The organism is Bhargavaea sp. GQ12 (assembly GCF_059758705.1).
Genome location: NZ_JCAXEU010000009.1, coordinates 55,397 through 110,927, shown reverse-complemented (window position 1 = coordinate 110,927; position 55,531 = coordinate 55,397). Strand labels below are relative to the sequence as shown.

Sequence of the window (55,531 nt, the reverse complement as noted above, 5' to 3'; positions counted from 1 at the left end):
CATGTCGTTGTCCGCACCGGTGAGCGGCATATGGACCGCCACGACGTTCAGATCTTCTTTGTACTTGTCCCGCAGCTCATTCACTTCGGGCATCGTTTCCTTGCAGATGTTGCAGCTGACGGCCCAGAAGTGGATGAGCGTCGGTTTATCGCCGACCAGCTCAGCCTTGGTTATCTCGCCGTTCAGCCAATCGGTTGCGCCGGACAGCTCCGGCATCGGTTCATGCAGTTTCATCAGGAATCCCCTCCTGCTCAATAAGTTTCCCGGGAAATGAACCGTTGAAACAGCGGTTTTAGGAGGGACACTTAATATTAGACTGATTTAAGGTGCCGGTTTGCGCTCCAGGGAGAGCTAATGTTAAGCCTCCTCGCCGTATTCTTCAAACTCACACACTCAATCTTCAAACTCCGAAGCTTATTCTTCAAACTCAGAAGCTTATTCTTCAAACTCGCGCCCGCATTCTTCAGACTCACCGGATCCCCATGAAAAAGCAGCCGGAGTCCGCCTCCGGCTGCAGATCAGCCCTCTTTCACAAACCCGATAAACGAATCCACCTTCTGATCGAGGAATTCAAGCGTAGGCCCGTCGATCAGTCCGCCTGATTCGCCTTCGAATTTCTGCTGGGCGAAGTTGACGAGCACTTCGTTGCCGCCCGGAGGCAGCACCTTGGCGGAGACACCTGGCGCGACCAGGATCTGGCGCAGGTGGATCTGCGCACGAAGCGTGCCCGCCATGCCCATCGAGGCCCCGAGCGGAAAGACAGGCTTGCCGACCATGACCCGCTCGCCCCTTGACGTCCAGTCCAGCGCGTTTTTCAAAACGCCCGGAACAGACCAGTTATACTCCGGCGTCACGATGATGATCGCGTCTGCATCCAGCACTTTCTGCTTAAACTCTTTCACGGCAGCAGGCGGATCAAGCTCCACATCCTGATCGAAATGGGGCAGCGCACCGATATCGGCGATTTCCATATCGAATTTGTCCTTGTAGCGCTCCTGCATCGTCTCGGCCAGCCGGCGGTTGAACGACTCCTTCCGCAGGCTGCCGACCAGTGTCAGTACCTTCACAGCTATCTCCTCCCCTTATGTAGACCTATTCTATCTTCGGTCAAAAGGTCGGAACATTTCAAGTATTAAATTTGCATCAGCCCGAGAATTACCGCCAGATTGGCGATGAAATGGGCTGCCGTGCTAAGCCACAGATTGCCGGTTTTATGATAAATGAAACCGTAAATCACGCTGTTAATAATGATGAAGACCAGATCATAGGCAACCAGCGCGAAATCTCCGGACGCCGCATGACCGAATGCAAACACTATCGATGTGAGCACGATGGCAGGCCAGGTGGCCAACCCCCCGCTCCAGCTGCTTCTGGAAAAATCCTCTCCACGCAATTTCCTCACCGAGTGCCATCAGCGCAATCTGCAAAACCAGGACAGCCAGCGGCACCTCGGCCACCATGAGGGCGATCCGTTCATGGAGATGCTCGTTGAATGCCGGCATGACGTAAGCAGATACACCCACGGAAAAGCCGTTCATCATAAGGGTCAGCAGGAGCCAGAGCCAGACGGTGCCACTTTTCAGATGCCAGCCTGCTTCTTTCACGCCGAGGCTCCCTTTTGCATAACGCTTCCGGCCCAAAACAAAACATAGAATACCGATGAGTACCGAAAGGCCAGCGATGTTCCACCCGATGAAAAATGAAAATGAGACGGCGACCATGATCACCAGGCCTGCCCGGCTGATTTTATCTGCTCCCGTATCTTTTTCTGCTAACTGAATCGTTCTCATCCCCCACCAGAGATCCTTATTTTCAGCCCGGGCATCGATCGCTTACCTTCTCCCCCCGAGCGCCCTGCCCGCCTGCCGTCCGGAGAACAGGCAGCCGCCGAGGAAAGTGCCTTCAAGCGAGCGGTAGCCGTGGACACCTCCTCCGCCGAAGCCGGCTGCCTCGCCCGCCGCATAGAGGCCAGGCACCGGTTCGCCATCCGCGCCCATCACCTGTCCTGAAAGGTTCGTCTGCAGGCCACCGAGCGTCTTCCGGCTGACGATGTTCAGGCGGACCGCGATCAGCGGACCCGCCGAGGGATCGAGGATACGGTGCGGCGGCGCGACCCGGACGAGCTTGTCGCCCATGGACGCACGCGCGCTCCGGATCGCCATCACCTGGAGGTCCTTTGCGAACTTGTTGTCGATCTCACGGTCCCGCGCCCTGATCTGCCGCTCCATCTCTTCAAGGAAAATGCGTTCTTCACCGACAAGGTCGTTCATGCCATCGACCAGCTCCGGAAGCGTCCGTGCAACGACAAAATCCTCTCCCCGCTTCATGAACTTCTCAACGGGCTCCGGTGCTCCGGGCAGCACGCGCGACATAATCATCCGGATGCTTTTGCCGGTAAGGTCCGGATTCTGCTCGGACCCGGACAGAGCGAACTCCTTCTCGATCATCTTCTTCGTCAGGACGAACCAGGAATAGTCGTAGCCGCTTTTCCCGATTGCCCCGAGCGTCGAGAGCGTGTCAAAGCCCGGGAAGTTCGGCGCGCCGAAGCGCTGTCCTTCCGCATCAAACCAGAGCGGCGACGGTCCCGGCAGGATTCGGATGCCGTGATTGGGCCAGACCGGCTCATAGTTCTTGATGCCTTCGGTATAGTGCCACATGCGGTCGCGGTTGACGAGCCGCCCTCCGGCCTTTTCAGCCGCTCCGAGCAGGTGCCCGTCCACATAGGCGGGGACGCCTGACAGCATGTGCGCAGGCGGCCTGCCGAGCCGCTCCGGCCAGTTTTTCCTGACCAGCTCATGATTGCCGCCGATGCCGCCGCTCGTCATGAGTACAGCACCCGCACGCACTTCAAACAGCCGCTCCACTTCGCGGGACGTCTTCTCCCCGCGTTCACGGTCATCCGGCACGAGCTTTTCCCCCCGCACACCCGTCACCGCTCCGTTTTCCGTAACGAAATCCGTCACGCGGTGCCGCGGCAGATAATGGATCAGACCGTCCCTGATGCCCCGCCGAACACGTTCTGCAAACGGCTTGACGATCCCAGGCCCCGTTCCCCAGACGATATGGAAGCGGGGGACGGAGTTGCCATGCCCGTCCGCGAGGCTGCCGCCGCGCTCCGCCCAGCCGACAACCGGGAAAAACCGGACGCCGAGCGACCGGAGCCAATCGCGCTTCTCGCCCGCGGCAAATTCGACATACGCCTTCGCCCATTGATAACCCCACTCGTCTTCGTCACTCATCCGGTCGAAACCAGCTGTTCCAAGCCAATCCTGCCAGGCCAGTTCATGGGAGTCTTTGATGCCCATCCGGCGCTGTTCCGGCGAATCCACGAGAAACAGCCCGCCGAACGACCACCACGCCTGGCCCCCGAGGTTCGACGCCGGCTCCTGGTCGAGGAGCAGGACCTTCTTCCCCGCATCGGCCAGTTCTGATGCCGCCACAAGCCCTGCAAGCCCGTGCCCGACCGTGATCACATCGTATTCCATTCCCATCCCGCCTTCCGCTTCTGATTTTCTCTCATTGTAAAGTAATTTTCTGTTTATTCACAGAAATGTCTGATTGGGCAAAGCAGATGTATAGAAGCCGCACTCCCCAGGGAATGCGGCTTAAAGAACTTATGCTATTGATTTAAGGTCTTGCTGACCCCGTCCCTCAACCAGTCTGCGGTCACTGTCTCTGCATTCAGCATGGCTTCCGGCGTCCCCTCGAACAGAATCTGTCCGCCCAGCTTCCCGCCTCCCGGGCCCATTTCTATCACCCAGTCGCTTGCTGCGATAAAGTCCAAGTTGTGTTCGATGATAATGACAGAGTTTCCCCGGTCCACCAGGCTCTGAAAGACATTCAGAAGCTTTTCATCGTCTTCCGCGTGCAATCCGAGGGACGGCTCGTCCAGCAAATAGATCTGGCCTTGTTTCTGCAATTGGCTGGCGAGCTTCAGACGCTGGATTTCCCCGCCGCTCAACGAACTGGTCGTCTGCCCCAAAGTCAGATACCCCAGTCCGACGTCCCTCAGGGTAAATACTCTGTTCAGGATTTTTTGCTGTTTAAAGTAATCAGCAGCCTCATCAATGGTCAATTCCAGAATCTCGATGATGTTTTTCTCCTGATAACGGTACGACAAGGCTTCATCCGAGTACCTCGTCCCGCCGCACGCTTCGCACGGAATAGTTACAGGATCCGCAAATGCCACTTCCGGTGTCAGGACGCCCTTTCCTTTGCAGACCGGACACGCCCCCAGGGAGTTGAAACTGAACAATCCCGCGGGCTGTCCCGTCGCTTTTGAAAAAGCTGCGCGTATGTCATCCATGATCCCCATATATGTAGCCATGGTCGAGCGGCTGGAGATTCCGATCCCGCCCTGCCCCACTGTGATGGACTCCGGATACTTTTCCCTGAACGCCTCCAGGATCAAGGAGCTTTTGCCCGATCCGGATACCCCGCACACCGCGACCAGAACATTTTTGGGAATATCGGCATCCACATTTTTCAGGTTGTTGTTTTTGGCTTTTCTTATCTTGAAATAATCCCTTGGATCCCTTGGGTTTTTGTTTATTTTTATTGGATGCCCCAGGGCATTTGCAGTCGGTGAATTCTTTAATCCTCCCAAGTCTCCTTGGTAGACCACGCGTCCGCCGGCCGAACCCGCTCCAGGCCCCATCTCCACAATCTCGTCCGCCGCTCTGATTACCGACAGATTATGTTCAATGACAATGACCGTGTTGTGCTGCTCTTTGATCCTTTTCAGCATCCGGATCAGCATATTGACTTCCTCCGGATGAAGCCCCGCACTGGGTTCGTCGAAAATGTAGGTCAGGTTATTTAAGCTGTTCCCCAGCTGACGGGCGATTTTCACCCTTTGGGCTTCTCCGCCGGAAAGGGTACCCATTTTCCTTGAAAGGCTCAAATAGCCCAGTCCCATGCCGATTAATTGCTTTACGTAAGGGATCGCCTGTCTTGCTATGGATTCTCCCATAGGATCTTTGACCTTCTCGAGCTCTTCCAGGATTTCCGGGAGTTCCAAATGATCGTACTCCACGATATTCAGGCCATTGATTTTGCACTCCAATACCTGCGGATTCAGGCCCGAACCAAGACAGGTCGGACACAGGGAATGTGTCGATACTGCCAATACATCCTCCTGGGAAACTTGCTTGAGTTTCGATATGTCCCGATTAATATAAACGCGCGTAAATCTGGGCAATAATCCGTCCCACTCCGCATTTTGCGGCCCGTTTTTCGTGTGAAACGGCGCATAAGCCCGTTCACCTTCCCGGGGACCATACAGCAGCAGCCGGCGGTCTTCTTCCGAATAGTCCCTGATGGGTTTATCCGGGTCGAACAGTCCGCAGGTCATCATCCAATTGCCCTGCCAGCCGGAAGGGGATAATGGCTTGAACTGAACGGCATATTCCCTGAGTGACTTGTCGAAATCAACCAGCTTATCTACGTCCGGTGTGATCACTTCTCCAAATCCGCCGCATTCCGGACATCTGCCGAATGAACTCTGGCTCGAGAAATCATTGGCGGTCCCGATTGCCGGCTGCCCGATTCTTGAGAACAGCAGCCTGATCAGCGGATCGATGTCCATATAGGTACCGACAGTAGAGCGGGAATTTCCTCCTGCCGGCTTTTGCTCTACTACGATGACCGGACTCAAGTTTTGCATCAGGTCGGCCTGCGGCCTTTCGTACCTCGGCATCTGATACCTGACATATGCAGGATAGTTCAACGTCATCTGCCTTCTGCTCTCGGTTGCCAGCGTATCAAAAACAACCGAACTCTTTCCCGAGCCTGAAAGGCCGGTAAAGACGATGATTTTTTCTTTCGGGAGATTCAGGTCGATGTTTTTCAGGTTATTTTCCTTGAGCCCTCTTAAGACAATCTCATCTTTTTCCTGTGACATTTCCCTATCCTTTCTGCAGCTAAGATGCTGGCCGAGTGACGAAATCCGCCCGTTACCGGAAATTATTTGCGCGTTAAAGGCCCGTCAGGCTGCGGCAACTCCTGCTCCATGATCTGATTCATCTTACAAAAATGATCAAAGAATTGTTGTGCGAGTTCTTTTTCTTCCGGGTCACTTTTCAAAGCAATGAGATCCCGCAGAATTTGAGCCACCGATGAATTATCAAAGTAACGGTAGATCCCTGTGTTCCATGTCATCTTGTCGGGGTTTTTGTCGTTGGAGTAGTATTTCCAGAAATGCATCTCGGACGCTTCCTGTTCAGTCAGACGGATCCGGTAAACGGAATGGGCAGGAACAATGCCATCTTCACACTGCCTGCCGATAAATTCTTCATTCACCATATAGACGCCCAGGATCTGCCGGTCTTCTTCAGGCTTGTCGGAATCTCTTGCTGTCAGCAGGACTGCACTGTTTTGATGCAGACGGATGGGTTTGTTCGGCTTCCCTTTGTTTTTTCCGCTTTTTATTTCACCGGAGAACACTTTCCACTTAGAAAAAGCATGATATTGGTCTTCCGGCTCAAGCCAGATAACCATCTGGGATTGCGGGTGCAGCTTATGATTTTTCATTAGCTTTTCATGCTCCATACGAAGTTCCTGCTTTTTCCGGTGCAGTTCTTTTTCCTCTTCTTTCTGGAGTTCTTCCTCCTTTCGCTCACTTTCCTTTTCTTCGATCATTTCTTTGAGTGATTGAGCAGTGCTCTCATCATGGAGAACCAGGTGTTTTCCGAAGACGTCAGGAAAAATAAATTTCTTGCTTTCCGTACCAAAATCCACTTCTATTCTGGAATCATCGAGATTGACGACTTTGCCCGTACCAAAACGTTCATGCGTCACTTTCTTATTGAGTAAATTCATTATTCTTTTCCTCCCTTGTAAGGATAAAAACAACTGTTTTTCATCGGTAAAAAAAGAATATAAAAAAACGCATTCTCCATTCTCTCTGCGGAAAAAAGCACAGCAGAATTTCGGAATACGAGTCCAAAAACAATTGTACGACTATTGTAACATTTTTATGACAACAACACAAATTTAATGTTGACAATCTGATTTCATCTATGTAATATATTAAGTTTTATTCATTTGATTTTATTGCATAAAAAAAGGAGATTGGCTGTCCAATCTCCTTTCTTGTTCGCATAGAATTCTGCTTTACTTGCCGAGTTTCAGTGATTCAGCAATCAGTTTCGGAAGGTCTGTATTGTCATGGAAGCCGACAAAGCTGTCTGCTTCCGGTCCGAACACATAAAGCGGGATGTCGGCGCCGGTATGGTTCGTGCTCGTCCATCCGATGTTCGCGCGGTCGCTGATCACTTTGTTGATGGCCAGGCTGGCGTTGCCGGCTTCACTGATCGCCCGGATTTCGTTTTCATTCAGATCGAAGCCCGTGTATTCCTTGACGACTTCCGCCACATTCGAACGGTCTTCGTTCAGCTGGACCGCCATGTGGTCCCCTGTTGCAGTCACGTTTTGCAGAATGCCTGCGTTCAGTGCCATGGAACCGTTTGAACCGGTCGTCATGCCGCCTGTATCGTGGTCGCCGGCAACAACGACGAGTGTGTTCCCGTCTTCTTCGGCAAATTCGATCGCTTCTTCAACAGCTTCTTCAAATGCCGCAACTTCCGACATTGCCCATGCCGCGTCATTGTCGTGGCCCGCCCAGTCAATCTGGCTGCCTTCCACGACGAGGAAGAACCCGTCCTTGTCCTCTTCAAGTGCATCGATGGCGGCTTCGGTCATCTCCGCGATGCTTGGCTGTTCCGTTTCGCCGCGGTGGAGCTCAGGGGCCAGTGCGTCATCGGCAAAAAGTCCGACAAGGCGATCGCCTTTGTCAACGTCCAGATCATCGACATCCAGCAGCTGGTCACGGGTTTCAATGTATGTAGCGCCCTTTTCCTGTACTTCCCGGATCAGGTTGCGTTTATCCTGATTGCCGCCTTCTGTTGCCGGCAGGAAGTTGTTTTTCCCTCCGCCCAAGATGACATCGACACCGCTGTCCGCCATCTGGCGGGCGATTTCCGTTTCATTGTTCCGGCTGTCGACATTGGCGACAAACGAAGCAGGTGTTGCGTGCGTGATCGTCGAAGTGGCGACGAGACCTGTGGATTTGCCGGCTTTTTCTGATGCTTCAAGGATCGACTCCAATTCATTTCCTTCTGCATCCAGGCCGACTACGCCGTTGTTCGTCTTGACGCCAGTCGCCATGGCCGTACCCGCCGCTGCGGAATCGGTGATGGCCGAGTTGGCCGAATAAGTGGTGAACATCCCTTTCAGGTGGGCATCCCATACCGCTTCTTCACCTTTGTAGATACGGTAGTTCGAAGCGTAATCAGCGCTGAACCCGTCCGGAATCATATAAATGACATTTTCAATCTTGCTTTTGTCTTTGCCATTTCCTTTACCGGGTTTTCCTGTCCACTCCGGCTTTCCTTGTCCTGCCCATTCCGGTTTGGCTGCATCTGCCGCTGTAAGGCCCATTCCAGATAGGATAAGGCCCGCCCCCAATGCGGCGATTCCAACTTTCTTCAGCATGCTACCCACTCCTCTTACCTAAGTTTCTCGAACAATTGCAACTTTATCGGAGGAATGTTTACGCAGAGTTAATTCAATGTTAAGGAATTGTATGAAATGCATGGTACAAACAGACCATTACAATAGCCTCATCGATGTTCAGCACAAATAAATACCGCCCGTTTGCACCAAGATTCTGCAAACGGGCGGCTCCTATTTTTATTTGTCGAGATAAATCCCGCCGCCAGGTCCAAGCGGAAGGCCGAGCAGGTACCATACACTGAACAGAATGGTCCACATGATGGCGAATGCGATCGTATACGGGAGAAGGGAGGACATGAATGTCCCGATCCCCATTTTCGGATCATACTTTTTCGCGAACGTAAGGACAATTGCAAAATAGGCGAGCATCGGTGTGATCGGGTTCGTGATGGAGTCCCCGATCCTGTAGGCGACCTGGGTAACTGCCGGATCATAACCGAGCAGCATGAACATCGGAATGAACACGGGTGCCAGAATTGCCCATTTTGCGGACTGGCTGGCAACCAGCAAGTTAATCAGTGTCGCTACAATCATAAAGCCGATAAAGAGCGGAAGGCCGGTAAGACCGATTGAATCGAGTGCGGCCGCGCCTTTGATCGCGATGACCGGACCAAGGTTGCTCCAGTTAAAGTATGCAATCATCTGCCCGGCGATAAAGGCGATGACGATGTATGTACCCATGCCGGCCATGGCTTTGCTGAGCTGGTCTCCAAGATCCTTGGAGTCCTTCAGCGTGCCGGAGGCTTTCCCGTAGGCCAAAGCCGGAACGAGGAAGAGGATCATCATGATCGGAATCAGTGAATCCATGAACGGCGACACGATCAGCCCGCCATCTTCCGGATTCCGCAGAATGGCATTTTCCGGAAGTGTCAGCAATGCGATGATCGCTCCGGTGATGAGAAGCGAAACGCCTGCCCAGAGGAGGCCCTTCTTTTCTTCCGCCGTGACTTGCTCTCCGACGCCTTCGGCAGCCCCTTCATATTTGCCGAGGCGAGGCTCGACGATCCGGTTGGTAACGAACGTCGCCACCGGAACGAGGACAAGTGCGGAAACGACGAGGAAGTAGTAGTTGATCATCGGGTTACCGACATAGTCCGGATCGATCATATGAGCGGCCGGCTCCGTAAAGCCGTAAACCAGCGGGTCGGACAGCGACAAAATCAGGTTCGCCGCAAACCCGCCCGCACACGATGCGTAGGCAGCGGCCATACCCGCAATCGGGTGACGTCCGAGCGCGATAAAGATCATCGCGACAATCGGAGGCAGGACGACCATGGCAGCATCAGCTGCCGCGTTCCCGCAGATAGAAACGATGACAATCACCGGCAGGATGATTTTCTGCGGCGCCTTCAGGATGGATGCCTTCAGGAGGGCAGTGATCAGTCCTGTCGACTCCGCAAGTCCGACACCCAGCATAACGACGAGTACGAGGCCAAGCGGCGGGAAGCTCGTGAAATTGGTGACCATTTCCGTCAGGATCCGGACAAGACCGTCCGCATTCAGAAGGTTGACGACCGTGATTTTCTCGCCGGTCCCCGGATGCGTTGCGGTTGTGCCCATAAAGCCGAAAATCGCGGAAGCGACCAGAATGGCGGCAGTGATATAGACAAACAGCATGATCGGGTCCGGCAGCTTGTTTCCATATTTCTCGATAAAGTCGAGGAACCGGTTGAAAATCCCCCGCTTTTTCGTTTGAGTGGCATTTGCCATCTTACTTTCCCCCTTTAACACAGTAAAGCATGTGTTCTATCTTAGTAAAGATGGGCTGAAGATTCAATATATTTTTTATAAAAACTATTTGTTAATAATTCCTGCGCAGTTTTGCCGCTAATAAACAAGAACCCGGGCCTCTGCCCGGGTCCTTCATCACGCCTGCTTTTTCTTTGCAGCAGCCCGTTTTTTCGGAGCCGGCTTTTTCTTCGTGGATTTCTCGAGGGAAGCCTGAAGCGCGGCCATGAGGTCGGTCGCGTTGGTCGCGGCAGGTGCCGCCGGCTCGGTCGCGGTGACGGTGTCCTTGCCTGCTTTTTTCGCCTCGATCAGCTCCATCAGTGCTTCACGGTACTCGTCTTTGTACTTTTCCGGTTCGAACGGCGTCGTCAGCTGTTCAATCAGCATAAGCGCGACATCCAGTTCTTTTTTTACGATGCTTTCAGCTTCCGGCACATTCGGCACATCCTCGACTTTCCGGACCTCGTCGGGGTAATGGATCGTCTCCAGCATAAGCGCATTTTTGTAGACCCGCACTGCCGCCAGCTGCTCCTTTTGTCGGATGATGATTTTCGCGATACCGATCTTGTCCGAATCTCCGAGTGCCGCCCTGAGAAGCGCATATGCCTTTGCCCCGCCTTTATCCGGCGCAAGGAAATACGTCCGTTCAAAGTAGATCGGGTCGATCTCCTCCAGCTTCACGAAGTCGACGATCTCGACCGCCTTGTCCTCGTTTTCTTTCTTGAGTGCTTTCAGGTCCTCCTCATCAAGCACGACAAACTTGCCCTTCGTATACTCATACGCCTTGACGATATCCTCAGGCTTCACCTCGGCATTGCACGACGTACATACCTTCTTATACGAGATCGGCGCATTGCACTCCTTGTGCAGCTGCCGGAGCTTGACGTCACGATCCTCCGTCGCCGCATGGAGTTTCACCGGGATATTGACGAGACCAAAGCTGATGCTGCCCTTCCAAACCGTATGCATCCCATCACCTGCTTTTTCCCCTAGCATGTCCTGTCCGGCCCGTGCTATGTATGAAGTTTTCTTCAAGGCGCACACTGGAATGGAATAGATCGGGCGTCTGTGGATGGACTTAACTCTCAGAGCGCTAAACTTAACTCTCGCGATAAATTCCGCCGCCACAAAGGAGGCAAACCATGAAACCGATGAAGCTCACACCTGCGGAAACGCTGCCGGAGGGCTCCGGCTGGCTGTATGAAGTTAAATACGACGGTTTCCGTTGCCTTCTGGACTGGCGGAAGGACGGGATCCGCCTGCTTAGCCGGAACGGGAACGACTTGGCGGACAGGTTCCCTGAAATCATCGCGGCAATCACGGAGGCGAGCGACGCGGCGCGCCCATACTTGCCCCTTTTATTAGACGGTGAGCTCGTTTTTCTATTAAACGACGTCAGAAGTGATTTTCCCGTCGTAGCACGCCGCTCCAGGCTCCGCACACAATCAGCGATCGAGGAACAGAGCCGCATGTTTCCTTGCCGGTTTGCCGCGTTCGACCTGTTGGAGAAGGGCGGTGAAGACCTTCGGGCAACGACAGTCGAACAGCGGAAACAAGCACTCAGCGAGCTGCTGCGGTCACTGAACTTTCCATTGGACACAGACTACCTCGACCCGTCAGCGGTGCAGGGAGTGGCAGCCCATACCAAACCGGAGACTCTCAGGAACCGGCTGATCGCAGGAAACGGCGAAGGACTCGTGATCAAGAGGAGCGGCAGCCGCTGGCAGGAAGGCATCCGATCCACCGACTGGGTCAAAATAAAAAACTGGCGAACCGTTCCGGTTGTCCTGACGGCTTTCGAAGCGGAAAACAGCAACTTTTCCGGACGAATTCTGGACCAGGGGGAATGGCGTGAAGTTGTAACTTTGCGTCACGGATTCTCTGAAGAAGAGTTGAAAACACTGATTGCATTATTTAAAGCAAACGGCACAGAAGGACCTCCAGGCATCTTTACGCTCGCCCCCGCCGTCGTTGCCGAAGTGCTGACAATCGGCGAGTCGGGCGACAAATTGCGGGAGCCCCGCTTTTCACAGTTTCTCTTGGATGAAGACCCGGAGACGGTCACCGTGCAACGCTACCGGCGTGCGCTTGAGCCGATTCCACCCGGGGTCACCGTAACCAATCCGGACAAGCCACTTTTTCCCGAAGCCGGGATCGACAAGGACGGCTATCTGCTATACCTTCAGCATGCCGCACCCCATCTGCTGCCCTGGCTTGAAAACCGCCCCCTCACCGTCATCCGGTATCCACACGGCACGGACGATGCCGAACGGTTTTATCAGAAGCATGCCCCGGATTCCTTACCTTCATTTGTCCACACTGCGGCCGGGGAAGAAGGAGAAATTCTGTTATGCAACAGTTTGGAGGCCCTTCTCTGGTTAGGCAACCAGGCCGCTCTCGAACTGCACGTCCCTTTCGGCCGGTTGAGGAAGGGAGAAGAGTCACTGTTTCCGGACGAAATTGTATTTGACCTGGATCCGCCGGATGCCACGAAATTCGGGCTTGCCGTGGATGCTGCCCTCAGGCTCAAAAAAGTGTTCGACGGTTTCGGCCTGACATCGTTTGTAAAGACTTCCGGCGGCAAGGGGATGCAGTTATATCTCCCGATACCTCCCGAAACTTTCACCTATGAAGACACCCGGCAATTCACTTCCTTTGCCGCAAATTACCTTTGCGAGCAGGCACCGGAGCATTTCACAACGGAGCGGATGAAGAAGAAACGTGGTGGCCGGCTATATGTCGACTACGTCCAGCACGCCAGGGGAAAGACCATCATCGCCCCTTACTCCACACGCGGCTCTGGCCATGCACCTGTCGCTACTCCTTTGGAATGGCACGAACTGACTGATGGCCTTCGCCCAGAAATGTTTACGATCAGCACGGTTACCGAGCGGCTGCGCTCAAAAGGCGATCCATTCAGACTGATGGAGAAAGCCAGAGACAATCAGCCATTTGGTGAGGTGTTGGAGAAATTAAAGGAAATGCTGAAGTAGACCGGCTGTGCATAACTTCTCCTCCTAAAATATTTATACACATATTATCCACACATCAGAAATAGAATTTATGTATATTGCGATTGTATGTATTTTATCCACAGGGTTTCCGCCTACCCTGTGGATTTATTTATAATCCTGATTTTTTTTCAAAAAGAGGGAGAAGCAGATTGCGGGGTATAACTCTAAATCAGAAAGACGGGAAAAGGGCAGCCCAAAAATATGCAGTGAAAGAGGGAGGACGGGGAGAAAGAAAAAACGGCCCGGCACCGACAAAATTTGCTATTGAAAATACTTACGTAATTAATGTCGAAAATAAGAGACAGAAGAAGAATTACAAGATGTCTTACATTCGCTCAAGTACCATAATTTACTTTTATTAACTCTCACACATTATGTTTCTATTGTGCGCACAAAGTACTCACATAATACTCACAACTTCATACATACATTGTGCGCACAACAGAAATATATTATCCTCCTAAAAGGCGGTTTTCGGCGATTTCTGTAGGAATTTTGTGCGCATATCCTACATATTCTCTATTTCTATCATGAGGAGGACGCGGTATAATCATTCCTAGAAACATATAGGGAGTGATTGGAAATGGCAGTACTCAAAGCCGGTGCCGATGCCGGGAATAATGCACTGAAATTATGGGTGAAAGATCATGAACCAATTCTGATTCCGACCGTCTATTCAATGTATATGGGCGAGACGACAGAACTGATGGATATGGAAGATATCCCTAAAGATGCTCTTCTTGAGAACATCGATGTCACGATCAACTCCAAGGCGCTTTCCTTTAACGGGCAACGTTATGTGATCGGGGAGAAGGTGCTGAACGACAACCTTCCGGGCATCGAGCTCGAGAAACGTTCAGACAAGTCCGCTGACGAGATCCCTGTTCTTGTAACGCTTGCAGGCCTTGCGATCGATGCGATGCGCCGCGAGTACAAGAAAAACAAGATTACTGTCACTTATGATCTGTCCGTGGCGCTGCCTGTCGGTATGATCACGCAAGAAGCGGCAAAAAACAATGCTGCCCGCTACATGGGGACACATGAAGTGATCTTCCACCACCCGTCCGGACGCAACGTGACCGTGACGATCAAGATCGAATACTGCAAGTGCCTTCCTGAAGGGGCAGCAGCCGCTTGGGGCGTCGTATTTGATGAGGGAGGAAAGCTGTCCGAGCGGAAAGTCGAAGTCGGCGACAAGATCCTGAAGGTCGACTTCAGCGACAAGACGCTTCTTCACTTTGATATCGGTTCCGGCACGACGGAGATTGTCGTGACAGAAGGTGTCAGATTCAACCCGAAACTGTCGGAAGGCCTGAACTTCGGCGTGAAATCGGCGATCAGCGAGATCCTTAAGCGCTGGAACCGCAACCACCCGGTCAAGTCGATCGATTCCATGGCGGAATTCAACGAAATCTACTTTGATCCTGAGCACCCGCGCCACAACGAGCTTAAGGCAGAGTCCCAGACCGGCCTTATGCAGCTTGCACAGCGCATCAGCCGTCCGATCATCAACAAGATCGACGACCTGAAGGATGACCCGTACGTCTTCATTTACGGCGGCGGAGCGGCCATCCTGAAAGACTACCTCCAGCAGATCCTCAACGCGAAGGAGCGCACGACCAACGTCACGTTCCTGCAGGACCCGATGTTCGTCAATGCGCGCGGCCTCCTCGTCTACACCTGCTCGCCTCGCTATGAGCAGCAGAAAGAAAAGGAATTAGGTGTGGTCGCAAGTGGCGCGGAATCGAAGTAAAACCTATCAGCAGGGGGAACGGATCAATATTTACCTGAGCCGCGATCTCACGCCGGAGTTCATCGACTGGATCAACACCCAGTCCGACCTTTCGAACTTTTTCCTGTACGCCGCCCAGCAGCTGTACCGGAAGACGGGCTTCGTCGATGTCGCCGAAGTCATGCCGAGAAAAATCAACTTCGAACTCGCCGGCGCGGAAGACCGGGATCTTTTCATTCCGGAGGCCGCCCCGCCGGCGCCTGTGCGCAAGGCAATGCCAATAGTGGAACCAGAACCCGAACCGGAACCGCCAAAGGAGCCCGCTCCCGCCTGGGGGGCACTTGATGACTTCGACGACCCGTTCGCATAAGAAAAACCCGCCAAACCGGCGGGTTTTTTTATTTCTGCCTGAGCAGATAGGAATCTTCCAATGCCCATGACAGCACGAGATACACCCAAAGGGAGACTGAGATCGTCAGGAGAAAAATCAGCCTGACGACAAAAGAAGAAATCCCGAAGAATTCCGCTATTCCCCCGCATACCCCAACAATTGCGCGGTCATTCGATGACTTTCTGAGCTTTTTCAACCGAATCCCCCCTCTTAATACTATTGGCGATGTGAGCCCTGATCACCTTTTTTTGATATCAGGCGGTACCGGCAGGAATAAACGCCAATGACGTCCAATAAGTATCAATCAACTGCCTGCACGGAAAGGAAGGAATCCGATGAATCAGTCTGCCACACGTCCACAAATTACGACGGAGCGCCTGTTGCTCCGCCGCTTTACCGCAGCCGATGCGCCGGAGGTCAGCCGCCTGTGCGACAACTACAACATGTACAAAAGCACGCTGAACCTGCCGTACCCCTACCCGCTGGAAAGCGCGCTGGAGTGGATCGCCACGCATGAAGAAAGCTTTGCCAGCGGACAGCTGTATGAGTTTGCAATTACGGACAGAGAGACCGGCCAGATTTACGGCGCAGTCGGGCTTTCCCACCTACAGGCGCATAAGCACGGAGAAATCGGCTACTGGATCGGGGAAGAGTACTGGGGGCAGGGCTACGCCACAGAAGCCGTCAAAGCCGTGCTGGACTTTGCCTTCCGTGAAAAAGACATTCACCGGGTCTATGCCAGGTTCTTCGCGTCCAATCCCGCTTCGGGAAAGGTCATGGAAAAATGCGGGATGATCTATGAAGGCACGCAGAAAGAGCATTTCTATAAAGAAGGCCGGTACGAGGACCTTCTGCTATACGGCATCCTCCACCCAAACCACCAATAGTTATGCACAAAACCCGCCACTATCGGCGGGTTTCTGCCTGCTCCACTTTATCCACTTGTTGATAACTCTTCAATTTTGTTCCTGTCCACAGACTTATTCAGAATTCCCCTTATCCTGTGGATGAACGGACCCTTCTTCCACGTCCGCACATTCAAAGCATTCGAGCCGCCCTGCTTCCGATACACCGTTCAGAAAACCGTCCAGGCAAAAGACGTCCTTGCCGCATGACTCGCATGTGCCCACCAGTTCCCGCATGAAGGTCCCTCCTTTTTCAATGCGTATTCGGCAAAAAAGACGACGGGTCCTTTTTGGGGTACCTGTCGCCTTCCGTGCTATCTTATTCGCCCTTCTCCGCCTTCTCAAGCCGGTTCATCAGGAACTTGACGAACTGGTCGTCATTCAGCAGCCAGACGTTCCTCTCGCGCTTCAGGGCCTTCTCAGCATCGAAGAAAGATGCATACGTCTCTTCCTGAATGCGGCCGTTGCGTTCGACTCCCCAGCGGCCGTCTTCTTTCGGATGGACGAAGTAAAGGTCGCCTTCCGGTGCGCGGTAGATCGTGCCGAACGGCGATTCTTTCAGGTTGTAGCGGGTATGGCGCGCATCTTCGCGGAGCGGCTCTTTCTGGAATGCCGCTTCCACGTAAGAAGCAAACGCTTCTTTCGACATCGAGGCACCGCTCGCCTTGGCATGCCCGCCGCCTCCGAACGTGCCGGCCACTTCCGACACATCGACATCGTCATGCACGGTCCGGAACGATACTTTGCGGCCGCCCATATTCAGGATCACGATGTAGTCGAGATGCGGATTTTCCTTGCCGAGCTCGTTGCCCAGCTCAGAATGATACGACTCGGCATGCACGACACCTGCAAATAGGCCGTCATGCTCGAGCTGCACCATTTCACGGCGTTTTTTACGGATATAACGCGACATCTTGTCGTCTTCCATGTCGAGCAGCTGCTTCTCAAACGGGTCGAACTGGAACGGGGCGTCAGCCTGCAGACGCTCGAGCATCTTCGACTCGAACTCGTCAAACGACACCATGAAGAACAGCGCATTCAGGCGGCGGGCCTTGTCGTTGCCGTTTTTCTCCCATTCCCAAGTATCGTACTGCCGGACAAGCTCCACGAACTCGTCCGCGGAGCGTGTAGGCTCAAGGAAGCCCTTGTCGATCAGCCAGGCATAAAGAAGCGACGTAGCCGACGTCAGCTTGCCGTCTTCCTGCTCGACTGTGACATTGCCCCATTCATACTCGTTCAGATGGAGCGCCGTTTTGTGATGATCAATTAGCGTCACTTTGCCGCCTTTTTTGATGAATTCCTCGATCCGGGTTTCGTTTTCCTCATCCACCGACAAGTCGGTGATGATCAGTTCCGTGCCGGTATTTCCTTCACCCAGGAACCGCTCCACTTCACGGTCCAGCATCTGGACGGAATTGTATCGCACGTTCACATCGTCCCCGAACGCCAGCTTCGCCACGATGCCGCAGCCGATGCCGTCCAGGTCGTTGTGGGACAATAATTTATACACCGAATCACCTCAAATAATTGCTTTGAACACTTAACCAAGTATACCCGTTTTCCGGGCGATTTTCTTCCAAAAGTAAAAAGGAGGAAGCCGAAATTCGTCATTCCTCCAGCTAGGTCCGCTGTATATGCACTTCTTCGCAATTAATATTGGAGTGCCCTCTCCATTGCCATACATAGAAAACTTACTTCATCAGGCTTCTCCGATCGGCTTCGTAAAACAAATGATCCGATTGGCCTCGGTAAAGCCGAGGGCGAGATGGACTTGCAGGCTGATTTCATTATCCAGCTCACAGTCGCTCGCGAACTCGCTGCACCCCTGATCTTGCGCCCACCGTTCCGCCCGCACTACGAGCTCACGGGCGAAACCTTCCTGCCTGTGGGCCTCTTTAACAAACAGCCCTTCCAGATAGCCGATCGGGCTGGTCGATGTGCCCTCGACATAATCATGCCGGAGCTGGACTTGCGAGAATCCGACCGGTTCCTCTTCGTAAAACGCAAGAAAAACAGCCGCTTCCGGGTCCGCGATCAGTTCAGAAAACTCCCCTTCCAGCTCCTTTGCAGTATGGTCTGGCCAAAGAAGCAAGGCCAACTCCCCGGTCACCTGGGCATCATTCGGTGTCGCTTGCCGAATGTTCATGTGATTCCCCCTTTTCATCCAAACGCTCCAGTACCGCAGCGATGCCGTGCATCAGAATACCAATTGAGACGATGATCACGAGCGCACTCAAGGCGACCATTAGATTCATCAGCCCGCCCTCAGGTCTTGCACCTGCATCAGCTGTTCCAATCCCGAGATGCCGACAACGACCATCGCGCTGCCAAACAGCTTCAGCCAAAACGTGATCCCCATACCCTTCCCCCATTAGTAGAATTCGTATAGCCCTTCTGCATAATACTGGTACGTTTCTGGTGAAATGCTTTTTCCGTAAACTTCGAAGAAGAGATCTCGGTCTCCCGGCCAACTAAAGATACCCGGCTTCGGCCGGATGGCCAGCGCGATGTCATAATCCGGGTCCCCCGATGTGCCTCCGCTCCAGTCAATGATGCCGGTGAGCCGGCCGTCTTTCACCATGATGTTGTCGACCGTGCAATCGCCATGAATCAGGTACTCTTCCGTAATTACAGACGGCTCCCTCTTTAGCCGCTCCATCAGTTCAGGCGAGCCGTCCGTTTCATAGCGATTCAGGTTGTCCTCCGCTTCTTCCAGCATGCGCTCAATCCATGGCCGGTCCTGCTTAAGAGCATCTGGCACAGGCGTCTGATGAATCTCCCTGAGAGCCTTTGCAAATGCCTTGATGACCTGACGCCGCTCCATGGGGTCGGTTGTCCGCTTTAACGCATTCCGTACCGTCTCTCCCTCAATGAACGACATCAAAGCCCAACTGCAGGACGGCTCTTCCAGGAAAGCGATCAGCTGAGGAACCGGCAAACCGGTTCCCGCCAGCTGTTTTAACACTAAGGCTTCACGCCTGAGCCACATGTCATACGGCGGCTGCTTTGAGCGCTTTAGCACAAACTTCCCTCTATCAGTTGTCAACAGGGCCACTTCCGACGTCCCGCCCTCCGGCAAACTGTCCACATTGTGGATGGTACCGGGAAGTTTTTCAGTTATCCCCTTGGGGATATCTTCACAATGGATTGGCACGCTACACACCTGTGGATGGCGTGACCTCGGCCGGCATGTTCAGTTCCACCTTAATTGCTCCGGAACCGTCATTTATCACTAGCCAGTTCGAGGACAGCATATCGTTTAACTGCTCCAGTTCATGGGGCTGCAGGCGGAGACCATTAATCCCCGTTTCTGTTACCGCATAGTCCGACTCCTCTTCTTTACCAAAGCGCATCCGCAGCAGGTTCTTTAACCCGTTAAACGTCACGAACTTCACCTCATAGCCGTCAGAGAGAGCAGAGCGGAACGCCGCCAGATCCTTTCGTGCAGCCTTCACCAGCACACTGTAATCAAACCGCGGTTCGATCTCTTTAAGCCGATCAGCATCTTCCTGCTCGACAAGAGTAATGATTTCTTCGATGGACATCCCTTTGCAGCGGAGCGATTCGACCATATAGGCCTCCATCAGGGTCAGTTTTGATTTGGTCAATGGATGTTCCTCCTACTTACAAGATACTTTTATTCGCCTTTGGAACCAGGTGAGCCGGCATTGGTGTATCGAGCTCCCAAACAAAGCTCACCGGTCGACTTCCTTCATGACTCACATAGTTTGCCGTTCCTAAGAATGTAAACGGTGAAGTGAACCCGTCTTCCGTCTTGTATTCTCGTACAAATAATGCAATTTGTTGATTTAGCGACTTATGGTGAATATAGCGTTGTGCAGTTGAGCTCGTTTCAGAAGTACGGCTTTGGGATTGCCAATGAAATAACCGATTGCTAATTGCGTAGTCTTCATACATTGTAGACTCCGAGAACTCCTTGTCAGATTTGTTAAGTGTAATAAAGAACACATCCGTCTTTATCGGCTCAAAGTGTTTGACTCCCTCACGGAACGCGGGTGCCTGTTGGTCATTATAATAGTCAAACGCGGCCATAATCTGGTCGGTCGTATAGCGGCCGTGCACACGGAGTGGAGAAGGATGAGCAAACGACGATGGGAGATCGATGTGATGAATATTTTCATAACAAACTTCTAAAACAGCTAAAATCTCATTTTTATTTTCTTCGTATGCAAGTAGGTCGCGCAGCGCAGCGTCCATTGATTCAAAATCGATCTCGGTAGGCGGTTTGCGATAAAAGGAATAATAGAACATGCCAAGCATCAACTGATCCTGCTTTGACTGAGGTTCCGCTCCATTTACATAACGAGTGATAAATTGAATGAAGTCCTGTGAATCAACATGAAACAGCTTATGAATCTGCTTTTTGATAGTTTGTAAATACGGATTATCGAATTCCGTTCGTAAACCTGCTTCTGCTTTTAATTCCTCGAATGTTCGATTGCGCTGAGTTCCATAAAACTCCTGTAGAGAGAGGTGCTCGTACTTCAAAAATCTTTGAAGTGTTAACAGTTGGTCAGTGTCTTGCTCAAAGTAACGAAGCTTTTCAACGAGTTGTTTCTTCGAAGTTTTGCTGGCCTTCACATTTCGCAAGACATATTCCTTAGCTTGTTTCTCCATCTGAATCACAGAGCCCTTTGGCAAATACGAGAATCCATTTTCCACGTAATGACGAATGGAATGCTTAGTCGGTCCAACCAGCGCCCTGAACTTTTCTTCGAACGGATAATCTTTATGCGCTTGTCCGATAAAGTCTAAAACAGTCAGACATTCCTTGTCCTCATGTAACCGCAACCCGCGGCCGAGTTGTTGAAGAAAGATCGTCGAACTTTCTGTCGGACGTAAAAACAATATTGTATTAACTGCAGGGATATCCACTCCTTCGTTGTAAAGATCGACAACAAAGATCAATCGAATATCACCTGATTCTAACTTTCGTTTTGCGGTTTCTCGTTCTTCATCTGGAGATTTGCCGTGAAGTGCAATGGACGGAATTCCCTTTTTGTTAAAGTACTTAGCCATATAAATCGCATGTTCAACAGAAACACAAAAACCAAGTCCTTTTACGCTATCAATCGAGGTCACATAGCGATGAATCGCTTGGATGATCAAATCGCTTCTACGGTCATTGGACGTATACAAATTGGTGAGCTGATCTGTATCGTAACCTCTTCTCGACCATTTCATTGACGAAAGGTCAACGATGTCTGTTACGCAAAAGTAGTGAAATGGGGATAACAGCTTTCGGTTGATCGCCTCGGTCAACCGCATTTCTGAAGCAATGTAATCATCGAAGTAAGATAGAATGCTTTGTTGGTCCATCCGCTCAGGGGTTGCGGTTAACCCTAGCAAGATTTGGGGCTCATAATGCTTCAGCAATCTTTGATAGGTGGGTGCAGCGGCATGATGGAACTCGTCCACAATGATCATGTCATAGAAATCAGAAGACGTTCTTGCCGCCATCTGCTTACTGTTCCAACTTTGGATGCTCATAAACAAATGATCCATCGATGATGGAACGTGCTGACCGACAAACAACTCACCGAAGTTCGCGTCTTTTAGAATCGCCCGGAAGGTAGCTAAACTTTGCGTTAAGATTTCCTCCCGGTGAGCAACAAAAAGCAGCTTAGCGGTCGGATTGGATTTTAAAATCCGTTTAAAGTCAAACGCAGAAATAACTGTTTTCCCTACTCCTGTCGCAGCAACAACCAAATTACGGTATCGACCATGCACTTCACGTTCAGCATGTAGTTCATCTAGTATTTCTTGCTGATAATAATAAGGGCGAATATCCAAATGGTATGCAGCCTGTTCTTCAGCCACACGATCTTTTTTGAGACTGGAACGAAGAAGAAGCCACGACCGATCTTTGCTTAACGATTGGAATTCTTCGTCGTTCCAATAGCTTTCAAATGTCGCCTTGAATTTACGAATGATATCGAAAGAATCCTGCTCAGTGACTTTTAAGTTCCATTCAAGCCCTGATGTAAGAGCAGGATTCGATAAATTAGAGGAGCCGATATAAGCCGTACTAAAGCCGGTTTCTCGTTTAAACAGATACGCTTTCGCATGTAATCGGGTCCGCTCTTTATCGAGAGATACCCGGATTTCCGTGTTGGGGAGTTTACTAAGCTCTTCGAGGGCTTTATAATCTGTGGCCTCCATATAGGAAGTCGTGATCACGCGCAGTTTTCCACCTCTTGAAGTAAACTGACGAAGTTCATCAAGTACGATCCGAGTGCCTGACCACTTCACGAACGAGACAAGCCAGTCGATTTCATCAGCAGAAAGGATCTCCTTCCGAAGTTCTTCAAGCATATTTGGTTCAGCTTGAGAACCGGTAAATAAGGAACTTTGGGAAATAGATGTAACCGGCCGAACAGGCTTTTCGTTTTTTAATGAATGAACTGTATTCAACTTTTCGTAAATGGAAGTCAAGATTTCTCCATGTTCATCGAGTTGCAGTTGTAGAAATTCTTCTTCACGTAGCTGTTCACTCAGGGTCTGGATGATTTGGTTACAGACTTTAATTTGCGTGAGAAGTTTGCCATCAGCTTTGTTCTCTCGAACCCGTGTGAGGGCTTTTTTCGTTACAGCACCAATGTAAGCGGATAGGTAGGTCTTTGCCTCTTCCTCATCAAGTTCTTCTGTACCAACGGCATATAGCTCCAGCGAAAGTGCGTCTAAGTCTGTACGGATCTTCTCGTTAATTAATTGCTCATATATTCCTTGCTTCATATTGTTTCGCTCCTTTTCATTGGAGAGAATGTAAGGATTGGAGTTTTTGAATAGCCGGTATATCTGCCGGTGCCCAATCAAGAGTATGTAAATCCTTAGGTTCAAGCCATTTTATATCAATATGTTCGGTTAATATCCAATTGTCCTTTACTAACTCACAATGGAACGTTGTCAAATGAACGAATCCAAATTCGTATTCATGAACGGTATGTTCAACTTGTTCCCCAACGTCTATGTCACAGTTCATCTCTTCTTGAATTTCTCGGATCAAAGCCTCTTCCGGCGATTCCCCTCGCTCAATCTTCCCACCTGGAAACTCCCATTTATAAGCAAGAGTCTTTGTGGCTCCTCGTTGAGCACAAAGAATTTTCCCATCTCTCCAAATCACTGCTCCCACCACATGGATGTTCTTTTTCATGCTCCCACCCCAATTTCCACTTTATTTACAGCCTATCATACCTTGCTCTCCCTTACTCTACAGGCTTAAGGAATAAATTCCCTCAATCTCACCCAACCTAATCCTATCCCTTAGAAAGGAGGGATTAGGTTGAACAAAAAGCTATTTGGTTTTATGTCTGTTCTGTTGTCAGCCGGACTTTTATTCGGTTGCGGGAACGGAGTCGATGAAGATGAGCCGGATCCGACAGAAGAGCCTTCTGAGCAGCAGGAGCAAAACGAGGATTAACATTAAACACCGCCCAGGCGGTGTTTTTTGATGAGTTTAAAGGAATTCCTCCCTCCTTATCGAAGGCTAAGATTAGCCCTCACTGAAAGGTGGATGATGATGAATTCAACTGATTCTCCGATTGCCGGCAAGGTCAACAATGTGTTTATCCATGTCAGTGATCTCAAGAAGTCTGCAGCGTGGTACAGCCGCTTGCTCGGCCTGCCGTTTGATGAACGAGATGTGGAGTCGCCTGTTTACAACATCCCCGTTACCTCGAAGGCCGGATTGACGCTGGATGATCACACGTTTGATCCCAGCTTTCGCCTTCAGCCGTCTGATCATGTGCTGTTTAATTTTTATGCCGAGGACATTGACGAGGCTTACCGGTTCATTCAGGAAAATGACATTCCAATCACAAGAGAGATTGATCGGATCGGCGATTTCGCCTATTTTAATTTCCGGGATCCTGACGGCAATGTGCTGATGATCTGCAATAGCTAATATTATAAGCAATGAACAGCGCCCTCCCGCATGATGCAGGGGGCGCTGTTCACTTGTTCACTGATACGTGATGTTTCTGAGTTCCTCTTCGCCGAAGCCGTTTTCCCGCTGGAACTCCGTGCCCTGTTCCTCGCGGGCGGAATGAACCGGGCCGCCCTCATCGATCATGTTGAGGACCGCGTGGTCATCACCGTGCTGGAAGTCGGTCAGGTTCGGCTTGCCGTTCGGATGCCTTACCATGTATATCCCTCCTTACCTGTACTGTGCCAGAGAGACTTGGAGACAGACAACCTTTCTTGTTATCATTATACGAAAATTCCGTCCCTTTAGAAAGAGGATTGCTTTAAAGCTTACAGTTGTTTGTCTTTTGGGCTGAAGGGAAGAATATGTGCTGAAGCTCAGCCATGAAAAAACGGACCGGTGCATCCGGTCCGTGGGGTCATGCGTCCTTATGGGTACGGCAGTAATCGAGGACTTCCTGTTCTTCATCTTCTTCCAACGCAAAGCCCATCGGCGTGCCGGTGGCGGCTTCGATGAAGTCGTAGTTCGCGATCCATTCGCGGCCGTCCTGTGAAGCAAAGAGGACACGGAGTTTCGCCCCGCTTTCAATGTACAGCTCGTCCTCCTCGTCAATGTCGAGATCCAGGAAGAACTCGTAGCGGTCCCCTTCGATGATTCCGGTCGGGTCGTTCAGTAGTTCAACCGTGTGGCCCGTGATTTCCATATGCAACATCCTTCCGTTCCTTGATGGTGGTTATATTATACCCGACAGATGCGGGAGGAACGCGAAGAAATCGAATTTGAGCGTTGTTAATAGTTTGTTCATACTTGCCCCTTAAAGTGGAGTTAACAGAAACAAGGAGGAATACGGATGACGAATGATCAAAACAGCCGGGAACCCGGCGGCGATCAGCATGATTCCATCAATGAACCCAACCACAATCCGACCGAGCCGGATATCCGTGAACAGGAATGGCAGCACGGCGAGGACGGGGTTCCCGAGCATCTGCCGGAGGAACTCAGTGCCGGGGAGACGCGGGAAGAGGCATACCGCTCCGATATGCCCGGAGCTGCGGAGGAAAACGAAGAGCCGGTACGCGCCGAGCGCGACAGGAAAAAACGCGGCGGCGCGGGCTGGCTGCAGGCGATCGGCGGCGGGGTCGCGGGCTCCGTCCTGACGCTTGCCATCGCTGTGCCGCTCCTGAACGGTGACCCTGCTGAGACCAATCAGCCTGCAGAAAGCGGCCTGCAGTCCGAGTCTCAGCAGCAGCCGACGGGTGAAGTGACGAAAGTGGCAACCGACGGATCGCTCGCCGACATGGTCGAGCAGGTATCCGGATCGATCGTCGGTGTCGTGAACTACCAGCAGCAACAGCAGCGCAATCCGTTCGGCGGCGGTTCAGGCAACGGCCAGGATATCCCTGCCGGCACCGGCTCCGGCGTCGTCATCAAGAAAGACGATGAGTCCGCTTATATTGTGACGAATAACCACGTCGTCGAAGGGGCCACGAAGCTAGAGATCTCGCTGGCCGACGGTGAGCGTGCAGAGGCCGAGCTGGTCGGTGCCGATGCGCTGAGCGATCTTGCCGTTGTTCGAGTCGACGCAAACCTGGTGGATGCCGAACCGCTTCCGTTCGGTGACTCGGACGCGCTCAGGGCCGGAGATTCGGTTGTCGCGATCGGCAACCCGCTCGGTCTTGAACTTTCCCGCTCCGTGACGGAAGGGATTGTGAGCGCGACCGACCGCTCGATCAGCGTCGACACATCGGCCGGCGAATGGGAGATGAATGTCATCCAAACTGACGCAGCCATCAACCAGGGCAACTCCGGCGGCGCGCTCGTCAACATGAACGGCGAAGTGATCGGCATCAATAGCCTGAAAATTGGCGGCTCCGGCGTCGAGGGACTTGGATTCGCCATCCCATCGGATGATGTCGTACCGCTCGTCGAAGAAATGCTGGAGTCGGGCCATGTCGAGCGTCCTTATGCCGGCATCTCGATGTATGATGTCGCACAGATTCCGCGCGGTTACCTGGATGGCCTGCCAAACGACATCTCCGAGGGCGTCTACATCGCCGGGGTCGATCCGGAAGGCGCTGCCGGGAAGGCCGGCATCAAGGAAGGCGACGTGATCACCGCCATCGACGGTGAAGCGATCGCAGACGGCCAGGCACTCCGCCGCTATCTCTACTCCGAGTTGGAGGTCGGCGACCAGGCGGTGTTCACCGTCTACCAAGACGGCAAGAAGACCGAGATCCCGGTCACGCTCGGGTCAAATAAAGCCTCTTCCCCTTCATGATGAGGATGTGCCCGCCGGATTGCGTCCGGCGGGTTTTTTTATGGGGAGTGGACGATGATTATCGAGACATTCAGAGGGAGTATCGGGACATTGGCGGGAAGCGTAACACTCGCGGTCCGTTCAGTAACACTCACAGCCCGTTCCGTAACACTCGATTCCGGCCGCCCCCGTTTTGCAGGTGAACCGGAGCATTGTTTATACTTAAAGGAGTGAAATCTGATGCGAAAGGAGGCGGAGACGGTGAGGATTCTTGTCATTGAAGACAGCGAGAGTGTGGCGTCGATGATCGGGATGTTTTTCTCGAAGGAAGGCATCGACGGGACGTTCATCACCGACGGTGACGAGGGCTACCGGGAGGCGATGACCGGCGTGTACGACTGCCTGATCATCGACTGGATGCTACCGGGGATGGACGGCGTAACGATCTGCCGGCAGGTGCGCGAGGCGGGACTGGATGTGCCGGTCATCATGCTGACGGCAAAGACGGCCGAGGAAGACCAGGTGACGGGGCTTGAAACCGGTGCTGATGATTATGTGACGAAGCCGTTCAGCCCGGCGGCGCTTATGGCCCGGATCCGCGCCGTGACCCGCAGGTATGGGAAACTGCCGCAGCAGGAGGAGGACGGCCTGATCCGCACCCGGTATTTCCTGATCAACGAGAAAACACGGGAAGTGCGTCTTGACGGTGAGCCGCTTCCCGGCCTCACACCGAAGGAATTCGATCTGCTTGCCCACTTTGCCCGTCACCCTAAACAGGTCTTCTCACGCGAGCAGCTCATTGAAAGCGTGTGGGGATACGGTTTTTACGGCGATGACCGGACGGTAGACGTACATGTGAAGCGCCTCCGCTCCAAAACGGAATCGGGCGGACGGCAGTTTTTCCATACCGTCTGGGGCGTCGGCTACCGGTTTGAGGAGTCGGACGGATGAAGTTCCGTTATCTCTACCAGCTGATCGCCAGCCATATCGGCGTCCTCCTGATCGCCTTCCTTATCCTGACACTGCTGTTCGCCCACTTCGCCGAGCAGCTGATCTATGAAGACAAGACCGATGAGCTCGTGTCCTACGGGCGTAACCTGATGGGCGACCTGTCGGAAGAACCGGGGCAGACCCGACGGATACTCGGTGAATATGGGCGAGTGCTCGAAGGCCGGGACATTCAGTTTAGTTTGTTCGACTCGGACTCAGCGGTGATCTACTCTTCAGGAAGGCCTGCGTCCCTCATCAAGCTGCGCCAGGAAGAATGGGACAAGATCCGGGGCGGCCAGGCCATCATCGTTAATCAGGAGTTTGAGCGGTCTGATGTCGGCGTCACCTTCACTCTCCTGCCCTATATCCGGGGCGGCCAGTTTACCGGAGGCGTGCTGCTTACTTCCCCGATCTCCGGTTCATGGGAGATCATCTCCGAGTTGAACCGCTACCTGCTCTGGGCCATGCTGGCGGCGCTTGCCGCTTCCTTTCTGCTCGGATGGGGACTGTCCGCCTTCCACGTCAAGCGTCTCAAACGGCTCCGGGATGCAGCTTCACGCGTCGCTTCCGGCGATTACTCGGTGCGCGTCCCAGCTTCCAAAGTGGATGAAATCGGCGAGCTTTCCGAGGACTTTAACGGGATGGCGGAACAGCTGGAGGAATCGATGGATGAAATCGACCGGCTTGAGAACCGTCGCCGGCAGTTTATTGCCGACGTTTCCCATGAGATGCGTACGCCGCTCACGACAATCCGGGGGACGCTCGACGGACTCCGGGACGGCATGATTCAGGAAAAAGAGCGGGAGCGAGCGCTCGCCCTGGCAGGCAAGGAAACCCGCCGGCTGATTCGGCTCGTCAACGAAAACCTGGACTATGAGAAGATCCGTTCCGGCCAGATCTCGCTCGAGAAAACGGAGATTCCGCTTGATGACTTCCTCTCCATGATCGCCGAGCAGCTGGAGCCGCTCGCGGATGAAAAGGGCACGGCCATCCGGCTGGAAGCAGACAGCAGCGCCCTCGTCTTCGCCGATTATGATCGTCTGACCCAAATTCTGATCAACATCACGAAAAACAGTATCCAATTCACCCGGGACGGCACAATCACGCTCCGTGGGTACATGGACGGGGAAACTGCAGTCATTGTGATTGCCGATACTGGCGAGGGCATCGAACCGGAAGACGTCGAGCGCATCTGGGAACGGTTTTACCGCGCCGGCGTCTCCAGGACATCCAACCCGTTCGGGGAATTCGGCCTCGGACTGTCGATCGTCCGGCAGCTTGTGAAACTGCACGGCGGCACAATCCGGGTTGAAAGCGAAAAAGACGCAGGCACACTGTTCATACTGCGCTTTCCGCCAAAAGAGTAAAAGGGCCTCCCGCACCGGGAAGGCCCTTTCGCTATTTTCTCTCTTCTTTCTCCCACCGGTTCAGCGACGGATACGGATCAAACGCCCATTCGGAGCGGCCGTCGAATTTGTACATCCCATAATGGAGATGGGGCGGGAACTTTCCGGAAGTCCCTTCCTTGCCGTATCCGGAACTGCCGACATAGCCGACAACGGTTCCCGGTTCCACGACTTGCCCTTCTTCGATTCCTTTTTCAAAGCCCGAGAGATGAGCGTAATAATGATATACGTTGTGAGCATCGCGAATCCCGACCCGCCAGCCGCCGAACTCGTTCCAGCCTTTCATCTCGATCACACCGTATGTGACGGACCGTACCGGAACACCATAAGAGGCGAACAGGTCGGTCCCTTCATGCATCCGGCGGCCGCCCCAGCCGCGCCTGGCTCCCCATGTGCTCCTGTAGGTGTAATGGTGGGTCTTAGGCAAAGGAAACACATGGGCGTCGAGTTCGATGGTGCCGTAGCTGCGGAACAGTTCGTCGATCGTCATAATTTGCCGCACGGCCTCTTCGCTGCCGAAGAATTCGTATAGCGCGAGACGCCGGTCCTGCGTGTCTCCCCCATTTTTTCCGATCGTATTTGCAAGTGTATAAAGAATGTCCTCGGGGTCTTCAGGGTCGGCCTTTCCGTCACCATTGCCGTCCAGGCCGCCGCCTTCGAAAAATTCGATGGCCGCGGGATCGCTTTCTCCGTGTTCCGGATTCGGGGCGCCTGACCAAAATTCCTCTTCAAATCGGAATGCAATGGGGCCTTCGACTTCCTCCAGATCATTCCGGACACGCTGGATATTCCGCTCATACCTGTCGATTGCCGCCAGCGTATGCCACGGGACAGCAGGCGTCTCGTACGTCATATAAAGACTCATCCGCTCTTCAGCAATGGACTGCTCACTTTCCTCTCCTGAATCTTCCGCCCGGACGATCGTTACAAAAAGGACGGAAAGCAGCAGCAAATAGGCCGGCAGCCAAATGGCGTGGCGCACGGGTCATAACCTCCCTTCACCTTCTTAGGCTTGCCGGCCGCTCCGTTCTCATGAGTGGCAATTTGCGGTTATATTAAGGTTGATTCAAGCTAACATTAAGCTCACCTCACTCAGCATACTTATTCTTTAACTGATCAGAGCCGATTCCGCCGATGAGCATCAGCGCGAGCGGCAGGAAGTTGGACAAGACTTTCGGCCAGCCGTCCGGGATGATGATTCCCGTACCGGCAAAGTAATTGAGTCCGACCATCACCAGCTTGGCAATCAGCAGAAACACACCAAGCATAAACAGACTGTCAAAAAACACTTTCCATTTCGGATGCGCCAGCTGCCTGCTGTCCTGAATCACTTTCTGTTTCAATTCATCATCACTCCTCAACAGTTCATCAATGGTGATCCCGAACAAATCGCTCAGGTCGATGATCACCTCGATACTCGGATAGTTTTTTCCGGTCTCCCATTTGGAAACCGACTGTCGGCTGACATGAATCTTTTCGGCAAGCTCTGCCTGTGACCAGCCTTTCTTTTCACGTTCCTTTTTCAGGCGTTCACTAAAGTTCATGTCAGCCATCTCCTTTCCTTGTACTCAGTATCGGTGAACTGCTAAGAAGCGGTAAAGAACGTTCTATGCGCACCCGGGTGCAACTTCCGGTTGCCTGCCTGTAGGACGGCTAATCTAAGCCTTATATCGAACATGCACTCCGGCTACGGAGCAGCATCAATCGTTATTTATGCTGCAGCCGCGCGGTCAATGACCCCTTTCAGCGTCTCCTCAATCTCCCCGGCGAACGGAATGATATCTTCCCTTCCGGTGAGGCCGAGCAACTCGGTCGGCTTCGGCATGCCGATCCGGGTTGTACTGTCTTCCTCGTAGACAGCAATTTTGCATGGGAGAAGGTAGCCGATTCTCATATCTTGCTTCAGCACTTCAGCCGCCGCGCCCGGATTGCACACTTCCAGAATCGTGATTGGCTTGTCGAAATCTTGCCCTTTTTGCTGAAGCGTTTCCGTCATGTCGAGCTCCCATAGGACGCCGAACTTTACACCGGCGAGCTCTTCTTTGAGGGATTCTATCGCTTCTTCCCTGGATTTCGCTGTTTCCTTAGTATAGTCGAACATGTTGATTCCTCCCTTTCTGATTTGTCGATTTCCCGGGAAATAACGATATTTCCCGGGAAATGAGTCGGGAAATGTTCAGTTCAGCTCCGTTCCACTGGCATCGAGCAGCAACGGAACGAACCTCCTGATTTAATGATCTCTGTGAAATCAATTTCGATGACCTCGTACCCGTGCCCGCGCATTGCACGGTTCACTTCGGGATTGACGGGAAGGCTGAACAGCTTGCGTCCGCCGATCGAAAGCACATTTGTGCCCATCGTGAACTGCTCGTCCGCGTTCACTTCAATGAGGTCATATTTCTCCGAAAGCTTCTCCACTGCCTCATCATTCAGGGCTTCCGGGTAGATGAGGGCCGTTTCCGGCGACAGGATATTGAAGACGCAGTCCAGATGCAGATACTTCCCGTCAAACTCGACCGGAACGATTTCGTGTTCCGGGAGCTCCTTCGACAGCATCCGAATCGCATCACGGGATGTGCGTTCGCTGACTCCGACGTACACAGTGTCGCGGTCAACGATTACGTCGCCTCCTTCAATTCTTCCGCCGTCCAGCTTCCGATAGCGGATCTCTTTCTCACGGAGAAGCTTCTCAAGCGCTTCCTCCTCGCCCTGTCTGATATCGCTTGCCATCCGGGAAATGAACAGCTCGTCACCGACAGCGAACCCGATGTCGCGGGTAAATACCTGCTCCGGGAATTCCTCAGACGGCTCCAGTTCAATGACTTCCGCACCGTGAGCGCGGAGCGTGTCACGGAACTCACGGTATTGTGCCATCGCCCGTCCACGGTCGATGTTTTCGTCTTCATACTGTTTTTGCACTTCGTTGATCGCTTCTTCGATGGCCATATAGCGCGGCGGGCAAAGAATCACCCGCCGGAGTGTGCCGTACTCTGTGCTGATTTCAATCTGTGATGTCTCGTCCTTCGGCAGTGTCAACTTTTCTTCTCCTCCACTTCAAAGCCGTAATCGGTTTACTTTTCCCCATTCCGGTCTGATAAAAACAGGCTGTTTCGTTCCCTGACACCCGGGAATAATAAGAGCAAGAACAGAAAGGGAGCGATTCTGATGAAGAGCTACGCGGACAATGAGAAAAATCAGCAGAACGGCAAATGGGCCGACAAAGCAAATGACGCTGCCAAAAAAGCTGAGGAAAAACTTGATGACATCAAAAAAGAGGCTCGTGAAGCAGCGGATACTCATAACCAGGATCACAAATCCGAATAACCCTTCAGCATGTACAGCATTGCAAAAAAACGCCGTCCCGGAACATCCGGAACGGCGTTTGTCATTTAGACTGTAATCCCTGCCTCTTCCCCGAGTTTCAGTCGGTCACCGCTCTGAGCGTCAAAGAAGTGGGCAAGTTCCATATCGTAGGCAAGCCGGACGGTTTCTCCTGTGCGGAGTTCCAGCCCTGAGTCGATGCGGGCAATCAGCTCCTGGCTGCCGAGCTTCGAATAGAGAAGTGTTTCCGCTCCGGTCAGTTCTGAGACGATGACTTCCGAGTCCACGGCGGCCAATGACTGCCCTCCGGCGGCAGGCGGCTCCAGCGTGACGTGCTCCGGCCGGATACCCATCGTAACCGGGCCTTCTCCGTAGCCGGCCGCTTTCATAATACGGGCTTTTGTCTCCGGGAGCGGGAGGCGGATCCCGTCGGCTGTGACGAATCCCCCATCCCTCACTTCACCGGTGAAGAAATTCATCGCGGGCGATCCGATGAATCCGCCGACGAATGTGTTTTCCGGGTAGTCGTAGACGTCCTTCGGCGCGCCGACCTGCTGGATGACGCCGTCTTTCATGATGACGATGCGGGTCGCCATCGTCATCGCCTCGGTCTGGTCATGGGTGACGTAGACAGTCGTCGTCTTGAGCCGGTTATGGAGCTTGGAAATCTCCGCGCGCATCTGGAAGCGGAGCTTCGCATCCAGGTTCGAGAGCGGCTCGTCCATCAGGAACAGCTTGGCGTCCCGCACGGTTGCGCGGCCGAGGGCAACCCGCTGGCGCTGTCCGCCTGATAGGGCGCGGGGCTTCCGCTTCAGGTAATCCTCGAGACCAAGGATCTTCGCCGCCTCGGTGACCCGCTTTTTAATCTCTTCTTTCTTGAACTTCCGCATCTTCAGCGCGAACGCCATGTTGTCGTAGACGGTCATATGCGGATAAAGCGCGTAGTTCTGGAACACCATTGCGATATCCCGGCTTTTCGGCGGCACGTCGTTCATGAGCCTGTCGTCCATCAAAAACTCGCCATCGGTAATTTCCTCGAGCCCCGCAATCATGCGGAGCATTGTCGACTTGCCGCAGCCGGACGGCCCGACGAGGACGATAAAGTCCCCGTCTTCGATCTCGAGGTTAAAGTCCTTTACCGCCGTGACGTCTTTGTCATACGTTTTCGAGATGTTCTTGAGTTCGATCTTGACCATGTGATTTCTCCTTTTCCCCATTTGCCTGATAGAAGTTGAATGTCTGGTTGAACGGTCTTGGCATGAGAAGCAGGATGGCGATCGGCAGGAAGACAAGCAGCAGGACAAGCGTACTTGCCTGGAAACTGAACTCCCGGACCGGTTCCGCCGTTTCCGTGTCCCTGACCGTGCGTTTTACTTCGAATTTCAGCATGTTCATTTCCCCTTTCGTCCACGTGCTTCCCACTTTATGCGGCGCTAGGCAGGTTCATCAACCGCACGGCCTCACTTTCCGCCGGACTGCAGGTTGATGCCCTGGATAAAGTACTTCTGGAAAAAGAAGAACAGAATGATCACCGGCAGGAGAACGAGAAGCGAGCCGGCCATCAGGTAGTTCCACTGCGTGCTCATCTGCCCTTTGAATACCTGGAGCCCGAGCTGGAGCGTATAGAGATTTTCATCGTTCAGGTAAAGGAGCGGACCGAGGAAGTCGTTCCATGCGCCGTTAAACGAGAAGATTGCAACTGTCGCGAGCGCCGGCTTCGTGAGCGGAAGGCCGATTTTCCACCAGATCCAGAAATGGCTCGCCCCTTCCATTTTGGCCGCTTCGATCAGCTCATCCGGAATTGTCATGTAAAACTGCCGGAGCAGGAAAATGTTAAATGCGCTTCCGAAGAACGCGGGTATCACTAATGGATAATACGTATTCAGCCATTGAAGCTTCGCGAACAGCACATACTGTGGGATGAGCGTGACAAATCCGGGAATCATCATTGTAGAAAGAACGATCGCGAACAGCACGTTGCGCCCCTTGAACGGGACTTTCGCGAATCCGTAAGCAATGAAGGAGTTCACGAACATATTCCCGATGACGACGAGGATCGTGATGGTCAGCGTATTGATCGTGTACAAGTCGAACGGGGCAGCTTCCCACGTTTTCATGTAGTTGCTCCAGTTCCAGCTTTCCGGCCAGAACGTCGGCGGGTAGGTCATCACTTCCTGCATCGTCTTGACTGAAGTGACGAGCATCCACCAGAGCGGCGACAGCATGAGGATGCTGCCTGCGGCAAGAAGGACCCAGTTGATGATATTCAGCGCCTGCCTGCGGCCTTGGATCGTTTCAAAATGCGAGACTTTCGGTCGGCCGGATGCCTGTTTCACCATCACTTCCCGCCCCCTTCATAATGCACCCATCTCGGCGCAAGCTTAAGGTTGACGATTGTCAGGGCGAAGACAATGACGAACAGAATCCAGGACATCGCCATGGCGTATCCCATATCGAACGCTTCAAATGCTTTTTTCCACATATAAAGATTGTAGAAAAGCATCGAGCTGGCCGGGCCGCCTTCTCCGTTAGACATGACATAGGCTTCCTGGAAAATTTGGAAGCCGCCGATGAGGCTTGTCACGATATCGAAGAAGATGACCGGCGTAATCATTGGAATCGTGATGCGGGTAAACTGCTGCCAGGCATTGGCGCCGTCGATCTCAGCGGCTTCGTACAGACTTTTCGCGACACGCGAAGTAAACCTTCTTCACTAGCTCACAAGATTAGATGGATAATTCAAATAGTTGCAAATTCTATCTGTCGAAAAAAGGCAGGACTTGTCGATTAATGACAGCCTGCCTTTTCCTGCTTAATTCTAGTATAAATGTCATAGTCCAACCAGATGCCGCCTTCCTTGGCAAAGCGTTCCCGGGTCCCTTCAAACAGGAATCCCGCTTTTTCCGCCAGCCTCTTGGACGGAAGGTTGTCTGGCCGGATGTGGAGTTCGATCCGATGGAATCCGAGGTTGTCCATGAAAAATTCGGCGGCGGCCGATACAGCTTCCTTTCCGTATCCTCGGCGCGAATACTGGTTGTTGATGTGATAGCCCATCATGCCCCAATCATAGTCGAACCTGAGAATCGTGATGAGTTCAACCTTGCCGACATTCGCTCCGTCGGACTTCCGGAAAATCCCGAGGATGACCATGTCGTCCGCATCGGCGGCTTCCCGGAATCCCAGGATCCATTCCCTGAACCACTCTTCTGTAGCACCCGACAAATCACGGGGCCGTCCCTCATCATAGGGACCGCTGGACATTCCCCTGCCCTGCAGCCCGGCTAGCCACGCTGCATAGTCCGAGTCCTGATAAGGCCGGAGAATAAGGCGCTCTGTTTCAAATTCAATTTTTTTCATTCTGAAGTCCCTCCGATTACCGTCCATTATAGCGGATGCATAACAGTGGAAGGAAAGCGGATACTATCTGTGTTCGGCCATCATGTAACATGGAGGGAATATGCAGATGACGCAAAACTTCGGACAGGACCCGCAAAACGTCACACACACGAACATGCATACCGGACAGGTGGGACAGAAGATGAACCACGGCGGCCATGAGCTGTTCGATGTCCATGAGGTGCTGTCGACGATGATCGGCGCGATGGACATGTCCACGCTGATGCGTCCGCACGCGCAGGACCCGGAACTCATCGACATCATCGACCGCCAATACCGGTTCATGCAACAGTCGTACAACACACTGGTCGACTGCTTCAAGTCGGGCACGGATCCGCAGATACCGACGCAGAGCTATAAGATGTCGGGCGGCAACGACTGGGTGTACGGAATGAAGCAGTCCCAGCCGAAAAAGCCGATGCAGTCCCCGCAGGAGCTGAACGACGCAGCCATCTCCGGTTTCCTATTGTCGGGCCACAAAGCAAGCGCCACGGCATGCACGACGGCGGCACTTGAAACGACGAACCCGGTCGTCCGCCGCGTGCTCGCCGACTCGATCCCGAACTGCATCGAGATGGCCTACGAGCTGTCGATCTACCAGAACAAGCACCACTACTATCAGGTGCCGCAGCTCGCAGAGCAGGACATGCAGGCGATCCTCGGCGCCTATGCCCCGGCCGGCAGCCAGGGAGGCATGCAGTAACCGCTGCATGAACGGAGAAAAAGCATGCGGACCCATTGGCGGTCCGCATGCTTTTTTGTTGTGATGGAGGATTACTCACTCCCCTACAATCCCCGCTTCTTTACATACAGGTCGAGGTCCCGCAAAAAGCCTTCAATTCGCGCGGGGTGATCCAGAATCGCCTCTACTTCCTGATCCCGGATAAATTCCCGGAATTCCGTGCTCTGCAGTACCACGGGACCGTAACGGACATCCAGATCTCTTTGGATTCCGCTTTTCTTCAAAAGCTTCAAACGCCGGCTGATGAGGCGGTTTTTCTTTGTCGGCCAGCGGGTTTCAAGGAATCCGATTAGCAGAACAATCAGGTCACCCATCCGGCTTCACTCCTTTCTACATCCAGTCCCGGTACATCCGCGCAAGTCCTCTGAATTTCGGTGCCAGCACGTGCACACGGTGTTCGCGCAGCCCGCGTTCTTCCGGCGTCCCGTCCGGCATGCAGAAGCGGTCGTCGGTGTAGATCAGACGGTTGATCGCAAACTTGACCCGATAGGCGAACCGCGATACGAGAAGCGTGCGCGGGAAAAAGAGCCACACGAAAAGATAGCCGAGGACGAACAGCAGGATCACCGCTCCGGTGCCCGGGGCGTCAACCGCCGCCACGCCGAAGGTCAGGTAACCTCCGTAAATCAATCCGAACCAGCGCCAGTGCATTTTCTTCACGTGCACATACAAGAAGATGAGAATACCTGCCAGGAACGCCACAAGCCATCCAGCGGGCATCGCTGCGACGACTGCGCCGATGATGGCGGCCGCCGTCGGGACGAGCGCCGAGAACAGCAGCACGCGCTTCGGGATCCTCAGGTTCATCGTCCCGGCTTCCTCCAGCATTCGCAGGACAGCTCCGTGCCACTCCTTCAGTGCTTTTTCTGCCCTGTCCGATTCCAGTTCCCGCGGTCCGAAAGTGCTACGGCCGACCGTGTCCCGGAACAGCTTACTGATGAACAGCTGCTCATGCGGCTCAAGCCGGCCCGTACTGCCCTTCACTTCCCAGACCTTTGCATCCGATTCGCCGTTGACGGACACCGCCCCCTTCTCGAGCAGCCCGTACAGCATGGCGTCCGCCGCACGCGGCGTGAAGCGGCCCGCCCAGCGGACAAAGTGCAGATAGACAAGATCCATGGAGAGGATCAGCGCCTCATCTCTTCTCGTGATCGGCAGCCGCTGGGGCACGGCCAGGCTCACAAGACCGGCCAGGATAAACGCAAGTGCAATAGGGAATCCGACTTTCTCAAATGTTTCCCGGTGCGGGCGCATGTTTGCAGCATGGGTGAACCGCTCCTCCTCAGCCTTCACGGCTTCTTCCAGCGGAACCGGTGCGGCATGTTTCACAGCCTCCGTCATGACCCCTGACGGAAAGAATACGCGGTACGACGCATCCAGCGGGTCTGCGATGAGCGGGTCCCTGAAAATGACGCCATTGTCCTTCATCTCCACTTCGGAACCGTTCATGTTCCTTGTATACGGCCGGATCGACGAAGCGCCGGCACTGCCCGGAAGGATCACGGACACTTCAAGGTTCCGGAGGCCTTCGAATTCGTAGCTTGTGCTTGAAAACAGCCCGACCTCGAGATCGCTGTACCCGTCGTACACCTTCAGCGCATCTTCCAATAAATAAGACAGCAGGAATGTCCGCTTGCCGCCCCCGCCGTCCAAAAGCAGTTCCCAGCCGGTTCCTTTTTCACGTACTGCCACGGGCCGGACCTCTTCATCCGCCACTTCTCCGACCTGCGCCGCTCCGTCCACTTCGCCGGCACGGAAACCGATCACATTCTCGTGATTGCCGTAGGTAAAGTCCCTCAAAATCTCCCCTGTTCCTTCTGGAATTTCATATGTATGGATTTCATTGACCCTGACCGAGCCATCGGCTCCGATCCAGAGACGGACCTGGGATTTGCTCACCGTCACATCCGCGGCGGTTGCCGGAATGGTGCCGGCAAGTACCATCAGGATCGCAAGCATTGCCATCACCCATCGCTTCATCCGGTCACCTCCCGTTTGCCTGTTACCATGATACCGTATACGGAAGAACAGTTGACCCGGTTCCTTGAAACCTTCACGGGCATCGTCCCGTAAAAGAATTAAGATCACTCGGAGGTGCAGGATATGGAACTCGACATCAGGGAGCCTGAAGGAAGAATCTCAAGAAAGGCAGTGACGGTATGGCGTCTGTCAAACACGATCGGCCACGGAATCACGCTGCTTGTGTTCGCGGGCCTGATCATCGCCGGCAGCCGGTTCGGCTGGTGGGACTGGGCGATGACGGTGCTATGGATATTGGGCGGGCTGACAATTGTGTCGGCGGTGTATTCGATCTTTATCGAGCCGGTGATTCTGCAGCGGACATGGCGCTACGGGGCGGATGAGGAATTCGTAAAGCTGCGCCACGGCGTGATCACTGTCCAGCACCAGACGGTCCCGATGACGAAGGTCCAGTATGTCGGACTCGAACAGGGTCCGCTCCTGCGGAAATACGGGCTTTATACGCTCACGGTCGGCACGATGGGGTCGAATCACTCGATCCCGGCGCTCCCGGAGCAGGAAGCCAAGGAATTCCGTAACCGCATTTCCCGCCTCGCCAAGATCCGGGAGGAGGAGGAATGATGGAAAACCGGCGCATGCATCCGGGACGGATCATCCTGTCCCTTTATGACCTGGTCAAAAACAGTGCCATCGTATTTTTCTTCCTGTTTATCCTCAGGAGAGGTTCCGATGCCGGATGGGTGGTCGCGGGCCGCTGGATCTTCATCGCCGCCATATCGATTTCCATCCTGAACATCTTCCTTTCCTGGTGGCGCACGACCTACCGGCTGGAGGCGGATTCAGTGCAGATCGACAGCGGCGTCTTTTCCCGCAAGCACCGGAATGTGCCGTTCCGTCGGGTGCAGAACGTCAACCGGCAGGTGCCGGCCGTCCTCCGCCTGTTCGGCCTCACTTCGCTCACGCTCGAGACCGGAGCGGACGGAGAAGATGCAAGCGTAAAATTTCCCGCTGTGACGAAAGCGGAAGCTGCCCGGATCGAAAAAGCGCTCGACGGCTACCGGAGGGAGCGGATGGAGACCGCCCAAGAAGAGTCAGGGACAGAAAACGCGGATGGCGAAACCCCGGCGGCGGCCGTTGCCGAACCGTTCCCGGAAAAAGTTCGCACCGTCCACTTCACGGCCCAGCTCAAGGACGTGCTGAAAGCCTCCTTCCTGTCGTTCAGTTTCATCGCGCTTATTCCCGTGCTCGCGACTGTTTACTCGAACATCGATGACTTTATTGATATCGAAAGCCGCGCCGAAGGATTCCTGTCGTTCCTGGCGGGCTCAGGGGTTGTACTCGGCATCACGATCGCCCTGTTTGCCTTGGCGGCAATCGCGTTCGGCATCATCCGGACCTACCTGAAGTACGGGCGGTATGAGATTTCGTCTGATGATGAGCGAATTTACATCCGGCGGGGTGTGCTGACCGAGCAGTCGCTTTCCGTCAGGAAAAAGAATGTCCAGGCGGTGCAGATCACGGAAACGCCGTTGAAACGTCTGCTCGGCCTCGCGGAAGCAAAGATCGTCACTGTCGGCAGCTTCGAGGACAACCTGGAAGACATCAGCTCCCTTTACCCGTTTCTGCCCAAACGGCGTGCGGTGGAGATGGTCGGCGAGCTGCTTCCCGATGTCCGCGTACTCGACAGCATGGAGCGCCTTCCGAAGGCAGCGCTGACCGTCAGGATGCTCCGCTTCCCGTGGATTGCCGTAATCGGCGCCCTTGCGCTTTACTTCTGGCGCCCGGACTTCCCGTACGTCCCGGACTGGCCGTTTCTGGCAGCGACACTTTTCGCCGTCATTTATCTCCTGAGGTACTTTGACTACCGCAACACCCGCTACGCCATCCGCGGGCCGCTCGTCCAGTTCAGGAAAGGCGGCCTGTGGAGGGAGACATTTCTCAGCAGGCGGGAAAAGGTGATCGAAGCAGCGATCTCCCAGTCCTGGCTGCAAAAGCGGTTCGGTGTCGCCACGGTCGGCACGACCAACCGCGCGAAGCCGGTCCACGTCGAAGAACTGAAAGACTTGCCGGCAGCAGCCGCAGAACAATTTGACCGATGGTATACGGACCGGAATCCGGAACTCATCCGTGCAGATGAGGAGGTGGAGTCATGGAAGATTTTACAGAACGAGTTGTAACGATTCTGAAAGAAGTGCCGGCGGGAACCGTCGCGTCTTATGGCCAGATTGCACGGCTTGCCGGTAACCCGAGAGCGGCGCGCCAGGTCGCCAGAATCCTCCACTCCATGAGCCGGAAACACGGCATTCCATGGCACCGCATCGTAAATGCGAAGGGGGAAATTGTCATCAGGAACGGGGAGGCCGCCTTTGAACAGGAAGAACGTCTCCTCGAAGAAGGGGTGCCCGTGATCGCGGGAAAGCGCGTGGATATGGAACGTTACAGGTGGGATCCAGGAAACGACGAGTTACCACCTCACACCCGTTGAGTCGCCACCTCGCCCCTACTGAGTTACTACCTCATACCCAATGAGTCACCACCTTTGTTTGCCGGCAGGAGCGCATGCGCTTCTGCTGGTTTTTAAGCGCCCTAATTGATAGACTATTGGCAACACAAGTGTACAAGGGGGCATCGGTGATGGCAGAAACATTGGCGTGCAATGATGTGATCTACGCGTTCGACAAATCACACGAACCGGTCAAACGCGTGGCATCGGGAACGACGATCGAAATCGAAACGTATGACTGCTTTGAAAACCAGGTACAATCGGCCGAGACGAAAATCGGCGGCATCGACTGGAACCGGATCAACCCTGCGACGGGACCGATCTATGTGGAAGGTGCGCAGCCGGGTGATGTGCTGAAAGTGCGGATCGAGAAGCTTGAGATCGGCAGCCAGGGCGTCATGGCGACAGGTCCTGACCTTGGCGTGCTCGGCCACCGCCAGGAAGAGATGGCATCCAAGATCATCCCCATCGAGGGAGATCATGCCGTCTTTGACGACAAGCTGAAAATCCCGCTCAACAAAATGATCGGTGTGATCGGCGTCGCTCCTGAAGGCGAGCCCGTGCCATGCGGGACGCCAGGTGCACACGGCGGCAACATGGACACGACACTGATCACAGAAGGCGCCACCCTCTACTTCCCGGTATTCGCGGAAGGCGCGCTGTTCGCGCTCGGTGACTTCCATGCCGCGATGGGCGACGGAGAAATCGGAGTCTCCGGCATCGAAGTCCCGGGCAAGGCGACCGTCACACTTGAAGTCGTGAAGGAGGGGGCCCTCCGTCATCCGTTGCTTGAGAACGCGGACGGCATCACCTTCCTCGTCTCAAAACCGACAATCGACGAGGCGGCAAAAGCGGCCGTCGAAGAGATGGCGGATTTCCTCCTGCCAAGGACGGACCTTGATATCGCAGATCTAGCAATGATGATGAGCGCAGCCGGACACTCACAGATCAGCCAGATTGTCGATCCGCTCATGACGGCGCGCTTCTTTGTGCCGAAGTATGTACTGGAAGCATATGGCGTCACCCTATTTGAATAAGATGAGGACAAGCCGGTTTCCGATGGGAGCCGGCTTTTGCTTCATTAAAAGAAGCGGGTCACATGCATGCCGGCCTTCCTCCGTCAACAGAAAAAAACCGGCAGCCTGACCGCATGAGCGGAGGGCCTGCCGGGGTTTTTATGTATGATTGATTTTGCGCTTTTCATAAAACAGTTGTGCCGTGACGACCAGGGCAACAGCGATGTACGGGATGATGGCCACCATCATCATTTTGGCTTCGTCCCCAAGCCCGAGCGGCATGGAAAGGATCAGCCACTCTGGAAGGAACAGCGCAACCGGAATCGTGATGAGGAGCCAGGAGCCCATCATCATGGCAGCTGCCGCGAACGCCGCAGCCGACACCAGGATGACCACGAGATTTCCGGTCCGGCCGGCCGTGTAAAACGGATCCATGATAAAGGAACTTGCCAGAAGCACTCCGACAAATAGGAGAACGGACAGCATCGATAAGCCGCCGCCCGCGAAGAACAGCTTCTTATTGCTCCACTGGCCTACCGCCATTTTGCGGAACATGGCACGGTAAAGCACGATGACAATTGCTCCGACAACCGGATAGCCGATTAACTGCAGCAGGTTCAGGGAGAACATCCCTCGGATTGCCGGGCCCATAGCGGCAAAAGCGGCGAAAGACAGCAAAAACGCAGGGACGTACTTGAGCCAGCCCGCATAATCATTGTCCATTTCCTTTTCCAGAGATGCGAGGTATTCCTTCGGCGAACCCCCCGTGATCCGGTCCACACTTTCCCCGCGGCGTTCAAGCTCTGCCAGATGGTCCTCCAGCTCTTCCGCGACTTCATCGATCTCCCGTTCGTTTTTGCCTGACGTCATCAGGTACATCCGGACGTTTGCGATAAATTCCTCACTTCTTTTCGACAACTTCATCTTTTCCGCTCCCCTCCAGCAGATTTCCGACTGCTCCCGCCATCACGTTCCAGCGAGCTCTAAATGCTTCAAGTTCTTTTTCCCCGGCCGCCGTAAGCCGGTAATACTTGCGCTTTGGTCCGTTCGGGGATGGTCGCATAACAGTCATGACCAGCCCTTCCTTCTGCATGCGCAAAAGCACCGGATAGATGCTCCCCTCACTCACCATCGTCAGCCCGTATTCCCCGAGCTTCTCCACCATCTCATAACCGTACGTCTCGCCCCTGCCGATGATGGCCAAAAGACACCCTTCCAGCACCCCTTTCAGCATCTGGCTTGTCGTCACAGCAATCCCCTCCAGTATCTTGCATAACCAACTACCACTATCTTGTTTTCCATGATACCGGGTGATGCCACTCCCGTCAACTATGTTGTTAAACAAAATACCTGCATTCTAAAAAGCCGCCCGGAAGCTTCCGGACGGCTGATTTAGCTGTTCAGTTTTTACGGATGACCGAGTAAAGTGCAGCACCGACAAGGTCGCCTGCTTCCTTCAGACGCTCTTTGCTGACATACTCGATTGTGTCCTGCGGTGTATGATAGTACGGCTCAAGTGCTGCAGTGCCAGGTTCTCGCCGGATAAAGTTCACCGCCGGGATGCCCGTCTCATGGAAGTTCACATGGTCCGAGGCGCCCCGCTGGTAAAGGATCAATTCGGATGGAGTGGCAATCCTGTCCTGTGTAGCAAGCGCCGCCTCGGTGACGATGTTCGGCTGGCCATCCAGTGTGTTCATGAAGATGGCGGTCGCGTTCTCCCAGGACGTGCCGACCATATCCATATTGAAGTTCGCGATGCTCCTGGACACTTCATCTTGAGTCAAAGCCGAAACATAGTGGGCGGAACCGACCAGGCCGATCTCTTCCGCTCCGACAAAGGCGAAGCGCACTTCTTTGTCGATCGGGTAGCTTTTCAGCACGCGGGCGATCTCAAGCGCGGTCGCCGTTCCGGTCGCATTGTCACTCGCACCCGGCGCCAGCGGCACGCTGTCGAAGTGAGCCGACACATGGACGATGTCCGGGTTATTCACGTGCTTCGGCGCGCGCGTCGCGATGATGTTCTGTGACGTCTGACCGGTGAGTGCGTCAACCTTTAGGGTGACCGTGCCGCCCGTGGCAACGACATCTTCAAGGAGCGCTTCGCCGGATGCCTTCCTGATCCCCGCGACCGGAAGCGGCGCATCCTCGCCGATGCTCATGTTGGGAGGCCCGGACGCTTCACTGTTGTCATAGATGATGACCCCCACAGCACCTGCCGCAGCGGCATGGTCAATCTTTTCGCGGAACGAGAATTCTCCACGGCTTATCAGTACGATTTTCCCTGACGCCTCTTCCGTGAAGTCGGCCGGATAGCCCAAGCCGGCATCATAAAGCTGCGCAGTCAGCCCACTTTCTGGTGTCTCTGCGGACCCGGACGGGAAAGCCGCCTCCACTTCATCTCCATTTGACGTGGACAGATGGCCGACCATCGTGTCTGGAATGTCGAACTCCTGGACCTCAATCTCGTAACCATAAGACTCCAGTCGCTCCCTGATCAGGGAAGCCGTTTCCCTCTCCTCGGCGGTTCCGGCAACGCGCGGCCCGATCGTTTCACTCAGATGATAAACGTCCGAATAGATGCGCTCCGCATCAATTCTGGAGATCACCTTCTGGTCAAATGCCGCCGGGTTGCCCGGCTTAGCCGCCTCGGCAGTGGTCTGCCCGCCGAAATCGGCCGGCATCATCACCACACCCGATAGCAAAAGGGACGCTGACAGCGTCAATGCCGCAAATCTGCTTTTCTTCATCCTTCCATTCCCCCTCTTCGGTTTTGTTCCATCAGGGGGATTCGTCCCGGCATTCGGACTTCCCTTCACTTTAAATGAAAACGGTTACAAAATCACATCTGTCTATAACCGCGACAGGTCTGAAGTCCCGCGCGGCCATGAAGGCACTGCTACTTATTATCCCGATTGCTTCTCGTGGCCATACACCGGCCGCACAGACAAAATCCGGTCGATCTTGAACGTGCGCCGCTCCTGCCTGAGAAAGCAGTACGCCGTTACGCTGTCCTTACGGAGGCGCAACAGGCGTACACGCCGCTTTGTGATGCTTCCGTCTGAACCAATATAGATCATGTCAGTCAACTGATGACGCTTCATGCATTTCATCAACAATCCGTGCATCCCGCACCCTCCAATAAGAACGTTTGTTCTCATTATATGCGAACATCCCCGTAGGCGCAACCGAATTGTCCTCAAATCATACAAAGCAATCCTACTGTGTCATTTTTTGTCGAAAAATATGTATTTAGTCCCTTCCCATCCAATAAGACATGCGCTACACTTGAGCGCAAGCCGCGTGCGGCATTTTATAATTGAAAAGGAATGAACCCCAATGTGGAAAGACTTTAAAGAATTTGCGTTCAAGGGCAATGTTCTGGACCTGGCTGTCGCCGTCGTCATCGGTGCCGCTTTCGGCAAGATTGTTTCCTCCCTTGTTGAGAATATCATCACCCCGCTCATCGGAATCCTGGTCGGAGGCGTCAACTTCAAAGGCCTGAGTGTAATGGTCGGGGATGCCGAAGTAACCTACGGCGTCTTCCTGCAGAACGTCTTTGACTTCCTGATCATTGCCTTCTCCATCTTCATGATCCTACGCGGCCTCATGAAGCTGAAGCGCCAGAAGGAAGAAGAAGTGGTGGAAGAAACGGAAGAAGAACTCACCGTACAGGAAGAACTGCTCCGCGAAATCCGTGACCTTCTCAAGGAACAGAAGAACTGAAGAAACAAAAGAAACCCGCTCCCTTAACGGATTTTTCCGTGGGGAGCGGGTTTGAATTTATTAAGAAATTAGTTCGTATGGTAATTCTGTCAAAGGATTTACGCCACCGATTACTAAACCGAAAGCAATAGCCCCCATCGTTAGCGCCGTGAAGAGTCTTTTCTTCATTATCCATCCGTCCTTCCATATAATTTAGTTCAGTATAGCATAAAAGATTCAGTGTAAATATGCAATTATGCATATTTTGAACTTTTCTCAAGTGACTTATGTATCAGTTTTGCGATGTATGCCTCTTCCTCATGGCTTATGCCAAGCCGATTATTTGTATCATGAAGGTAGTGGAACAGAAATTCCTCAAAAGGCGGTGACGGGACCAGCTGATCCTCCACCTGAAGCCGGACGGACGCCAGTTCTTCGATAAACGGCCGGATTGTCCGGAGCAGATGAACATTGTTCAGCGACCGCGTCCACTCGCTCCGGAATTCCCTTTCATTCATCACCACGGCACGGTCCAGACTTTCCGAAAGATCGGGGTCTCCGCAAGTCTGGATGCAGTGCGCCGCATATTTTTCAAGGAAGCGGATTGCCGCATCCGTGCTGCAGAGCCCCGAACGGATCGCCTGATGCATCAGGAGTGTGACCGCAGTTGCCCGATCGGTACCTCCGAGAATTTCGTTTTCAATGACGAGAAAAGCAATGTCCGTCGAGCGTTTCAGAAGCAGGTCCGGCCAGACAATGCCTGCCGCCGGATTTTCACCGAATACCGGCTCCCGTTTATATGGCCGGACTGCAGGCTGCTGCTCCGACGGGTTTTCAGTCGGCAACTGTCTTCTTCGGCGCCTCGGTTTATCCTCCTCCATCGCGTGGAGCAGCATGTTGCAGTCATGTCGGATCCGGTAACGGAGCCGCTCTGCTTCTTCATCAGAAAGCCGGAACCCGGCCATGATGTGATGGCCATGATGATCCTCCCGGCGCAAATAATAGTAATAATGAACCTCGCCGGTCAGATCCGATGCCAACGGCATGACAATCTGATGGACCACCTCATCCAGCTGGTATTCGTATTTCGGATAGAACCGGTAGGTGTGCCATTCTTTTTCTAGATGCATGTTCATCCTCCATTCAAACCCACTTTACTGCTGCCCGGAACTCTGTGACGCAAGGCTGGCCTGAGCGTCCGATGGCATGCGCGCCGCGTTCCGGAAACACCTCAGTCAGAACCAGCAGGTCACCTTCTCGCAGACATCTGTTAAGGCGGTCAATCAGTCGCGGGCTTCCGAAATGGATATAGTGATCCTTCCCGCTTCGGCAGGCTGCCGTCGGATATTTCGAGTCGACGACCGCAAACATGGCTTCTTTCGGGATTCCTTTCCGCACCCTCCAATCATGAAGGCGGAGGAAAAAGTCCGATTCCGACTCTTCGATATCTCTTTTTGGCACATCTCTTGTCAAAATGCGCCATTCTGCAGGCGCTGTGACCACTCTGCCTTCAGTTTGCCGCGGGGTATGGCCCGGCTTCCTCCTGTTTGTCCTTCCACTGCTCAGGCACACCCAGGGATGGCTCAATTTTAGGAACAGACGAACACATACAGGCAACTGATGGACCGCCATTTTACCCGTGTAGACAGGGGCAGCCGGCAAGCCTTCCGGACCTAGAATGGTCAGGGAGTCTGATTCCGTGTCATGCACGATTCGGAGGTCCGATAACGTCAGGAACTGGCCGCTTCTTCCGGCATACTGACGGTCGGTAGGCCACAATAGGTGACGGCCGTTGTGATGCGCCTTTTTTCCAGTCCATCCTGCTCCGTACGAGAACCAGACCGGTTCGGCATCAGGAAGCAGTTCACGGATCCACCCCTCATCTTCCGAGGCAACATTGTCCAGGCGGCATTCAGCCGAAATCTGGTAATCTCCCCGTTTCAGTGCCTGTTCCGATAGGGCCGCCACACGGAAAGAGAGCAGTCCATGCGGAAGCATCTCGGTCGGACTGAGCGGTGCTGGTGTTTTAGCTCCGGCAACTGCCCGTCTCGTGTCTTCTTCAGCGATTCTTGCTTCCTCGGCCGATCCCATCCGTGCCGAACAGTAGGAGAGATAGCCGAGGACATCCCTGCTTTCGCCTCCGAGACCGTACTGTTCTGTAAACCAGCCGGTCATGGTCTCCGCGATGCTTGAACGGACAATAACCACTCCAGGATTGTTTGCGTAAGTTTCCAGATCCTCTCGGACGGATTCAGGAAGACTGATCGGCTTTTCATTACATACCTGTTGCTCTGTAAACCAATCACCCGCCGCCAGACGGCCTGTCAGGCGGACCGGCAGGATCCGGTGAATCCTGTGTATTGCCCGCACAGCCCTTTCACGCAGAACCGGCAAATCAGCCGGAGCACAACTTTCCATCTGATCGAGCAGAATTTCAAGGAGCAGAAAGCTTCTTCGGAGGCGCTTGGCTTCAGGAGAATTGATTCTTGCAACCAAAGAAGCCAATCCCTGAAGCGGACACTGTGCGGCTTGTTTCTCCGGCAATACGGGTACTAAGATTTCCCTCGACAGCAATTCAGCGAATTTTGACTTTCCGTCGGACCCAAGCGAACGCATCCAGTCTTTCTTTTTTCTGACAGCGCCTTTTTTCAAATGGCCGGCTGCCTGGCCTTCAACCGGATAAACATATTCATGGATGGTAGGGACACCGCCGACTTCAATGCCATCTGCGACCAGCAAACCGCTTTTACCTTCCTGACAAATGAGCCCGTCGTTTACTTTGAAAGCCAGGCCTTCGTTCAGGCGGTCATCACGTGCAATCGCTTCGGTCCAACGGTCGATGAGCGGCTGTCTGATGCGCATTTTCGGAAGGACTTCCTCCAGCGCTTCACTTTTTGTTTCTTTTCCGAAGCTGAAGCGGACTTCTGCTGTGCCGGTCTCAGCGCTTTCCACGGTCGTTTGGAGAAGATGCGGAAGAATAGCTTCCGCCATTTCTCCAGACTGCTCAAGATTCAAATCAAGCAGCTTCGGATCCTTTAAGGCAATACTTCGCTGAAGAGCAGGAATCTTTGTCATTCCGCTCAGCTTGGCGTCCGCCTGTTCCTTGCCAACCCGGTAAATCAGCCTGAACCGTTCCAGGGCATCGTCCATTTCTGTCTTTCTCTTCACCCACAGCTGTACACTTTCCCAGTCGCTGTCACTGAGTTCAGGAATTTTCTGTTCCAATTCGTCAACAGTTTGCAATCCGGCCCGGATTAAAACGTCCTCCACGGAAATCCAAGCTTCCGAAACAGCCGCCCGGTGACGGTTAAGGCGCTGAATCAGGTTCATCGAAGCGGACAGGACGAGTGAATCGATGACTGAAGCAGGCAGATCATGCACCTGCGCGATAGCAACTTCTGATATGCGGACGGAAGTTTCAATTCGATTCAAGTTCAGATTCATGATTCCTCAATCCTTTCTTCGTTTCTTGGACAGCAAACATATTTTCGTACAAAGTTGACAAACTGCGGAAATTTTCCGTTACTATAGAGACAGGACAGCCGATATCCGACTGGACCATTTGCCAAAAGGGTGATGGACAATGAATCAGGTTCGCCTAGGAATGGAAATCCGGAAATGGCGCAAAATCCGCAAGATGACCCAGAAACAACTGGCAGACGGCATCTGCAATCAATCTGAGATCAGCCGCCTGGAAAAAGGTGATTCTTATCCGAGCATTGATACACTCCACTCAATCTCTATGAAGCTACGCTTGCCACTTTCATTTTTTTTCGAGGTGTTAATTCATGATGACGTTGAAAACAAGGAGCGCATTACTGAGACCGTAAAAACCTTTTCTAGGAAGAAAGATTATGAGGGGCTATATTCTTACCTAGAACTTTTGTCTAAAGAAATGCCGGTAATCCATCCAGAATTAAAGACCTACTTAGATGCCCATTACTATGTAAGTCTCTATTATTTGAAGAAAAATGATTATCGTTACTGTGTAACAGAGTTATACCGCCTTGTGAACAATCCATCGACAGGCTTAGATATACTTCTAAATGTCCGAATAAAGAATTCTATTGCAATCATCCTTGCAGAAAACCAAAAGTTCGATGAAAGCATGAAGATCTTCCAAGAAATACTTGAAGAAAAGAATAACTCGGAAGAATATGAGCTCATACGAATCACCATTTTATATAACGTTGGAAAATTGCTTTATTCTCAAGAAAAGTATGAGAGAGCCTTGGAAATCACCATAGAAGGCATAGATTTCTCGATCACCCACCGCGACATGTCTATCCTAGGCCAGCTCTACTACCAAAAAGGTTCGATTCTTGAAAAGCTCGGTCATCCCGCTTCCGAAATCTCGGAGAACTACCGAAAGGCGCTGTTCTTCTTTGACCTACTGGGTCTCGATTACTACAAGAAGATTTTGCAGGAGTACAAAATGGAGTACCTGGCAGCCGGGAGCGTATGATTCTTTCCTACCTACTACTCTACACAGTTTTAAGCAACAGAAATATGCACTTACGCATATCGACGGTTTTTTCGGTTTTTCTTTTGAAAACGTAGAAAAACGGCTGCTTTCCGCCTTTGTTACGGGGCGGGAGCAGCCGTTTTTTGGTTTCTCAGAACATACTGAGGTCGTATTTTTTGGTCATTTTCTCCATCAGGTCCCAGCCGGCGACGCTGTTGCCGCGGTCATCGAGTGCAGGTCCGAAGATGCCGATGCCGCAGCGTTGCGGGACGGAAGCCATGATGCCGCCGGAAACCCCGGATTTGGCCGGGACGCCTACACGGATGGCGAATTCTCCTGAAGCGTTATACATGCCGCAGGTGACCATGAACGTCTTGCAGATGCTGGCGACACGCGGCGGCAGAATCATTTCTCCGGTCGCCGGGTGCTTGCCGTCCATAGCAAGAAGCAGTCCGACTTTGGCGAGGTCGACACAGTTCATCTCGATGGCGCACTGCTTCGTATAGAGCTCAATGACTGTATCGACTTCTTCCTCAATGACACTGTGCTGCTTCAGATAATAGGCCATCGCGCGGTTCAGGTCTGCCGTCTCAAGCTCGGACTGGGCCACTTCCTCGCTGTAGCCGACGCCTTCTTCACCAATGATCAGTTCAGTAAGCTGGATCAGCCGCCCGAGCCGTTCTTCGACGCTTTCGCCCTTGATCATCGACGAGACGGCGAGGGCTCCGGCATTGATCATTGGATTGAGTGGTTTGTGCGGGGCGATCGTCTCAAGTTTGATGATCGAGTTGAACGGGTCTCCCGTCGGTTCCATGCCGACGCGCTGGAAGACATATTCTTCTCCGTTATCGAGAAGGGCGAGCGCCAGGGCGAGCACCTTCGAGATACTCTGCAGCGTCGATTTCGTATCGACGTCCCCTGCAGAATAGCAGCTTCCGTCCGGAAACGCCATCGCAACGGACAGCGAGCTCAGATCCGCCTTGGCAAGTGCCGGGATATAGTCGGCGACCATCCCCTCGATTGTATGTACTTTCGATTCCTGAACAAGTTGATACAGCTCTTCGTCGGAACGACAGTCCATGTCAGTTCACTCCTTTAAAAATGACATCCTGCCGACAGTTTACCCTTTCCTGCGCCCATCAAGCCAGCCGTTCATTGCCGGACCCGCGGGCCGATGGTATAATGAAGCTGAATTGCCTGCAAAGGAGTGGAGACTGATATGTGGTTCGTTATTATCCTGGCTGTTTTATTCGGATTCATCGCGATCGGTACGATTGCAGGCCTCGTCCTGACTTTCACGGGCAGCAACGACTGATTCTGACTTAAAAAGGGACTGTTCCGCGCATCGGCATACGCCGGTTTGCGGAACAGTCCCTTTTCTATTCTGATTCGCCGGCCAGGACCTCGAACCTGTCCGTGTCCTCAGGCCGCCAGCCGGTGTCGAGTTCCGCGGTAGTGAGGCCGAACGACATTTGCAGATGCGGGTAGTCCTTGAAGTTGCTCCAGTCGCCGCCCCATTCAAATCCGAGCTCCTTGGCGATGTCCGCGACCTCGAACCAATCGCTTTGCCCGTTGCCGTTGCCGTCATAGCCGGTGTCCCAGATGAGCCGGCCGTCAGGCGTCCAAATTGCAAAGTCAACCGCCAGCCCAAAGTTATGATACGACTGGCCGCCCCTTGCCTGGGTGACGACGGGGCCGTCAATGGTGCGCCCCTGTGCAAAAAGCCGGTCCTGTTCTTCATGGGAGCGGAAGCCGTCCGTGATTTCGATGCGGATGCCCCGCTCTGCTGCGATCCGGGCCAGTTCCCCCGCTTTCTGCCCGACCATCGGATGAAGGCCTTCCGGAAGCGGGCGCATTTCCAGCTCTTCGCGGAAATCAAGCTCGCGCTGGACAAAGGTCCACACCCCGGCAGCCACCAAACCGGCAATCACCATGCCGGCAACTTTGACGGCAAGCGCGACGGGGTGTGTGTTCTTCCTTTTTCGCTGTCCGATTCCGGAAGCCTCCCTTCTGGTTTATGCTCCTGTTTCCGCATACCGGACGACCGGCCGGCTGACAGGTGTCCATTTCTTCACTTTTTCCTCGAAGTCCGGAACGTCTCCCGTCGTAAAGAACAGATGCCCGTCCTCGGCTGCCGTGGACAGTTCGCCGTGTTCCCGCAGCCAGTCCGCAGCCCGCGAAACCGTCGCCCGGGCCGGATCCACCAGGTGGACGTCGCCGCCCCATACTTCCCGGATCTGCCGTTCGGCCAGCGGATAATGGGTACAGCCCATTACAAGCGTGTCCACTTGCTGTTCGCGGAGCGGTGCCAAGTATTCCTCAAGAGCAGACTTGATTTCGTCATTCCCAATTTCTTCATCTTCCAGATAAGAGACAAGTTTTGGGCATGCCTCTTCATAAACTTCCAGACCGTCCCCGTTTTCACGGATGGTCTTTCTGTACATATGAGATTCAACCGTCCGCTGGGTAGCGATGACGCCGATCCGCCGGTTCAGTGTTGTGTTTGCGGCCATCTCCGCCCCCGGCTCAATGACCCCGATCACAGGGACGTCCATCCGCTCCTTTAGCTCGTCCAGCATGAGCGCCGATGCCGTGTTGCAGGCGACAATCAGCAGTTTAAGCTCAAACTGCTCCAGGAAACGGACGACTCCGAAAACGAATTCCTTGATTTCTTCCGGGCTTTTGTTGCCATAAGGGCAGTTGCCGTGGTCACCCACATATATGATCCGCTCCTCTGGAAGCCGGCCGAACAGCTCTTTGGCGACGGTCAGCCCACCGCTCCCGGAGTCGATAATTGCTATTCTTTTCATAACTTTTAACCTTCTCGCTAACGCCTCCCTGTTTTCAGGAAGCGAAATAAAATGATCCTTCCATTGTAACGCATCCGGCAGCTTTGTGGTTCCCTGAAGCTATAAAAAATAGCCCCCTGTCAGAGGGGCCAAGTTGTTACGCCGTAACGTCCCGCTTCGAGAAGACGAGATAGCTGACGACCAGGAACACGGCGGCGTATGCGACGAGTACAGCGGCCGCAAATGGAAGGGTGACATCCTCGATGAACGTCATGCCCTGGGCAAGCGCAACGAGATCATGGGAGAAGAACAGGTACTTGGCGATCTCGTAGCGGCTCAAGAGTGCCGAAACTGTATTGCCGGTAAAGTAGATAAACAGCGACAGGCCGATGGCGAGCGCGCCGGAACGGAACACGCTGCCGATCATGAAGGCGAACGTCGTGTAGACGATGACATTCACGAACGCGAGGAGAAGGTGATAAAGCGTAAGCGTCCAGACCGAGACTTCGCTCACTTCTCCGCTTCTCACTGCAAGCTCTGCTCCTGCGTCCGGGGAAAACAGAATGTACGCCATCGCGACTGAGACCACGAAGCCGATTAGTGTAAGCAGCGCGCCGAACAATGCCGTGGCCGCAAACTTCGAGGTCAGCACCTTCCATCGCTTGACCGGGCGGGCGAGGAGCATCTTGATCGTCCCCTCGGAAAATTCCGTGGCAACGATGCCGGCAGCAACGATGATGGCAAACAGCATGGCGAGCGTGGCGATGCCGGAAGAATCCTTGATCATCTGCTGCCTGCTATAGCTTCCGTGCGGCTCAACGTCTTCGGCAAGCCGGTATTCCACAATCTGCAACTCTTCCTTCAGCTCCGCCTCACGGGAGTCAGAAAGGTCCGGATCAGCCAGCTGCGCGGAGATTCCATCCCGCTCCGCTTCCGCCTGCATACGCCAGTCCGGCACATCCGCCTGGCCCTCGACCGAGACGCCTCCGCTTTCCGCGCGGTTCTCTTCCATCGTGGAAATCCATTTGGTCAGGCCCATCATGCCCGCTACGCCGACGACGAGAAGGATGGCCATGACCCAAGTCGCTTTTTTGTTCCACAGCTTCATCCATTCATTTTGCAACAGTTTCAGCAATCTGTCCGCCTCCCGTCATTTCGATGAACTCGTCTTCAAGTGTCTTGCGGTGAGGACGGACCGTGTACAGGTCGAGGCCTCCGGAAATCACGCTTTTCGCGAGTTCCGGTATCCGTTCCATTCCCTCTTCAATGATGAACCCTGCACCGGATTCAACCGGCTCGTACCCTTTTGACTCGAGAACGGCCCTGAGCTGTGCCGCCGGCTGCGCTTCGATGTAATGGTGCGGCCGTGAATCTTCCTTCATCTCCCTGATGTCGATCAGCTTGCCGTTCTGGATGACGGCGATCCGGTCGCACATCAGCTCGATCTCAGACAACAGGTGGCTCGAGACAAAGACCGAGACACCCGCTTTTTCCGCGAGGCTCCGGAGATACGCCCGGAACTCCCGGATGCCGGCCGGGTCAAGGCCGTTTGTCGGCTCATCCAGGATCAGGAATTTCGGATCGTGCAGCAATGCCTGTGCAAGGCCGAGGCGCTGGCGCATGCCGAGCGAATAGGTGCCGACTCTCTCATGGATCCGGTTCTCGAGTCCCACCTGGCGGACCACTTCCATGATGCGGTCCTTTGTGACGCCCTTGTGCATGCGGGCAAAGTGGACGAGGTTCTTGTAGCCGGTCATGTATTTGTACATCTCCGGGTTCTCGACGATAACGCCGATATTGGACATGGCCGCTTCGAATTCGTTTTGGACGGACTTGCCCGCGACGAATACTTCTCCCGATGTCGGCTTCATCAGTCCTGCCATCATACGGATTGTCGTTGTTTTCCCTGCTCCGTTCGGCCCGAGGAACCCGGTTACCTGGCCCGGGTAAAGCTTCAGGTTCAAGTCGTCAATAATCTTCTTTCCGCGGATTGCCTTTGATAAGTGCCTGAGTTCCACTATCGGCTCAGCTTGGTTTGCCAACCGGTTCACTTCCCTTTTGGTAGAGTGTGCGCAAATACGCGGTCAGGCCGCCCGGCTGCGCCATCCGGATATCTTCCACAGCATCATGGGCGGCGATCCGCCCGTTTTTCAGTACGGCGATTTCATCGAGGAGCGGGGCGACATCGTGCAGCTCGTGCGTCGACATGATGACAGTCTGACGCTCCGGGTCGGTGAATCGGATAAGGCCTTTCACGATTGACTCGCGGACCATCGGGTCAAGACCCGAAAACGGCTCGTCGAGCAGGTAGGCATCCGCTTCCCTCCCTAATGTTGCTACGATCTTGGCACGTCCCCGGTTTCCTTTTGAAAGGTTTTTCAGCTTGGTTTTCCTGTCGACATTCAGAAATTCCGCTGCCTCAAGCGCCTTTTCCATTGAAAAGTCCGGATACTGCGACTCCTGGAAGCGGAGCAGCTCATCAGTTGTGAAATACGGGTAATACAGATCGGCGTCCGCCATGTAGGCAATATGCCGGCCGGCGGAGATCCGTGTAATCGGCTGGCCGTTCAGAAGAACATCTCCTGTATCCGCCCCCATGACGCCGGCCATAATTTTCAGGAGTGTCGATTTGCCGCTTCCGTTCTCCCCCGCGAGTCCAATGATTTTACCCCGCCCGAAGGCCGCGGTCGCGCCGGCCAGCGCCCGGCGCCGGCCGAATGACCGGCTTACCTGTT

The 55,531-nt window shown here is 53.6% G+C and carries 60 protein-coding genes and 1 pseudogene (2 of these 61 cut by a window edge); 17 read left to right on the top strand and 44 right to left on the bottom strand.

The window, feature by feature from the left end:
* The 10 genes from AC6CHQ_RS10150 to ku form a co-directional block, all read right to left on the bottom strand.
* Nucleotides 1–234: the 5' portion of a TlpA family protein disulfide reductase gene (locus AC6CHQ_RS10150; RefSeq protein WP_498081491.1), read on the bottom strand. The gene continues 207 nt to the left of window position 1, outside the view; the window shows 234 of its 441 coding nt (coding positions 1–234); its start codon is at nucleotides 232–234; its stop codon lies off the left edge, out of view.
* Between the two features lie 284 nt (nucleotides 235–518).
* A complete protein-coding gene (locus tag AC6CHQ_RS10145) occupies nucleotides 519–1,067 on the bottom strand; it encodes an NADPH-dependent FMN reductase (RefSeq protein WP_498081490.1) in 549 nt (182 codons plus the stop codon).
* A 65-nt stretch (nucleotides 1,068–1,132) separates the two neighbouring features.
* Nucleotides 1,133–1,315 (bottom strand): CPBP family glutamic-type intramembrane protease, encoded by a 183-nt coding sequence (locus tag AC6CHQ_RS10140; RefSeq protein WP_498081489.1) that lies wholly within the window; start codon nucleotides 1,313–1,315, stop codon nucleotides 1,133–1,135.
* On the bottom strand, nucleotides 1,263–1,790 hold the full coding sequence (locus AC6CHQ_RS10135; RefSeq protein ID WP_498081488.1) for a hypothetical protein: 528 nt from the start codon (nucleotides 1,788–1,790) through the stop codon (nucleotides 1,263–1,265). Before AC6CHQ_RS10135 ends, AC6CHQ_RS10140 begins: the two co-directional genes overlap by 53 nt.
* Nucleotides 1,791–1,832: 42 nt before the next feature.
* A complete protein-coding gene (locus AC6CHQ_RS10130; protein WP_498081487.1) occupies nucleotides 1,833–3,485 on the bottom strand; it encodes an FAD-binding dehydrogenase in 1,653 nt (550 codons plus the stop codon).
* A 134-nt stretch (nucleotides 3,486–3,619) separates the two neighbouring features.
* The gene (locus tag AC6CHQ_RS10125; RefSeq protein ID WP_498081486.1) at nucleotides 3,620–5,902 is read right to left on the bottom strand and encodes an ATP-binding cassette domain-containing protein; all 2,283 of its coding nucleotides are present in this window, start codon (nucleotides 5,900–5,902) and stop codon (nucleotides 3,620–3,622) included.
* Between the two features lie 62 nt (nucleotides 5,903–5,964).
* Nucleotides 5,965–6,819: a malate synthase gene (locus AC6CHQ_RS10120; RefSeq protein WP_498081485.1), complete on the bottom strand. Its 855-nt coding sequence runs from the start codon at nucleotides 6,817–6,819 to the stop codon at nucleotides 5,965–5,967.
* Nucleotides 6,820–7,113: 294 nt separating this feature from the next.
* Nucleotides 7,114–8,493, bottom strand: a complete 1,380-nt coding sequence (locus AC6CHQ_RS10115) for an alkaline phosphatase (RefSeq protein WP_498081484.1) — start codon at nucleotides 8,491–8,493, stop codon at nucleotides 7,114–7,116.
* A 198-nt stretch (nucleotides 8,494–8,691) separates the two neighbouring features.
* Entirely contained in the window at nucleotides 8,692–10,224 is a 1,533-nt protein-coding gene (locus AC6CHQ_RS10110; RefSeq protein WP_498081483.1) for an AbgT family transporter, read from the bottom strand.
* Nucleotides 10,225–10,380: 156 nt separating this feature from the next.
* Nucleotides 10,381–11,211 carry a non-homologous end joining protein Ku gene (gene ku / locus AC6CHQ_RS10105; protein ID WP_498081482.1) on the bottom strand — a complete coding sequence of 277 codons (831 nt, stop codon included), beginning with the start codon at nucleotides 11,209–11,211 and terminating at the stop codon, nucleotides 10,381–10,383.
* 173 nt (nucleotides 11,212–11,384) lie between these two features.
* Between ku and AC6CHQ_RS10100 the strand changes: the two genes are divergently transcribed.
* The 3 genes from AC6CHQ_RS10100 (at nucleotide 11,385) to AC6CHQ_RS10090 (ending at nucleotide 15,358) form a co-directional block, all read left to right on the top strand.
* Entirely contained in the window at nucleotides 11,385–13,235 is a 1,851-nt protein-coding gene (locus AC6CHQ_RS10100; RefSeq protein WP_498081481.1) for a DNA ligase D, read from the top strand.
* A 604-nt stretch (nucleotides 13,236–13,839) separates the two neighbouring features.
* On the top strand, nucleotides 13,840–15,009 hold the full coding sequence (locus AC6CHQ_RS10095; protein ID WP_251240109.1) for a ParM/StbA family protein: 1,170 nt from the start codon (nucleotides 13,840–13,842) through the stop codon (nucleotides 15,007–15,009).
* Nucleotides 14,990–15,358: a hypothetical protein gene (locus AC6CHQ_RS10090; protein ID WP_092053305.1), complete on the top strand. Its 369-nt coding sequence runs from the start codon at nucleotides 14,990–14,992 to the stop codon at nucleotides 15,356–15,358. The genes AC6CHQ_RS10095 and AC6CHQ_RS10090 overlap by 20 nt, the downstream gene beginning before the upstream one ends.
* A gap of 28 nt (nucleotides 15,359–15,386) precedes the next feature.
* Here the strand turns inward: AC6CHQ_RS10090 and AC6CHQ_RS10085 are convergent, their stop codons facing one another.
* Complete coding sequence (locus AC6CHQ_RS10085; protein WP_424237488.1) at nucleotides 15,387–15,575, bottom strand: PspC domain-containing protein; 189 nt, start codon at nucleotides 15,573–15,575, stop codon at nucleotides 15,387–15,389.
* Nucleotides 15,576–15,714: 139 nt separating this feature from the next.
* On the opposite strand from AC6CHQ_RS10085, the gene AC6CHQ_RS10080 reads away from it, so the two are divergent.
* Nucleotides 15,715–16,266: a GNAT family N-acetyltransferase gene (locus tag AC6CHQ_RS10080; RefSeq protein WP_498081480.1), complete on the top strand. Its 552-nt coding sequence runs from the start codon at nucleotides 15,715–15,717 to the stop codon at nucleotides 16,264–16,266.
* A gap of 93 nt (nucleotides 16,267–16,359) precedes the next feature.
* On the opposite strand, the gene AC6CHQ_RS10075 is transcribed toward AC6CHQ_RS10080, so the two are convergent.
* From AC6CHQ_RS10075 to AC6CHQ_RS10040, 8 genes are all read right to left on the bottom strand, one after another.
* Nucleotides 16,360–16,521, bottom strand: a complete 162-nt coding sequence (locus AC6CHQ_RS10075; protein WP_251240105.1) for a hypothetical protein — start codon at nucleotides 16,519–16,521, stop codon at nucleotides 16,360–16,362.
* A gap of 82 nt (nucleotides 16,522–16,603) precedes the next feature.
* Entirely contained in the window at nucleotides 16,604–17,794 is a 1,191-nt protein-coding gene (locus AC6CHQ_RS10070; protein ID WP_498081479.1) for a DHH family phosphoesterase, read from the bottom strand.
* A 189-nt stretch (nucleotides 17,795–17,983) separates the two neighbouring features.
* On the bottom strand, nucleotides 17,984–18,430 hold the full coding sequence (aac(6'), locus tag AC6CHQ_RS10065) for an aminoglycoside 6'-N-acetyltransferase (protein ID WP_424237484.1): 447 nt from the start codon (nucleotides 18,428–18,430) through the stop codon (nucleotides 17,984–17,986).
* Nucleotides 18,402–18,539: a hypothetical protein gene (locus AC6CHQ_RS10060; RefSeq protein WP_424237483.1), complete on the bottom strand. Its 138-nt coding sequence runs from the start codon at nucleotides 18,537–18,539 to the stop codon at nucleotides 18,402–18,404. Before AC6CHQ_RS10060 ends, aac(6') begins: the two co-directional genes overlap by 29 nt.
* Before the next feature lie 116 nt (nucleotides 18,540–18,655).
* Nucleotides 18,656–19,372, bottom strand: coding sequence for a phosphotransferase family protein (locus AC6CHQ_RS10055; protein WP_424237708.1), 717 nt, complete (start codon nucleotides 19,370–19,372; stop codon nucleotides 18,656–18,658).
* Between the two features lie 67 nt (nucleotides 19,373–19,439).
* Nucleotides 19,440–19,892 (bottom strand): hypothetical protein, encoded by a 453-nt coding sequence (locus tag AC6CHQ_RS10050; RefSeq protein ID WP_251240100.1) that lies wholly within the window; start codon nucleotides 19,890–19,892, stop codon nucleotides 19,440–19,442.
* 16 nt (nucleotides 19,893–19,908) lie between these two features.
* Nucleotides 19,909–23,040, bottom strand: a complete 3,132-nt coding sequence (locus tag AC6CHQ_RS10045; protein ID WP_498081478.1) for a DEAD/DEAH box helicase — start codon at nucleotides 23,038–23,040, stop codon at nucleotides 19,909–19,911.
* A gap of 16 nt (nucleotides 23,041–23,056) precedes the next feature.
* Nucleotides 23,057–23,458 carry a (deoxy)nucleoside triphosphate pyrophosphohydrolase gene (locus AC6CHQ_RS10040; protein WP_251240098.1) on the bottom strand — a complete coding sequence of 134 codons (402 nt, stop codon included), beginning with the start codon at nucleotides 23,456–23,458 and terminating at the stop codon, nucleotides 23,057–23,059.
* A gap of 129 nt (nucleotides 23,459–23,587) precedes the next feature.
* Between AC6CHQ_RS10040 and AC6CHQ_RS10035 the strand changes: the two genes are divergently transcribed.
* The gene (locus AC6CHQ_RS10035; protein ID WP_177168329.1) at nucleotides 23,588–23,725 is read left to right on the top strand and encodes a hypothetical protein; all 138 of its coding nucleotides are present in this window, start codon (nucleotides 23,588–23,590) and stop codon (nucleotides 23,723–23,725) included.
* A gap of 99 nt (nucleotides 23,726–23,824) precedes the next feature.
* Nucleotides 23,825–24,208, top strand: coding sequence for a VOC family protein (locus AC6CHQ_RS10030; protein ID WP_498081477.1), 384 nt, complete (start codon nucleotides 23,825–23,827; stop codon nucleotides 24,206–24,208).
* A gap of 57 nt (nucleotides 24,209–24,265) precedes the next feature.
* Here AC6CHQ_RS10030 and AC6CHQ_RS10025 read toward each other — a convergent pair whose 3' ends face one another.
* On the bottom strand, nucleotides 24,266–24,448 hold the full coding sequence (locus tag AC6CHQ_RS10025; RefSeq protein ID WP_498081476.1) for a hypothetical protein: 183 nt from the start codon (nucleotides 24,446–24,448) through the stop codon (nucleotides 24,266–24,268).
* A gap of 199 nt (nucleotides 24,449–24,647) precedes the next feature.
* Entirely contained in the window at nucleotides 24,648–24,932 is a 285-nt protein-coding gene (locus AC6CHQ_RS10020) for a DUF6509 family protein (protein ID WP_251240095.1), read from the bottom strand.
* A 147-nt stretch (nucleotides 24,933–25,079) separates the two neighbouring features.
* Between AC6CHQ_RS10020 and AC6CHQ_RS10015 the strand changes: the two genes are divergently transcribed.
* From AC6CHQ_RS10015 to AC6CHQ_RS10005, 3 genes are all read left to right on the top strand, one after another.
* The gene (locus AC6CHQ_RS10015; RefSeq protein WP_498081475.1) at nucleotides 25,080–26,507 is read left to right on the top strand and encodes a S1C family serine protease; all 1,428 of its coding nucleotides are present in this window, start codon (nucleotides 25,080–25,082) and stop codon (nucleotides 26,505–26,507) included.
* Nucleotides 26,508–26,726: 219 nt separating this feature from the next.
* Entirely contained in the window at nucleotides 26,727–27,437 is a 711-nt protein-coding gene (locus AC6CHQ_RS10010; RefSeq protein ID WP_498081474.1) for a winged helix-turn-helix domain-containing protein, read from the top strand.
* The gene (locus AC6CHQ_RS10005; RefSeq protein WP_498081473.1) at nucleotides 27,434–28,843 is read left to right on the top strand and encodes an ATP-binding protein; all 1,410 of its coding nucleotides are present in this window, start codon (nucleotides 27,434–27,436) and stop codon (nucleotides 28,841–28,843) included. Before AC6CHQ_RS10010 ends, AC6CHQ_RS10005 begins: the two co-directional genes overlap by 4 nt.
* Before the next feature lie 31 nt (nucleotides 28,844–28,874).
* Here the strand turns inward: AC6CHQ_RS10005 and AC6CHQ_RS10000 are convergent, their stop codons facing one another.
* From AC6CHQ_RS10000 to AC6CHQ_RS09985, 4 genes are all read right to left on the bottom strand, one after another.
* Nucleotides 28,875–29,864: a M23 family metallopeptidase gene (locus AC6CHQ_RS10000; protein WP_251240092.1), complete on the bottom strand. Its 990-nt coding sequence runs from the start codon at nucleotides 29,862–29,864 to the stop codon at nucleotides 28,875–28,877.
* 106 nt (nucleotides 29,865–29,970) lie between these two features.
* Nucleotides 29,971–30,426 (bottom strand): helix-turn-helix domain-containing protein, encoded by a 456-nt coding sequence (locus AC6CHQ_RS09995; protein ID WP_251240091.1) that lies wholly within the window; start codon nucleotides 30,424–30,426, stop codon nucleotides 29,971–29,973.
* A gap of 167 nt (nucleotides 30,427–30,593) precedes the next feature.
* Entirely contained in the window at nucleotides 30,594–30,983 is a 390-nt protein-coding gene (locus tag AC6CHQ_RS09990) for a DUF302 domain-containing protein (RefSeq protein ID WP_498081472.1), read from the bottom strand.
* An 80-nt stretch (nucleotides 30,984–31,063) separates the two neighbouring features.
* Nucleotides 31,064–31,918 (bottom strand): dimethylarginine dimethylaminohydrolase family protein, encoded by an 855-nt coding sequence (locus tag AC6CHQ_RS09985; protein ID WP_498081471.1) that lies wholly within the window; start codon nucleotides 31,916–31,918, stop codon nucleotides 31,064–31,066.
* 129 nt (nucleotides 31,919–32,047) lie between these two features.
* On the opposite strand from AC6CHQ_RS09985, the gene AC6CHQ_RS09980 reads away from it, so the two are divergent.
* A complete protein-coding gene (locus AC6CHQ_RS09980; protein ID WP_498081470.1) occupies nucleotides 32,048–32,206 on the top strand; it encodes a hypothetical protein in 159 nt (52 codons plus the stop codon).
* A gap of 65 nt (nucleotides 32,207–32,271) precedes the next feature.
* Here the strand turns inward: AC6CHQ_RS09980 and AC6CHQ_RS09975 are convergent, their stop codons facing one another.
* The 5 genes and pseudogenes from AC6CHQ_RS09975 to AC6CHQ_RS09955 form a co-directional block, all read right to left on the bottom strand.
* The gene (locus AC6CHQ_RS09975) at nucleotides 32,272–33,399 is read right to left on the bottom strand and encodes an ABC transporter ATP-binding protein (RefSeq protein ID WP_498081469.1); all 1,128 of its coding nucleotides are present in this window, start codon (nucleotides 33,397–33,399) and stop codon (nucleotides 32,272–32,274) included.
* Complete coding sequence (locus AC6CHQ_RS09970) at nucleotides 33,359–33,592, bottom strand: hypothetical protein (protein ID WP_092053363.1); 234 nt, start codon at nucleotides 33,590–33,592, stop codon at nucleotides 33,359–33,361. The genes AC6CHQ_RS09975 and AC6CHQ_RS09970 overlap by 41 nt, the downstream gene beginning before the upstream one ends.
* A gap of 71 nt (nucleotides 33,593–33,663) precedes the next feature.
* Entirely contained in the window at nucleotides 33,664–34,542 is an 879-nt protein-coding gene (locus AC6CHQ_RS09965; protein WP_498081468.1) for a carbohydrate ABC transporter permease, read from the bottom strand.
* Nucleotides 34,542–34,889: pseudogene (locus AC6CHQ_RS09960) on the bottom strand (carbohydrate ABC transporter permease); the annotation flags it as partial. The pseudogene AC6CHQ_RS09960 and the gene AC6CHQ_RS09965, both read right to left, overlap by 1 nt.
* A gap of 101 nt (nucleotides 34,890–34,990) precedes the next feature.
* Nucleotides 34,991–35,560, bottom strand: coding sequence for a GNAT family N-acetyltransferase (locus AC6CHQ_RS09955; RefSeq protein WP_498081467.1), 570 nt, complete (start codon nucleotides 35,558–35,560; stop codon nucleotides 34,991–34,993).
* Between the two features lie 106 nt (nucleotides 35,561–35,666).
* Between AC6CHQ_RS09955 and AC6CHQ_RS09950 the strand changes: the two genes are divergently transcribed.
* Nucleotides 35,667–36,302, top strand: coding sequence for a spore coat protein (locus tag AC6CHQ_RS09950; protein ID WP_092053370.1), 636 nt, complete (start codon nucleotides 35,667–35,669; stop codon nucleotides 36,300–36,302).
* Between the two features lie 83 nt (nucleotides 36,303–36,385).
* Here AC6CHQ_RS09950 and AC6CHQ_RS09945 read toward each other — a convergent pair whose 3' ends face one another.
* Both AC6CHQ_RS09945 and AC6CHQ_RS09940 read right to left on the bottom strand, forming a co-directional pair.
* Complete coding sequence (locus AC6CHQ_RS09945; RefSeq protein WP_498081466.1) at nucleotides 36,386–36,655, bottom strand: hypothetical protein; 270 nt, start codon at nucleotides 36,653–36,655, stop codon at nucleotides 36,386–36,388.
* A 16-nt stretch (nucleotides 36,656–36,671) separates the two neighbouring features.
* On the bottom strand, nucleotides 36,672–38,321 hold the full coding sequence (locus AC6CHQ_RS09940) for a DUF2207 domain-containing protein (RefSeq protein ID WP_498081465.1): 1,650 nt from the start codon (nucleotides 38,319–38,321) through the stop codon (nucleotides 36,672–36,674).
* Between the two features lie 123 nt (nucleotides 38,322–38,444).
* Here AC6CHQ_RS09940 and AC6CHQ_RS09935 point away from each other — a divergent pair, with 123 nt between their 5' ends.
* The 4 genes from AC6CHQ_RS09935 to AC6CHQ_RS09920 all read left to right on the top strand — a co-directional run bounded on the left by AC6CHQ_RS09935 (nucleotide 38,445) and on the right by AC6CHQ_RS09920 (nucleotide 41,861).
* Nucleotides 38,445–38,942: a PH domain-containing protein gene (locus tag AC6CHQ_RS09935; RefSeq protein ID WP_092053379.1), complete on the top strand. Its 498-nt coding sequence runs from the start codon at nucleotides 38,445–38,447 to the stop codon at nucleotides 38,940–38,942.
* Nucleotides 38,942–40,498, top strand: coding sequence for a PH domain-containing protein (locus tag AC6CHQ_RS09930; protein WP_251240083.1), 1,557 nt, complete (start codon nucleotides 38,942–38,944; stop codon nucleotides 40,496–40,498). Before AC6CHQ_RS09935 ends, AC6CHQ_RS09930 begins: the two co-directional genes overlap by 1 nt.
* Nucleotides 40,471–40,806 carry an MGMT family protein gene (locus AC6CHQ_RS09925; protein ID WP_498081464.1) on the top strand — a complete coding sequence of 112 codons (336 nt, stop codon included), beginning with the start codon at nucleotides 40,471–40,473 and terminating at the stop codon, nucleotides 40,804–40,806. The genes AC6CHQ_RS09930 and AC6CHQ_RS09925 overlap by 28 nt, the downstream gene beginning before the upstream one ends.
* Before the next feature lie 149 nt (nucleotides 40,807–40,955).
* On the top strand, nucleotides 40,956–41,861 hold the full coding sequence (locus AC6CHQ_RS09920) for an acetamidase/formamidase family protein (protein ID WP_498081463.1): 906 nt from the start codon (nucleotides 40,956–40,958) through the stop codon (nucleotides 41,859–41,861).
* A 138-nt stretch (nucleotides 41,862–41,999) separates the two neighbouring features.
* Here the strand turns inward: AC6CHQ_RS09920 and AC6CHQ_RS09915 are convergent, their stop codons facing one another.
* The 4 genes from AC6CHQ_RS09915 to AC6CHQ_RS09900 form a co-directional block, all read right to left on the bottom strand.
* The gene (locus tag AC6CHQ_RS09915; protein ID WP_424237469.1) at nucleotides 42,000–42,764 is read right to left on the bottom strand and encodes a DUF1129 family protein; all 765 of its coding nucleotides are present in this window, start codon (nucleotides 42,762–42,764) and stop codon (nucleotides 42,000–42,002) included.
* Nucleotides 42,742–43,089, bottom strand: coding sequence for a PadR family transcriptional regulator (locus tag AC6CHQ_RS09910; RefSeq protein WP_251240079.1), 348 nt, complete (start codon nucleotides 43,087–43,089; stop codon nucleotides 42,742–42,744). Before AC6CHQ_RS09910 ends, AC6CHQ_RS09915 begins: the two co-directional genes overlap by 23 nt.
* Nucleotides 43,090–43,240: 151 nt before the next feature.
* On the bottom strand, nucleotides 43,241–44,587 hold the full coding sequence (locus AC6CHQ_RS09905; RefSeq protein WP_498081462.1) for a M20/M25/M40 family metallo-hydrolase: 1,347 nt from the start codon (nucleotides 44,585–44,587) through the stop codon (nucleotides 43,241–43,243).
* Nucleotides 44,588–44,743: 156 nt separating this feature from the next.
* On the bottom strand, nucleotides 44,744–44,965 hold the full coding sequence (locus AC6CHQ_RS09900; RefSeq protein WP_092053402.1) for a WYL domain-containing protein: 222 nt from the start codon (nucleotides 44,963–44,965) through the stop codon (nucleotides 44,744–44,746).
* 211 nt (nucleotides 44,966–45,176) lie between these two features.
* Here AC6CHQ_RS09900 and mscL point away from each other — a divergent pair, with 211 nt between their 5' ends.
* On the top strand, nucleotides 45,177–45,563 hold the full coding sequence (gene mscL, locus AC6CHQ_RS09895) for a large conductance mechanosensitive channel protein MscL (RefSeq protein WP_092053405.1): 387 nt from the start codon (nucleotides 45,177–45,179) through the stop codon (nucleotides 45,561–45,563).
* A 233-nt stretch (nucleotides 45,564–45,796) separates the two neighbouring features.
* Here mscL and AC6CHQ_RS09890 read toward each other — a convergent pair whose 3' ends face one another.
* Entirely contained in the window at nucleotides 45,797–46,672 is an 876-nt protein-coding gene (locus AC6CHQ_RS09890; protein ID WP_498081461.1) for a lantibiotic dehydratase C-terminal domain-containing protein, read from the bottom strand.
* A 13-nt stretch (nucleotides 46,673–46,685) separates the two neighbouring features.
* Nucleotides 46,686–48,986: a lantibiotic dehydratase family protein gene (locus tag AC6CHQ_RS09885; RefSeq protein ID WP_498081460.1), complete on the bottom strand. Its 2,301-nt coding sequence runs from the start codon at nucleotides 48,984–48,986 to the stop codon at nucleotides 46,686–46,688.
* 139 nt (nucleotides 48,987–49,125) lie between these two features.
* Between AC6CHQ_RS09885 and AC6CHQ_RS09880 the strand changes: the two genes are divergently transcribed.
* Nucleotides 49,126–50,007: a helix-turn-helix domain-containing protein gene (locus tag AC6CHQ_RS09880; protein ID WP_498081459.1), complete on the top strand. Its 882-nt coding sequence runs from the start codon at nucleotides 49,126–49,128 to the stop codon at nucleotides 50,005–50,007.
* 151 nt (nucleotides 50,008–50,158) lie between these two features.
* Here the strand turns inward: AC6CHQ_RS09880 and glsA are convergent, their stop codons facing one another.
* From glsA to AC6CHQ_RS09850, 6 genes are all read right to left on the bottom strand, one after another.
* Complete coding sequence (gene glsA, locus AC6CHQ_RS09875; protein ID WP_092053416.1) at nucleotides 50,159–51,088, bottom strand: glutaminase A; 930 nt, start codon at nucleotides 51,086–51,088, stop codon at nucleotides 50,159–50,161.
* A gap of 298 nt (nucleotides 51,089–51,386) precedes the next feature.
* Nucleotides 51,387–51,941, bottom strand: coding sequence for a M15 family metallopeptidase (locus tag AC6CHQ_RS09870; protein WP_498081458.1), 555 nt, complete (start codon nucleotides 51,939–51,941; stop codon nucleotides 51,387–51,389).
* Nucleotides 51,942–52,022: 81 nt separating this feature from the next.
* Nucleotides 52,023–52,817, bottom strand: a complete 795-nt coding sequence (murI, locus tag AC6CHQ_RS09865; protein WP_498081457.1) for a glutamate racemase — start codon at nucleotides 52,815–52,817, stop codon at nucleotides 52,023–52,025.
* A 136-nt stretch (nucleotides 52,818–52,953) separates the two neighbouring features.
* Complete coding sequence (locus AC6CHQ_RS09860; RefSeq protein ID WP_498081456.1) at nucleotides 52,954–53,931, bottom strand: ABC transporter permease; 978 nt, start codon at nucleotides 53,929–53,931, stop codon at nucleotides 52,954–52,956.
* Nucleotides 53,909–54,838, bottom strand: a complete 930-nt coding sequence (locus AC6CHQ_RS09855; RefSeq protein WP_498081455.1) for an ABC transporter ATP-binding protein — start codon at nucleotides 54,836–54,838, stop codon at nucleotides 53,909–53,911. Before AC6CHQ_RS09855 ends, AC6CHQ_RS09860 begins: the two co-directional genes overlap by 23 nt.
* Nucleotides 54,822–55,531: the 3' portion of an ATP-binding cassette domain-containing protein gene (locus AC6CHQ_RS09850; protein WP_092053434.1), read on the bottom strand. 13 nt of this gene lie beyond the right edge of the window; the window shows 710 of its 723 coding nt (coding positions 14–723); its start codon lies beyond the right edge, outside the window; its stop codon occupies nucleotides 54,822–54,824. The genes AC6CHQ_RS09855 and AC6CHQ_RS09850 overlap by 17 nt, the downstream gene beginning before the upstream one ends.

Excerpts from the sequence above, each read along its gene's own strand:
- AC6CHQ_RS10135 (WP_498081488.1), bottom strand. The coding sequence starts at position 1,790 with ATGAGAACGATTCAGTTAGCAGAAAAAGATACGGGAGCAGATAAAATC.
- AC6CHQ_RS10130 (WP_498081487.1), bottom strand. The coding sequence starts at position 3,485 with ATGGAATACGATGTGATCACGGTCGGGCACGGGCTTGCAGGGCTTGTG.
- AC6CHQ_RS10125 (WP_498081486.1), bottom strand. The coding sequence starts at position 5,902 with ATGTCACAGGAAAAAGATGAGATTGTCTTAAGAGGGCTCAAGGAAAAT.
- AC6CHQ_RS10120 (WP_498081485.1), bottom strand. The coding sequence starts at position 6,819 with ATGAATTTACTCAATAAGAAAGTGACGCATGAACGTTTTGGTACGGGC.
- AC6CHQ_RS10115 (WP_498081484.1), bottom strand. The coding sequence starts at position 8,493 with ATGCTGAAGAAAGTTGGAATCGCCGCATTGGGGGCGGGCCTTATCCTA.
- AC6CHQ_RS10110 (WP_498081483.1), bottom strand. The coding sequence starts at position 10,224 with ATGGCAAATGCCACTCAAACGAAAAAGCGGGGGATTTTCAACCGGTTC.
- ku (WP_498081482.1), bottom strand. The coding sequence starts at position 11,211 with ATGCATACGGTTTGGAAGGGCAGCATCAGCTTTGGTCTCGTCAATATC.
- AC6CHQ_RS10100 (WP_498081481.1), top strand. The coding sequence starts at position 11,385 with ATGAAACCGATGAAGCTCACACCTGCGGAAACGCTGCCGGAGGGCTCC.
- AC6CHQ_RS10095 (WP_251240109.1), top strand. The coding sequence starts at position 13,840 with ATGGCAGTACTCAAAGCCGGTGCCGATGCCGGGAATAATGCACTGAAA.
- AC6CHQ_RS10080 (WP_498081480.1), top strand. The coding sequence starts at position 15,715 with ATGAATCAGTCTGCCACACGTCCACAAATTACGACGGAGCGCCTGTTG.
- AC6CHQ_RS10075 (WP_251240105.1), bottom strand. The coding sequence starts at position 16,521 with ATGCGGGAACTGGTGGGCACATGCGAGTCATGCGGCAAGGACGTCTTT.
- AC6CHQ_RS10060 (WP_424237483.1), bottom strand. The coding sequence starts at position 18,539 with ATGAATCTAATGGTCGCCTTGAGTGCGCTCGTGATCATCGTCTCAATT.
- AC6CHQ_RS10045 (WP_498081478.1), bottom strand. The coding sequence starts at position 23,040 with ATGAAGCAAGGAATATATGAGCAATTAATTAACGAGAAGATCCGTACA.
- AC6CHQ_RS10040 (WP_251240098.1), bottom strand. The coding sequence starts at position 23,458 with ATGAAAAAGAACATCCATGTGGTGGGAGCAGTGATTTGGAGAGATGGG.
- AC6CHQ_RS10030 (WP_498081477.1), top strand. The coding sequence starts at position 23,825 with ATGAATTCAACTGATTCTCCGATTGCCGGCAAGGTCAACAATGTGTTT.
- AC6CHQ_RS10025 (WP_498081476.1), bottom strand. The coding sequence starts at position 24,448 with ATGGTAAGGCATCCGAACGGCAAGCCGAACCTGACCGACTTCCAGCAC.
- AC6CHQ_RS10020 (WP_251240095.1), bottom strand. The coding sequence starts at position 24,932 with ATGGAAATCACGGGCCACACGGTTGAACTACTGAACGACCCGACCGGA.
- AC6CHQ_RS10015 (WP_498081475.1), top strand. The coding sequence starts at position 25,080 with ATGACGAATGATCAAAACAGCCGGGAACCCGGCGGCGATCAGCATGAT.
- AC6CHQ_RS10010 (WP_498081474.1), top strand. The coding sequence starts at position 26,727 with ATGCGAAAGGAGGCGGAGACGGTGAGGATTCTTGTCATTGAAGACAGC.
- AC6CHQ_RS10005 (WP_498081473.1), top strand. The coding sequence starts at position 27,434 with ATGAAGTTCCGTTATCTCTACCAGCTGATCGCCAGCCATATCGGCGTC.
- AC6CHQ_RS09995 (WP_251240091.1), bottom strand. The coding sequence starts at position 30,426 with ATGAACTTTAGTGAACGCCTGAAAAAGGAACGTGAAAAGAAAGGCTGG.
- AC6CHQ_RS09990 (WP_498081472.1), bottom strand. The coding sequence starts at position 30,983 with ATGTTCGACTATACTAAGGAAACAGCGAAATCCAGGGAAGAAGCGATA.
- AC6CHQ_RS09980 (WP_498081470.1), top strand. The coding sequence starts at position 32,048 with ATGAAGAGCTACGCGGACAATGAGAAAAATCAGCAGAACGGCAAATGG.
- AC6CHQ_RS09975 (WP_498081469.1), bottom strand. The coding sequence starts at position 33,399 with ATGGTCAAGATCGAACTCAAGAACATCTCGAAAACGTATGACAAAGAC.
- AC6CHQ_RS09970 (WP_092053363.1), bottom strand. The coding sequence starts at position 33,592 with ATGCTGAAATTCGAAGTAAAACGCACGGTCAGGGACACGGAAACGGCG.
- AC6CHQ_RS09965 (WP_498081468.1), bottom strand. The coding sequence starts at position 34,542 with ATGGTGAAACAGGCATCCGGCCGACCGAAAGTCTCGCATTTTGAAACG.
- AC6CHQ_RS09955 (WP_498081467.1), bottom strand. The coding sequence starts at position 35,560 with ATGAAAAAAATTGAATTTGAAACAGAGCGCCTTATTCTCCGGCCTTAT.
- AC6CHQ_RS09950 (WP_092053370.1), top strand. The coding sequence starts at position 35,667 with ATGACGCAAAACTTCGGACAGGACCCGCAAAACGTCACACACACGAAC.
- AC6CHQ_RS09945 (WP_498081466.1), bottom strand. The coding sequence starts at position 36,655 with ATGGGTGACCTGATTGTTCTGCTAATCGGATTCCTTGAAACCCGCTGG.
- AC6CHQ_RS09940 (WP_498081465.1), bottom strand. The coding sequence starts at position 38,321 with ATGAAGCGATGGGTGATGGCAATGCTTGCGATCCTGATGGTACTTGCC.
- AC6CHQ_RS09935 (WP_092053379.1), top strand. The coding sequence starts at position 38,445 with ATGGAACTCGACATCAGGGAGCCTGAAGGAAGAATCTCAAGAAAGGCA.
- AC6CHQ_RS09930 (WP_251240083.1), top strand. The coding sequence starts at position 38,942 with ATGGAAAACCGGCGCATGCATCCGGGACGGATCATCCTGTCCCTTTAT.
- AC6CHQ_RS09925 (WP_498081464.1), top strand. The coding sequence starts at position 40,471 with ATGGAAGATTTTACAGAACGAGTTGTAACGATTCTGAAAGAAGTGCCG.
- AC6CHQ_RS09920 (WP_498081463.1), top strand. The coding sequence starts at position 40,956 with ATGGCAGAAACATTGGCGTGCAATGATGTGATCTACGCGTTCGACAAA.
- AC6CHQ_RS09915 (WP_424237469.1), bottom strand. The coding sequence starts at position 42,764 with ATGAAGTTGTCGAAAAGAAGTGAGGAATTTATCGCAAACGTCCGGATG.
- AC6CHQ_RS09905 (WP_498081462.1), bottom strand. The coding sequence starts at position 44,587 with ATGAAGAAAAGCAGATTTGCGGCATTGACGCTGTCAGCGTCCCTTTTG.
- AC6CHQ_RS09900 (WP_092053402.1), bottom strand. The coding sequence starts at position 44,965 with ATGCACGGATTGTTGATGAAATGCATGAAGCGTCATCAGTTGACTGAC.
- mscL (WP_092053405.1), top strand. The coding sequence starts at position 45,177 with ATGTGGAAAGACTTTAAAGAATTTGCGTTCAAGGGCAATGTTCTGGAC.
- AC6CHQ_RS09890 (WP_498081461.1), bottom strand. The coding sequence starts at position 46,672 with ATGCATCTAGAAAAAGAATGGCACACCTACCGGTTCTATCCGAAATAC.
- AC6CHQ_RS09885 (WP_498081460.1), bottom strand. The coding sequence starts at position 48,986 with ATGAATCTGAACTTGAATCGAATTGAAACTTCCGTCCGCATATCAGAA.
- AC6CHQ_RS09880 (WP_498081459.1), top strand. The coding sequence starts at position 49,126 with ATGAATCAGGTTCGCCTAGGAATGGAAATCCGGAAATGGCGCAAAATC.
- glsA (WP_092053416.1), bottom strand. The coding sequence starts at position 51,088 with ATGGACTGTCGTTCCGACGAAGAGCTGTATCAACTTGTTCAGGAATCG.
- AC6CHQ_RS09870 (WP_498081458.1), bottom strand. The coding sequence starts at position 51,941 with ATGGTGATTGCCGGTTTGGTGGCTGCCGGGGTGTGGACCTTTGTCCAG.
- murI (WP_498081457.1), bottom strand. The coding sequence starts at position 52,817 with ATGAAAAGAATAGCAATTATCGACTCCGGGAGCGGTGGGCTGACCGTC.